Source organism: Methylibium rhizosphaerae, assembly GCF_006386545.1.
GTDB classification, from domain to species: domain Bacteria; phylum Pseudomonadota; class Gammaproteobacteria; order Burkholderiales; family Burkholderiaceae_C; genus Pseudorivibacter; species Pseudorivibacter rhizosphaerae.
Genome location: NZ_SWAR01000005.1, coordinates 1 through 54763 on the forward strand (window position 1 = coordinate 1; position 54763 = coordinate 54763).

56 protein-coding genes (1 of these 56 cut by a window edge) are annotated in these 54763 nt (G+C 69.6%); 28 read left to right on the forward strand and 28 right to left on the reverse strand.

Annotated features, from left to right (window positions below; translation table 11 throughout):
- Window positions 1–243 precede the first annotated feature (243 nt).
- Complete coding sequence (locus E8D38_RS05470; protein ID WP_140626735.1) at window positions 244–804, forward strand: DUF3455 domain-containing protein; 561 nt, start codon at window positions 244–246, stop codon at window positions 802–804.
- A 15-nt stretch (window positions 805–819) separates the two neighbouring features.
- On the opposite strand, the gene waaF is transcribed toward E8D38_RS05470, so the two are convergent.
- The 4 genes from waaF to E8D38_RS05490 all read right to left on the reverse strand — a co-directional run bounded on the left by waaF (window position 820) and on the right by E8D38_RS05490 (window position 4116).
- Entirely contained in the window at window positions 820–1845 is a 1026-nt protein-coding gene (waaF, locus tag E8D38_RS05475; RefSeq protein ID WP_140626736.1) for a lipopolysaccharide heptosyltransferase II, read from the reverse strand.
- A 132-nt stretch (window positions 1846–1977) separates the two neighbouring features.
- Window positions 1978–2196: a zinc-finger domain-containing protein gene (locus tag E8D38_RS05480; protein WP_140626737.1), complete on the reverse strand. Its 219-nt coding sequence runs from the start codon at window positions 2194–2196 to the stop codon at window positions 1978–1980.
- Window positions 2197–2207: 11 nt separating this feature from the next.
- The gene (locus tag E8D38_RS05485; protein WP_140626738.1) at window positions 2208–3131 is read right to left on the reverse strand and encodes a branched-chain amino acid transaminase; all 924 of its coding nucleotides are present in this window, start codon (window positions 3129–3131) and stop codon (window positions 2208–2210) included.
- Window positions 3088–4116 carry a LysR family transcriptional regulator gene (locus E8D38_RS05490; RefSeq protein ID WP_181178939.1) on the reverse strand — a complete coding sequence of 343 codons (1029 nt, stop codon included), beginning with the start codon at window positions 4114–4116 and terminating at the stop codon, window positions 3088–3090. The genes E8D38_RS05485 and E8D38_RS05490 overlap by 44 nt, the downstream gene beginning before the upstream one ends.
- Window positions 4117–4219: 103 nt before the next feature.
- Here E8D38_RS05490 and E8D38_RS05495 point away from each other — a divergent pair, with 103 nt between their 5' ends.
- Complete coding sequence (locus E8D38_RS05495) at window positions 4220–4885, forward strand: NADPH-dependent F420 reductase (RefSeq protein ID WP_140626740.1); 666 nt, start codon at window positions 4220–4222, stop codon at window positions 4883–4885.
- A 7-nt stretch (window positions 4886–4892) separates the two neighbouring features.
- On the opposite strand, the gene E8D38_RS05500 is transcribed toward E8D38_RS05495, so the two are convergent.
- Window positions 4893–5828, reverse strand: a complete 936-nt coding sequence (locus E8D38_RS05500) for an AraC family transcriptional regulator (protein ID WP_140626741.1) — start codon at window positions 5826–5828, stop codon at window positions 4893–4895.
- A 49-nt stretch (window positions 5829–5877) separates the two neighbouring features.
- Window positions 5878–6273 (reverse strand): hypothetical protein, encoded by a 396-nt coding sequence (locus E8D38_RS05505; RefSeq protein ID WP_140626742.1) that lies wholly within the window; start codon window positions 6271–6273, stop codon window positions 5878–5880.
- A 115-nt stretch (window positions 6274–6388) separates the two neighbouring features.
- Here E8D38_RS05505 and E8D38_RS05510 point away from each other — a divergent pair, with 115 nt between their 5' ends.
- The 4 genes from E8D38_RS05510 to E8D38_RS05525 are packed head-to-tail and all read left to right on the forward strand — an operon-like array spanning window position 6389 to window position 10110.
- Window positions 6389–7327 (forward strand): chromate resistance protein ChrB domain-containing protein, encoded by a 939-nt coding sequence (locus tag E8D38_RS05510; RefSeq protein WP_140626743.1) that lies wholly within the window; start codon window positions 6389–6391, stop codon window positions 7325–7327.
- An 8-nt stretch (window positions 7328–7335) separates the two neighbouring features.
- Window positions 7336–8742, forward strand: coding sequence for a chromate efflux transporter (gene chrA / locus E8D38_RS05515; protein WP_140626744.1), 1407 nt, complete (start codon window positions 7336–7338; stop codon window positions 8740–8742).
- Complete coding sequence (locus E8D38_RS05520; protein ID WP_140626745.1) at window positions 8730–9638, forward strand: Fe-Mn family superoxide dismutase; 909 nt, start codon at window positions 8730–8732, stop codon at window positions 9636–9638. Before chrA ends, E8D38_RS05520 begins: the two co-directional genes overlap by 13 nt.
- A gap of 4 nt (window positions 9639–9642) precedes the next feature.
- Window positions 9643–10110: a chromate resistance protein ChrB domain-containing protein gene (locus tag E8D38_RS05525; RefSeq protein ID WP_140626746.1), complete on the forward strand. Its 468-nt coding sequence runs from the start codon at window positions 9643–9645 to the stop codon at window positions 10108–10110.
- A 17-nt stretch (window positions 10111–10127) separates the two neighbouring features.
- Here the strand turns inward: E8D38_RS05525 and E8D38_RS05530 are convergent, their stop codons facing one another.
- The 6 genes from E8D38_RS05530 to E8D38_RS05555 all read right to left on the reverse strand — a co-directional run bounded on the left by E8D38_RS05530 (window position 10128) and on the right by E8D38_RS05555 (window position 15253).
- A complete protein-coding gene (locus E8D38_RS05530; RefSeq protein WP_140626747.1) occupies window positions 10128–11183 on the reverse strand; it encodes a DMT family transporter in 1056 nt (351 codons plus the stop codon).
- A complete protein-coding gene (locus E8D38_RS05535; protein ID WP_140626748.1) occupies window positions 11183–11992 on the reverse strand; it encodes a metallophosphoesterase family protein in 810 nt (269 codons plus the stop codon). The genes E8D38_RS05530 and E8D38_RS05535 overlap by 1 nt, the downstream gene beginning before the upstream one ends.
- Before the next feature lie 18 nt (window positions 11993–12010).
- Window positions 12011–12346, reverse strand: a complete 336-nt coding sequence (locus E8D38_RS05540) for an antibiotic biosynthesis monooxygenase family protein (protein ID WP_140626749.1) — start codon at window positions 12344–12346, stop codon at window positions 12011–12013.
- Window positions 12343–13296 carry a lipase chaperone gene (locus E8D38_RS05545; protein WP_140626750.1) on the reverse strand — a complete coding sequence of 318 codons (954 nt, stop codon included), beginning with the start codon at window positions 13294–13296 and terminating at the stop codon, window positions 12343–12345. The genes E8D38_RS05540 and E8D38_RS05545 overlap by 4 nt, the downstream gene beginning before the upstream one ends.
- Before the next feature lie 3 nt (window positions 13297–13299).
- Complete coding sequence (locus tag E8D38_RS05550) at window positions 13300–14226, reverse strand: esterase/lipase family protein (RefSeq protein WP_140626751.1); 927 nt, start codon at window positions 14224–14226, stop codon at window positions 13300–13302.
- Window positions 14227–14308: 82 nt separating this feature from the next.
- Window positions 14309–15253, reverse strand: coding sequence for an esterase/lipase family protein (locus E8D38_RS05555; RefSeq protein ID WP_140626752.1), 945 nt, complete (start codon window positions 15251–15253; stop codon window positions 14309–14311).
- Between the two features lie 417 nt (window positions 15254–15670).
- On the opposite strand from E8D38_RS05555, the gene E8D38_RS05560 reads away from it, so the two are divergent.
- Window positions 15671–17119, forward strand: a complete 1449-nt coding sequence (locus E8D38_RS05560) for a M20/M25/M40 family metallo-hydrolase (RefSeq protein WP_181178940.1) — start codon at window positions 15671–15673, stop codon at window positions 17117–17119.
- Between the two features lie 26 nt (window positions 17120–17145).
- Here the strand turns inward: E8D38_RS05560 and E8D38_RS05565 are convergent, their stop codons facing one another.
- The 4 genes from E8D38_RS05565 to E8D38_RS05580 all read right to left on the reverse strand — a co-directional run bounded on the left by E8D38_RS05565 (window position 17146) and on the right by E8D38_RS05580 (window position 20554).
- On the reverse strand, window positions 17146–17511 hold the full coding sequence (locus E8D38_RS05565; RefSeq protein WP_140626754.1) for a hypothetical protein: 366 nt from the start codon (window positions 17509–17511) through the stop codon (window positions 17146–17148).
- Between the two features lie 186 nt (window positions 17512–17697).
- Window positions 17698–18225 carry a hypothetical protein gene (locus E8D38_RS05570; protein WP_140626755.1) on the reverse strand — a complete coding sequence of 176 codons (528 nt, stop codon included), beginning with the start codon at window positions 18223–18225 and terminating at the stop codon, window positions 17698–17700.
- A gap of 164 nt (window positions 18226–18389) precedes the next feature.
- The gene (radA, locus tag E8D38_RS05575; RefSeq protein ID WP_140626756.1) at window positions 18390–19754 is read right to left on the reverse strand and encodes a DNA repair protein RadA; all 1365 of its coding nucleotides are present in this window, start codon (window positions 19752–19754) and stop codon (window positions 18390–18392) included.
- A 23-nt stretch (window positions 19755–19777) separates the two neighbouring features.
- Complete coding sequence (locus E8D38_RS05580; protein WP_246099363.1) at window positions 19778–20554, reverse strand: hypothetical protein; 777 nt, start codon at window positions 20552–20554, stop codon at window positions 19778–19780.
- Between the two features lie 79 nt (window positions 20555–20633).
- Between E8D38_RS05580 and E8D38_RS05585 the strand changes: the two genes are divergently transcribed.
- Window positions 20634–21269, forward strand: a complete 636-nt coding sequence (locus tag E8D38_RS05585; RefSeq protein ID WP_140626757.1) for a LysE family transporter — start codon at window positions 20634–20636, stop codon at window positions 21267–21269.
- A 22-nt stretch (window positions 21270–21291) separates the two neighbouring features.
- Here the strand turns inward: E8D38_RS05585 and arfB are convergent, their stop codons facing one another.
- Both arfB and E8D38_RS05595 read right to left on the reverse strand, forming a co-directional pair.
- Window positions 21292–21696 carry an alternative ribosome rescue aminoacyl-tRNA hydrolase ArfB gene (gene arfB, locus E8D38_RS05590; RefSeq protein ID WP_140626758.1) on the reverse strand — a complete coding sequence of 135 codons (405 nt, stop codon included), beginning with the start codon at window positions 21694–21696 and terminating at the stop codon, window positions 21292–21294.
- Window positions 21697–21732: 36 nt separating this feature from the next.
- On the reverse strand, window positions 21733–22053 hold the full coding sequence (locus tag E8D38_RS05595; protein ID WP_140626759.1) for a DUF2917 domain-containing protein: 321 nt from the start codon (window positions 22051–22053) through the stop codon (window positions 21733–21735).
- Between the two features lie 175 nt (window positions 22054–22228).
- Here E8D38_RS05595 and E8D38_RS05600 point away from each other — a divergent pair, with 175 nt between their 5' ends.
- The gene (locus E8D38_RS05600) at window positions 22229–23713 is read left to right on the forward strand and encodes an aminotransferase-like domain-containing protein (protein WP_181178941.1); all 1485 of its coding nucleotides are present in this window, start codon (window positions 22229–22231) and stop codon (window positions 23711–23713) included.
- Between the two features lie 7 nt (window positions 23714–23720).
- On the opposite strand, the gene alr is transcribed toward E8D38_RS05600, so the two are convergent.
- Window positions 23721–24818, reverse strand: coding sequence for an alanine racemase (alr, locus tag E8D38_RS05605; RefSeq protein WP_140626761.1), 1098 nt, complete (start codon window positions 24816–24818; stop codon window positions 23721–23723).
- A 190-nt stretch (window positions 24819–25008) separates the two neighbouring features.
- Here alr and lplT point away from each other — a divergent pair, with 190 nt between their 5' ends.
- Window positions 25009–26286 carry a lysophospholipid transporter LplT gene (lplT, locus tag E8D38_RS05610; RefSeq protein ID WP_140626762.1) on the forward strand — a complete coding sequence of 426 codons (1278 nt, stop codon included), beginning with the start codon at window positions 25009–25011 and terminating at the stop codon, window positions 26284–26286.
- Between the two features lie 80 nt (window positions 26287–26366).
- Window positions 26367–27209, forward strand: coding sequence for an arylamine N-acetyltransferase family protein (locus tag E8D38_RS05615; RefSeq protein WP_140626763.1), 843 nt, complete (start codon window positions 26367–26369; stop codon window positions 27207–27209).
- Window positions 27210–27225: 16 nt separating this feature from the next.
- Here the strand turns inward: E8D38_RS05615 and E8D38_RS05620 are convergent, their stop codons facing one another.
- Window positions 27226–28107 carry an SGNH/GDSL hydrolase family protein gene (locus E8D38_RS05620; RefSeq protein WP_140626764.1) on the reverse strand — a complete coding sequence of 294 codons (882 nt, stop codon included), beginning with the start codon at window positions 28105–28107 and terminating at the stop codon, window positions 27226–27228.
- Between the two features lie 113 nt (window positions 28108–28220).
- Here E8D38_RS05620 and E8D38_RS05625 point away from each other — a divergent pair, with 113 nt between their 5' ends.
- Both E8D38_RS05625 and E8D38_RS05630 read left to right on the forward strand, forming a co-directional pair.
- Window positions 28221–29171, forward strand: a complete 951-nt coding sequence (locus E8D38_RS05625) for a DMT family transporter (protein ID WP_140626765.1) — start codon at window positions 28221–28223, stop codon at window positions 29169–29171.
- Between the two features lie 31 nt (window positions 29172–29202).
- Complete coding sequence (locus E8D38_RS05630; protein WP_246099364.1) at window positions 29203–30144, forward strand: septal ring lytic transglycosylase RlpA family protein; 942 nt, start codon at window positions 29203–29205, stop codon at window positions 30142–30144.
- A 26-nt stretch (window positions 30145–30170) separates the two neighbouring features.
- Here E8D38_RS05630 and E8D38_RS05635 read toward each other — a convergent pair whose 3' ends face one another.
- Together E8D38_RS05635 and E8D38_RS05640 are read right to left on the reverse strand one after the other, a co-directional pair.
- Window positions 30171–30917: an SDR family oxidoreductase gene (locus tag E8D38_RS05635; RefSeq protein ID WP_140626767.1), complete on the reverse strand. Its 747-nt coding sequence runs from the start codon at window positions 30915–30917 to the stop codon at window positions 30171–30173.
- Window positions 30914–31435 (reverse strand): O-acetyl-ADP-ribose deacetylase, encoded by a 522-nt coding sequence (locus tag E8D38_RS05640; RefSeq protein ID WP_140626768.1) that lies wholly within the window; start codon window positions 31433–31435, stop codon window positions 30914–30916. Before E8D38_RS05640 ends, E8D38_RS05635 begins: the two co-directional genes overlap by 4 nt.
- 57 nt (window positions 31436–31492) lie before the next feature.
- Here E8D38_RS05640 and E8D38_RS05645 point away from each other — a divergent pair, with 57 nt between their 5' ends.
- Window positions 31493–33400 carry a PhoX family protein gene (locus E8D38_RS05645; RefSeq protein WP_140626769.1) on the forward strand — a complete coding sequence of 636 codons (1908 nt, stop codon included), beginning with the start codon at window positions 31493–31495 and terminating at the stop codon, window positions 33398–33400.
- A gap of 16 nt (window positions 33401–33416) precedes the next feature.
- On the opposite strand, the gene E8D38_RS05650 is transcribed toward E8D38_RS05645, so the two are convergent.
- The 3 genes from E8D38_RS05650 to araD form a co-directional block, all read right to left on the reverse strand.
- Window positions 33417–33812 carry a YybH family protein gene (locus tag E8D38_RS05650; RefSeq protein ID WP_140626770.1) on the reverse strand — a complete coding sequence of 132 codons (396 nt, stop codon included), beginning with the start codon at window positions 33810–33812 and terminating at the stop codon, window positions 33417–33419.
- A gap of 62 nt (window positions 33813–33874) precedes the next feature.
- The gene (locus E8D38_RS05655) at window positions 33875–34780 is read right to left on the reverse strand and encodes an SMP-30/gluconolactonase/LRE family protein (RefSeq protein ID WP_140626771.1); all 906 of its coding nucleotides are present in this window, start codon (window positions 34778–34780) and stop codon (window positions 33875–33877) included.
- Window positions 34781–34863: 83 nt separating this feature from the next.
- Window positions 34864–36591, reverse strand: coding sequence for an L-arabinonate dehydratase (gene araD, locus E8D38_RS05660; RefSeq protein ID WP_140626772.1), 1728 nt, complete (start codon window positions 36589–36591; stop codon window positions 34864–34866).
- A 130-nt stretch (window positions 36592–36721) separates the two neighbouring features.
- On the opposite strand from araD, the gene E8D38_RS05665 reads away from it, so the two are divergent.
- On the forward strand, window positions 36722–37507 hold the full coding sequence (locus tag E8D38_RS05665) for an SDR family NAD(P)-dependent oxidoreductase (RefSeq protein WP_140626773.1): 786 nt from the start codon (window positions 36722–36724) through the stop codon (window positions 37505–37507).
- 26 nt (window positions 37508–37533) lie between these two features.
- Window positions 37534–38610 carry a galactose-1-epimerase gene (locus E8D38_RS05670; RefSeq protein WP_140626774.1) on the forward strand — a complete coding sequence of 359 codons (1077 nt, stop codon included), beginning with the start codon at window positions 37534–37536 and terminating at the stop codon, window positions 38608–38610.
- Here E8D38_RS05670 and fic read toward each other — a convergent pair.
- Both fic and E8D38_RS05680 read right to left on the reverse strand, forming a co-directional pair.
- On the reverse strand, window positions 38585–39679 hold the full coding sequence (gene fic, locus E8D38_RS05675) for a protein adenylyltransferase Fic (protein WP_140626775.1): 1095 nt from the start codon (window positions 39677–39679) through the stop codon (window positions 38585–38587). The genes E8D38_RS05670 and fic overlap by 26 nt on opposite strands.
- Before the next feature lie 102 nt (window positions 39680–39781).
- Complete coding sequence (locus tag E8D38_RS05680; protein WP_140626776.1) at window positions 39782–40738, reverse strand: LysR family transcriptional regulator; 957 nt, start codon at window positions 40736–40738, stop codon at window positions 39782–39784.
- Between the two features lie 154 nt (window positions 40739–40892).
- On the opposite strand from E8D38_RS05680, the gene araD1 reads away from it, so the two are divergent.
- From araD1 to E8D38_RS29270, 12 genes are all read left to right on the forward strand, one after another.
- Window positions 40893–41897: an AraD1 family protein gene (gene araD1, locus E8D38_RS05685; protein WP_140627054.1), complete on the forward strand. Its 1005-nt coding sequence runs from the start codon at window positions 40893–40895 to the stop codon at window positions 41895–41897.
- 106 nt (window positions 41898–42003) lie between these two features.
- Window positions 42004–43443, forward strand: a complete 1440-nt coding sequence (locus E8D38_RS05690) for an aldehyde dehydrogenase family protein (RefSeq protein ID WP_140626777.1) — start codon at window positions 42004–42006, stop codon at window positions 43441–43443.
- A gap of 84 nt (window positions 43444–43527) precedes the next feature.
- A complete protein-coding gene (locus E8D38_RS05695) occupies window positions 43528–44490 on the forward strand; it encodes an ABC transporter substrate-binding protein (protein ID WP_140626778.1) in 963 nt (320 codons plus the stop codon).
- A 43-nt stretch (window positions 44491–44533) separates the two neighbouring features.
- Complete coding sequence (gene chvE, locus E8D38_RS05700; RefSeq protein ID WP_140626779.1) at window positions 44534–45598, forward strand: multiple monosaccharide ABC transporter substrate-binding protein; 1065 nt, start codon at window positions 44534–44536, stop codon at window positions 45596–45598.
- A 120-nt stretch (window positions 45599–45718) separates the two neighbouring features.
- Window positions 45719–47281, forward strand: coding sequence for a multiple monosaccharide ABC transporter ATP-binding protein (mmsA, locus tag E8D38_RS05705; RefSeq protein WP_140626780.1), 1563 nt, complete (start codon window positions 45719–45721; stop codon window positions 47279–47281).
- Between the two features lie 37 nt (window positions 47282–47318).
- Window positions 47319–48485 carry a multiple monosaccharide ABC transporter permease gene (gene mmsB / locus E8D38_RS05710; RefSeq protein ID WP_246099378.1) on the forward strand — a complete coding sequence of 389 codons (1167 nt, stop codon included), beginning with the start codon at window positions 47319–47321 and terminating at the stop codon, window positions 48483–48485.
- Entirely contained in the window at window positions 48460–49992 is a 1533-nt protein-coding gene (locus E8D38_RS05715) for a sugar ABC transporter ATP-binding protein (protein ID WP_140626781.1), read from the forward strand. The genes mmsB and E8D38_RS05715 overlap by 26 nt, the downstream gene beginning before the upstream one ends.
- A 12-nt stretch (window positions 49993–50004) precedes the next feature.
- Window positions 50005–51048 carry an ABC transporter permease gene (locus tag E8D38_RS05720; RefSeq protein WP_425462754.1) on the forward strand — a complete coding sequence of 348 codons (1044 nt, stop codon included), beginning with the start codon at window positions 50005–50007 and terminating at the stop codon, window positions 51046–51048.
- A 175-nt stretch (window positions 51049–51223) separates the two neighbouring features.
- Window positions 51224–52183, forward strand: coding sequence for a galactofuranose ABC transporter, permease protein YjfF (yjfF, locus tag E8D38_RS05725; RefSeq protein WP_342779511.1), 960 nt, complete (start codon window positions 51224–51226; stop codon window positions 52181–52183).
- The gene (locus tag E8D38_RS05730) at window positions 52176–53105 is read left to right on the forward strand and encodes a 2-dehydro-3-deoxygalactonokinase (RefSeq protein WP_140626784.1); all 930 of its coding nucleotides are present in this window, start codon (window positions 52176–52178) and stop codon (window positions 53103–53105) included. The genes yjfF and E8D38_RS05730 overlap by 8 nt, the downstream gene beginning before the upstream one ends.
- On the forward strand, window positions 53102–53728 hold the full coding sequence (locus tag E8D38_RS05735) for a 2-dehydro-3-deoxy-6-phosphogalactonate aldolase (RefSeq protein WP_140626785.1): 627 nt from the start codon (window positions 53102–53104) through the stop codon (window positions 53726–53728). The genes E8D38_RS05730 and E8D38_RS05735 overlap by 4 nt, the downstream gene beginning before the upstream one ends.
- A 118-nt stretch (window positions 53729–53846) precedes the next feature.
- Window positions 53847–53969: a hypothetical protein gene (locus tag E8D38_RS29270; RefSeq protein WP_281286082.1), complete on the forward strand. Its 123-nt coding sequence runs from the start codon at window positions 53847–53849 to the stop codon at window positions 53967–53969.
- Between the two features lie 5 nt (window positions 53970–53974).
- Here the strand turns inward: E8D38_RS29270 and E8D38_RS05740 are convergent, their stop codons facing one another.
- Window positions 53975–54763: the 3' portion of a CoA-acylating methylmalonate-semialdehyde dehydrogenase gene (locus E8D38_RS05740; RefSeq protein ID WP_140626786.1), read on the reverse strand. 744 nt of this gene lie beyond the right edge of the window; the window shows 789 of its 1533 coding nt (coding positions 745–1533); its start codon lies beyond the right edge, outside the window; the stop codon is at window positions 53975–53977.

Consider the following 54763-nt stretch of genomic DNA (forward strand, 5'->3'; position numbering starts at 1 on the left):
ATCGAGCTGTTCGTGCAACGCTACAACGCCGACGCCACGCCTTTCCAGTGGGTTGCCACCGCCGACTCAATCCTGCAAAAGATCGAGCGGATCGCGAAACGTATTTCTGCGACAGGACACTAGCAAGCGCCGGCGAGAACTGGCAAGACGTCTTCTGCATCCGGTTTGCGGATCCGTCCGTATGGGCCCCTCACGCCGCCGCATCCATGGCGGCGCCCCCTCAACGGACCTCAGGAGACCGAGATGCCCACCACCCTTGCGATTCCTTTCGTTTCCCTGCTGTCGGCCGGCGCGATGCTGGCGCTGACCGCCTGCGCGACGTCGATGGCGCCGAAGAGCGCGATGGTCGACAACGCGGCCTTGCCAGAAGCCGTGCGCGTGCCGGCCGGCGAGATGCAGAAGATGTGGACCGTGGGCGTGGGTGAGATCACCTACGAATGCCGCGAGAAGAAGGACATGGCCGGCCAGTACGAATGGGCCTTCGTGGCCCCGGTGGCGGCGCTCAAGGGCGCAGACGGCCAGGTGGTCGGCAGGTACTACGGCGGCCCGACCTGGGAGGCGAACGACGGCTCCCGGGTCACCGGCAAGCAGGTCGCGGTGGCGCCGAACCAGCCGGGCAGCATCCCGCTGCAGCTGGTGAAGGCCGAACCCGCCAGCGGCATGGGCGCGATGCAGGGCGTGAGCTACATCCAGCGGCTGAAGACCCAGGGCGGCGTGGCACCGGCTGCGGCATGCGGCATGGCGAACCAGGGCGCGCGACAGCAGGTGGCCTACCAGGCCGACTACGTGTTCTACGGCCGCTGAGGCTCCTGCGGTTTGCTACCGGGCCGGCGCCGGCTGGCCTTCGAGCACCTCGCGCAGCGCGGCCCCCACCCGCTCCGGACTCACTTCGGTGAGGCAGCGGTAGTGGCCGTAGCGGCATTCGCGTGCGAAGCAGGGCATGCAGTCCAGCCCCAGCTCGCCCTTGAGCCACACCACCCGCGACTTCGGGCTGTGCGGCGGGGTGTGGTCGGGGCTGGTGGAGCCGAACACGGCGGCCTGCGGGATGTCGAAGCCGGCCGCCACGTGCATCAACCCCGAGTCGTTGCTGACCATGCCGCGCGCCGCGGCAATCAAGGCCATGGCTTCGTCCAGCGTGGTCTTGCCTGCCATCACCCGGCAGGCGCCGGGCGCCAGCAGCGAAATCTCGTCGCACACCGGGCCGTCCTTGCCGGAGCCCAGCAACAGCACCGGCTGCAGGCTCTGCGAATAGAGCTGGCGTGCCAGTGCGGCGAAGTGCTCGGTGGGCCAGCGCTTGGCGGGGCCGTATTCGGCGCCCGGCGCAAACACCCAGTAGGCGCCCCGGCGCACCTGCGCCCGGGCCAGCGCCTCGAGCACCGTGGCCGAAGGCAACGACAGCCGCGGCCTCGCATCGGGCGCCACGCCGCCGTCGCCGGCCAGCGCACCGTAGAAGGCCACCATCGGCGGGCGTTCGTCGCGCGGGTTGGGCAGGCGGCGGTTCAGCAGCAGCCAGCGGCCTTCACCCTGGTAGCCCACCCGCACCGGGATGCGCGCCAGCCAAGGCACCAGCGCCGACTTGATGGAGTTGGGCAGCACGTAGGCGCGCTCGAAACGTCCGCGCAGCGTGGCGGCCAGCTGCTTGCGCGCCGCCCAGTCGAGGCGGCCATGGGCAAACGGCAGCTCGATGATGTCGGCCACCTGCGGCATGGCTCGCAGCACCGGCGCCACCCACGGCAGCGCCGCCACCGTGAGCGTCTCGCCGCGTTCCGCCAGCTCGGCCAGCAGCGGCTCCGCCATCACGGCGTCGCCGATCCATTGCGGGGCGACTACCAACGAGCGAGCCATGTGCTTCCGTTCATGTGCCTCTTGCTCAAACACCACCCCTGCCACCAAGCGGACGCCGCGGATCCGGCTTGGCCGGTCCGCCAGCGTGGCCCCCTTGAGGGGGAGCGCCGCAGGCGCTACGGGGGTGGGTCATCAGTGCGCGGAAACCTTCTCGCCAGCCTTCAGCTTGTAGACCGTGCCGCAGTACGGGCACCAGCCTTCGCCGGTGGTCGCCACGTCGATGAAGACGCGCGGGTGGTTGCTCCACAACGGCATCTTCGGGTTGGGGCAGAACACCACGCCCGGTCCCTGCAGTTCGGCCGCCGTCACTTCGACCACCGCCTTGGGTTGCTTGCTGCTGCTGTCGTTCATGTCGTCTGCTTTCAAACCTTCGTCAGCCACTCGGCGTATTTCGGGTTGCGGCCGTTCACGATGTCGAAGAAGGCGCTCTGGATCTTTTCGGTGATCGGGCCGCGCGAACCCTGGCCGATCTCGATGCGGTCGAGCTCGCGGATGGGCGTGACTTCGGCAGCCGTGCCGGTGAAGAAGGCCTCGTCGCAGATGTAGACCTCGTCGCGGGTGATGCGCTTCTCGACCAGCTTCAACCCCAGGTCGTTGCAGATCGCGAACACGGTGTTGCGGGTGATGCCGTTGAGCGCACCGGCCGACAGGTCCGGCGTGTAGACCACGCCGTTCTTGATGACGAACAGGTTCTCGCCCGCGCCTTCGCTCACGAAGCCGGCCGAGTCGAGCAGCATCGCCTCGTCGTAGCCTTCGTCGGTGGCCTCCATGTTGGCCAGGATGGAGTTGGTGTAGTTGCTCACCGCCTTGGCCTGCGTCATCGTGATGTTGACGTGGTGGCGGGTGTAGCTGGAGGTCTTGACCCGGATGCCGCGCTTGAGGCCTTCCTCGCCCAGGTAGGCGCCCCAGGCCCAGGCCGCGATCATCAGGTGGATCTTGTTGCCCTTGGGCGAGACGCCCAGCTTCTCGGAGCCGATCCAGGTCAGCGGACGCAGATAGCAGCTCTCGAGCTTGTTGGCGCGCACCACCTCGCACTGCGCCTCCATCACCTGCTCCAGCGTGAAGGGGATCTTCATGCGCAGGATCTTGGCGCTGTTGAACAGGCGCTCGGTGTGCTCGCGCAGCCGGAAGATGGCGGTGCCGTTGGCGGTGTTGTAGGCACGCACCCCCTCGAAAGCGCCGCAGCCGTAGTGCAGCGTGTGGGTCAGCACGTGGATCTTGGCGTCGCGCCAGTCGACGAGCTCACCGTCCATCCAGATCTTGCCGTCGCGGTCGTCCATGCCCATGAAAGGCTCCTCGGGAATGCTTGGGGGAAGCCGGGATTTTACGAGCCGGCGCCGTGAGCCCCCGCCACGCGGTGAGCACTTCTTCGCGCAGCCAGGCCAGCCCCGGGTCGTGCTCGGCGCGCGGGTGCAGCACCCATTCCATCGTGAAGCCGCTCATCTCGAACGGCAGCTCCCGGCTGGCAATGCGCGCCGCGGCCGCCGCCGCCACCCGGCGCGGCAGCACCGCGGCGAGCTGGCTGCGTTCGATGACGTCCACCGCCGCCGAAAAGTTGGGCACCGACAGCTGCACGAAGCGCCGCAGCCCCAGCGCCTGCAGGGCCTGGTCGGCACGGCCGCTGAAGGCCGCCTCGCGAGAAGCCGCCGAGCCCACCTCCCGCGGCGCGATGAACAGCTGCGGCGCGGCCGCCATGTCGGCCGCCGACAGGCGCCGCCGCGCCGCCAGCGGGTGGCCGTGGGCGAAGGCGAACACGAAGTCCTCGTCGAACAGCGGCGCCGCCCGCAGGCCGCGGGGCGTGAGCCCGCGCACCATGAGCGCCGCGTCCACGTCGCCGGCCGTCATGCGCGCCACCAGGCTGGTCACGTCGGGCGTGACCTGCGCCAGCTGCACGCCGCCCGCCTGCTCGCCCAGCCGCGCGGCCAGTGGGCCCAGCAGCGTGGCGGCCATGTAGTCGGTGGACGCGATGTGGAACACCCGCTTCGACCGGGCCGCGTCGAAGCCGCCGGGCGGCTCGAGCAGCGCCTGCAGGTCGGCCAGCACGCGCCGCACCGGCTCGGCCAGCGCCTCGGCGCGTGCGGTGGGCGCCACGCCGGCGGCGGTGCGCACGAACAGGGGGTCTGCGAACACCTCGCGCAGCCGCGCCAGCAGTGCGCTGGTGGCCGGCTGGCTCAGGAACAGCTGCTTGGCCGCGCGCGACACGCTGCGCTCGCGCATGAGGGCGTCGAAGCCCCGCAGCAGCGCGATGTCGAGTGAACGGATATCTGCCATGCAGATATTGTGAATCCCTTCATTCGATTGGACGAATAACGCCGGCCGGCCGAAAGTCCACTCCATCGCAACCGCCGCAAGCCGGCAGATGAAGGAGAAGGCAATGACCGCAACCAACCCGACCGCAAAGTTCTCGGTGCTCGGCGCCGGCATGGTGGGCCACGCACTGGCCGGCAAGCTGGTGTCGCTGGGCTATCCGGTGATGATGGGTTCCCGCGACGAGAGCGCGGCCAAGGCCGCCGCCTGGGCGCAGCAGGCCGGGCCCCTCGCTTCGACGGGCAGCTATGCGCAGGCCGCCGCCTTCGGCGACATCGTGATCAACGCGCTGCAGGGCGCGGCCAGCCTGTCGGTGCTGGGCGACCTGAACGCCCGGCTGGCCGGCAAGCTGCTGATCGACATCGCCAACCCGCTGGATTTCTCGCACGGGATGCCGCCGCGGCTGTTCGTCAGCAACACGACCTCGCTGGCCGAGGAGATCCAGAAGGCGCTGCCGACCACCCGCGTGGTGAAGACGCTCAACACCATGCATGCGCCGGTGATGGTGGACCCGGGCCTGGTGCCCGGGCCGCACGAGGTGTTCGTGAGCGGCGACGACGAAGGCGCCAAGGCCCGGGTGATCGACCTGCTCAGGAGCTTCGGCTGGCAGGCGCCCATCGACCTGGGCGGCCTGGACAGCGCGCGCGGCACCGAGCAGTGGCTCGCACTGTGGTTCCGCCTCTACGGCCGCCTGGGCACCGGCGTGTTCAACCTGCGCCTCGTGCGGCCCTGACCCGCCCTCAGGCCAGCGGGATGTAGATGTCGGTGTGCAGCTGCTCGGGCGGCGTCTTGCTCGGGTCGTTCACGTACAGCTCGAACGGCGCCACGTCGCGCAGCGCATGGCCGGTGGCCGGCAGCCAGTCGCGGTAGATCGCATCCCAGGTGTCGTGCAGCCCGCTGTAGGGGCCGACGTGGGTGAACACCGCATAGCGGCCGGCCGGCACTTCCTGCCAGGCCAGCGTGCCGGCGAGTTCGATGTCGGGCCGCGCCGGTGTGCCGCGGCGTTCGGCGAGCGAGTAGTCGAACACGGCACCGCCGAGCAGGCGGCACTGCTGGTCATCGTCGCCGGCGGGCTGGTCCGGGAACAGCGCAAGGCAGCTCCAGGCCCGGCTGCCGAGGCCGGCCTCGCCGAGCCGGGCCCACAGTTCGCCGAAGGCCTGCTGGGCAGCCGGGCTCATGTCGCCGGCCCGCATGCCGCGGCCGGTGGTAGTGAGCACGGGAAATGCGGGGGCGTCGACCAGTTGGGGCTTGAGCATGAAACGTTCTCCTTCGTGGGGTGGTGACCAGGGCGCCGACGGGCGCCGGTCGAACAGGCGCTGCCAGGCCGGCACGTCGCCGGCCCGCACCGCGGTGGGGGTGGTGTCGAGTTCGCGGCGCATGGCCTTGGCCAGCGCCTGCGCCGATTCGTAGCCGACCTCCAGCGCCACCTCGAGCACCGGCTTGTCGCCTGCGGCCAGCAGCTCGCAGGCGCGCTGCAGCCGTCGCCAGGTCACGTAGCCCTGCACCGTGGTGCCGAAGTAGGCCCGGAAGATGCGGTGGAAATGGTGGCGCGACATGGCCGCCCGTTCGGCCAGCGCCTCGACGCCGAGGTCACCATCGAGGTTCGCGTCGACATGAGCCACCGCCCGGGCCAGCAGTTCGAGGTAGCGGACCGGCCGCTGCTGTGTGTCGTTCATGGCCGCCCATTGTGGGCAGCCGAGGCGGCGCCGGCGTGTCCGGCCGTGCTCAGCCGGCCGCGTCGGCCGGGCGCATCAGTTGCCAGTCGGTGACCTTGCCGCCGCGCAGGTTCACCAGCACCGACACGCCGCCGGCATCGGCCCACAGGAAGGCCTCGTCGGCGGGCGCGACCGGCGCCTGCGGCAGCCCCAGGCTGCGGGTGCGCTTCAGCACGTCGATCAGCGTCATGCCGGCCTTCAGCTGTGCATTGAGCATCACCGCGCTGGGCACCTGCCCCTTGGGCGCGCTGCCGGCGTCGCGCATGGCGCGCAGCGCGCGGCTGAACTGCAGCAGCAGCCAGAACACGATGACGGTGAGCCCGAGCACCACCCCGCGCCAGCCATACGAGAAGTAGCCCGCCGCCAGGGCCAGCGCGGCCAGGGCCCAACCGATCTGAGGATTCATGGGCGCGATGCTAATGGCGCAGCGAGGCGGTCGGCTGCGTGGTAACCGCAGACGCACTTTGCATTCAGCGGTCAGTAGCATATATTTCTCTCGTGGAAATAAATGCTTCAATGCCATGTGGGCGCTGCTGATCGCCACCCTGCCCACCCAGCCCAATGCGGTGCGGCTGCGGCTGTGGCGCGCCGTCAAGGCGCTCGGCTGCGGTGCCCTGCGCGACGGCGCCTGGCTGCTGCCGCTCGACCATGCCGGCGCGCTGGAGGCGCTGGCCGAGCAGGTGCGCGACCACGGCGGCAGCGCCTCGGTGCTGGAGCTGAGCCCGCGCAGCCCTGCGCAGCGCGACGAGCTGCTGGCCCTGTTCGACCGCAGCGAGGCCTATGCCGGTTGGGCCGAGGCCCAGCGCGCCGTGCTGGCCCAGTTGCCGCAGCTGCAGGAAACCGAAGCACGCCGCCGCCTGCGCGAAGCCGCCGATGCGCTGGCCGCGCTGCGCCGCATCGACTACTACCCCGGGGCCGCCGCGCTGCAGGCCGAGGCCGACCTCGCCGCGTTGCGCGCCGCGGTGGACCAGCGGTTCTCGGCCGACGAGCCCAGCCACCGCAGCAGCGCGGCGCTGCCACGGCTCGAGGCACGCCACTTCCAGGGCAAGCAATGGGCGACCCGGGCCCGGCCCTGGGTCGACCGGCTGGCCTGCGTGTGGTTCATCCGGCGCTTCATCGACGCCAACGCGCGTTTCGTGTGGCTCACCGACGTGAAGAAGCCACCGCGAAACGTGATCGGCTTCGACTACGACGGCGCGCGCTTCACGCACCAGGGGCCCCGGGTGAGCTTCGAAGTGATGGTGGCCAGCTTCGGCCTGCAGGACGACCTGCGCCTGCAGCACATTGGCGCAGCGGTGCACTACCTCGACGTGGGCGGCATCCCGGTGCCCGAGGCCGCCGGCCTGGAAACCATCCTGGGCGGCCTGCGCGAGCTGCATGCCGACGACGACACCCTGTGCACGGCTGCGATGCACGTGTTCGACGGGCTGTACGCCTCGGCGAACAAACCTGACAACTGACACTCCCTATGACCACGACCGCCGCTCCCAGCCTGGATCCCCTCGACGGGACAAGCACTGCGCCTGCACCCGTGACCCGGCGCCAGGCCTTCGCCTACTGGCTCCGGCTGGGCTTCATCAGCTTCGGCGGGCCGGCCGGGCAGATCGCCATCATGCATACCGACCTGGTCGAGCGGATGCGCTGGATCTCCGAGAAGCGCTTCCTGCATGCGCTGAACTACTGCATGGTGCTGCCCGGGCCGGAAGCGCAGCAGCTGGCCACCTACATCGGCTGGCTGATGCACCGCACCTGGGGCGGCATCGTCGCCGGCTCGCTGTTCGTGCTGCCGTCGCTGCTGATCCTCATCGCGCTGTCATGGATCTACATCGCCTTCGGCAACGTGCCGGTAGTGGCCGGCATCTTCTACGGCATCAAGCCGGCGGTGACGGCGCTGGTGCTGCATGCGGCCCACCGCATCGGCACGCGTGCGCTCAAGAACGCATGGCTGTGGGCCATTGCCGCGGCGGCCTTCGTGGCGATCTTCGCCTTCGGCACGCCCTTCCCGGCCATCGTGCTGGCGGCCGGACTGGTCGGCCACTTCGGCGGCCGGCACGCGCCCCAGGTGTTCGCCGTGGGCGGCGGGCATGGCGGCGGCGCCGACAAGCGCTACGGTGCCGCGCTGATCGACGACCACACCCCCACCCCCGCGCACGCTCGCTTCTCGAAGCGCCGCCTCGCCAAGGTGCTGGCCTGGGGCGTGGGCCTGTGGACCGTGGTGATGGGCGCGCTGGTCGGCGCCTACGGCTGGCAGGGCACGCTTGCGCAGATGGGCTGGTTCTTCACCAAGGCGGCGCTGCTCACCTTCGGCGGCGCGTATGCGGTCCTGCCTTACGTGTACCAGGGCGCGGTGGAGCACCACCAGTGGCTGTCGGGCGCGCAGATGATCGACGGCCTCGCGCTCGGTGAAACCACGCCCGGCCCGCTGATCATGGTGGTCGCCTTCGTCGGCTTCGTGGGCGGCTGGTTGAAGCAGGTGTTCGGCCCCGAGTGGCTGTTCGCCGGCGGCGCGGTCGCCGCGTCGGTGGTCACCTTCTTCACCTTCCTGCCGTCGTTCGTGTTCATCCTGGCCGGCGGGCCGCTGGTCGAGTCGACCCACGGCAACCTCAGGTTCACCGCGCCGCTCACCGCCATCACCGCCGCGGTGGTGGGCGTGATCGTCAACCTCGCGCTGTTCTTCGCGTACCACGTGCTGTGGCCGCAGGGCTTTGCCGGCCGCTTCGACGTCATGTCGGCCGTCATCGCCGCGGCGGCAGCGGTCGCGCTGTTCCGCTTCAAGGTCGGCGTGATGCCGCTGCTGGGCGCCTGCGCGGCCGCCGGCGTGGCCTGGACCTTCCTGCAGCCGCGCCTCGGAAGCCTCACACCATGGATGCAATGACCCGGCCCCTGCCCTTCGGCCCCGATGCGCTGCCCGGCCTGTCGGGCCGGCTGCTGGCGAGCCACCACCAGAACAACTACGGCGGCGCGGTGAAGCGGCTCAATGCCATTCGCGCCGAATTGCGGCAGCTGGCGTTCGCCACCGCACCCGGCTTCGCCCTCAACGGGCTCAAGCGCGAGGAGCTGATCGCCGCCAACTCGATGTGGCTGCACGAGCTGTACTTCGACAGCCTGGGCGGCCCCGAGACCCACGCCATGCCGCCGCCGATGGCCCTGGCGCTGGCCGCCAGCTTCGGCAGCATGGAGCGCTGGCGCGAGGAGTTCGTGGCCATGGGCCGCGCGCTGGGCGGCGGCTCCGGCTGGGTGCTGCTCGTCCACTCGGCGCGCGAGGGCCGGCTCGTCAACCAGTGGGCGGCCGACCACACGCATGGCGCGGCGGGCGGCCAGCCGGTGCTGGCGCTCGACATGTACGAACACGCCTACCACCTCGACTACGGCGCGCAGGCCGCGGCCTATGTGGACGCCTTCATGGCCAACATCGCCTGGTCGCGGGTGTACGAGCGATACCAGCAGGCGGTGTGCGCCGCAGCCGAGCCCTTCGGCGCGGCCGCCGATGCGCTGGCGGGTGCACAACTGCTCGACGTGCGGCGCGCGGGCGTCTACCAGCAGGCCACCACGCTGATCCCCGGTGCGCAGTGGCGCGACCCGGCCGAGGTGGAGCAATGGGCCGGCACCCTGGACGCCGGGCGCGAGGTCGTCGTGTACTGCGTGTACGGCCACGAGGTCGGCCGCGCCACGGCGCTGCGGCTGCGTGCGGCCGGGCTCGACGCGCGTTTTCTCGTCGGCGGCATCGACGGCTGGCAGGCCGCCGGCCGCCCCTTGCAGCACAAGGAGTGAAGCCATGGCGAAATGGATCACCCGCGAGCGGCCCAAGATCGACCGCATCGCCTGCCCCTGGCTGATCCTGCGCTTCATCGATGCGCAGGCCGAGTTCCTCTACGTGCCGGCGCCGGACGTGCTGCGCCTGGCCGAGGAGACCGGCGCCACGCCCTACGACGTTCCCGGCGTGCACTTCAGCCACGTCGGCGAGCTGTGCAGCTTCGATGCGTTCATCGGGCATTACCAGTTGCACGGCGACCCGGCGCTGCAACAGCTCGCCGCCATCGTGCGTGGAGCCGACACCTCACGGCTGGACCTCACGCCGCAGTCGGCCGGGCTGTATGCGATCTCGCTGGGCCTGTCGCACAACTTCGCGGGCGACGACCACGAGATGCTGCGGCACGGCCTGGTGATGTACGACGCGCTGTATGCGTGGTGCAGGAGCTGCCAGGGCGAGACGCACCACTGGCCGCCGCGCATGGCCGCCTGACGGCCCGCGCGGTGCGCTCAATGCACATGCCCATGGTGCGCATCCGGCACATGGGCATGGCTGTGACGCACCGGCGCGTGGACGTGCCGGTGGCTGTGCGGCCCCGCCGGCATCGGGTCGTGCAAGTGGTCGTGGTGCCCGTCGTCATGCACATGCGCATGCTCGTGCTCGAGCGGCTCGTGTTCATGTTCATGCGCATGCGACTCGGCCAGGTGCAGCGCCACGCCGGCCAGCATCAGCACACTCGCCAATGCAAGGCCGACGCCTGCGCTGCGATCGCCCAGGGCAAGGGCCGCCACGGCGCCGATGAAGGGCGCGAACGCGAACACCGAGCCGGTGCGCGCGGCGCCGAACGCACGCTGGGCCAGCAGGTAGAAGCGCAGGCTGAGGCCGTAGCCGGTGGCGCCCACCGCCAGCAGCCCGAGCGCCGCCCACAAGCCGGGCACCGACTCGCCGGCGCCCCAGGCGATCAGCGCGGTGGCCGTACCGCCCAGCAGCGCCTTGCCCAGCACCACCTGCGCCGGGTCGCGTTCGGCGAGCGCCCGCGACAGCGTGTTGTCCACGCCCCAGGCCAGCGTGGCCACGCCCACCGCCAGCAGGCCCCACAGCTGCGCCCGGCCGCCGTGCCCGCCCTCGGCCACCAGCACCGCGCCACCGGCGGTGAGCAGCGCCATCGCGGCCCACACGCGGCGGTCCATCGTCTCGCCGTACAGCCAGCGGGCCAGCAGCGCGGTGAACACCGCTTCGAGCGTCAGCATCAGCGAGCCGCTGGTGGCGCCGGTGTGCTGCAGGCCCCAGGCCAGCGCCACCGGGCCGATCACCGCGCCGAACAGGGCCATCAGCAGCAGCCGCGGCAGCTCGGTGCGGCGCAGGCGGGCTTCGCGCTCGACCGGCTGGCGCAGCAGCAGGCCGGCCAGCGCCGCGCCCAGGTAGAGCAGCGAGGCGGTGGCAAACGGGCCCAGCCCGGCGCCGAAGCGCTGCAGCAGCGGCGTGCTGATGCCGAACAGCACCGCGGCGGCCAGCGCCGTCAGCCCGCCGCGCAGGGCCGGGCCCTGCAACGTCATTCCTCGCATCAAGCCTCTCCAGCCTCTCCCAGTTCGGTTTCGAAGCGCCCGACGCACCCCGTGCGCAGCGCATCGGCCCAATCGGGCCGGCCATTCGCTTCGGCCCGCCGTGCCGCGCTCTCCCAGTCGTAGGCCACCGCGCGCTGCTGCACGTTCCAGCCGGCTTCGGTGCGCTCGACCAGGGCCCATCGCGCATGCGGCGCGCCCACTTCGAGCACATGCGGGTGCGGGTGGTCGTCGTCGAACCCCTGCAGGCCGACGCTGCCCGGATTCACCACCAGCTGCCCGCCGTCGGGCAGCTGCAGCACGCGCGGCATGTGGGTGTGGCCGCACAGCATCAGCGTGACCTGGCTCGTGTCGAAGCCGCCCAGGCGTTGCCGCGCCTCCTCTGCGCTCGCCATGCGCAGGCCGCGGCTGCCGTGCGGGCCGTGGTCGGGCGTCACGGTCTCGAGCCAGTAGACGAGGTCGTTGTCGGGCGTGCCGTGGCAGCAGAACACCTCGGGCGCGAGCCACAGCGTTTCGGGCAGGCCGCGCAGCCATGCACGGTGCGCTTCGCCGAGGTGGTCGGCGGTATAGCCGTCGGTCAGGCCCATGCGCTCGCGCGCGAAGGTCAGGACCTGGCGCTCGTGGTTGCCGCGGATCGTGGGCAGCGCCAGGGCCATCAGCCGCTCGGCCGTTTCCACCGGCCACAGCGGGCCGCTCAGGATGTCGCCCAGGTTCACCGTCACGTCGGCGCCGCCGGCCCGGGCGATGTCGTCGAACACCGCTTCGAGGGCCGGCAGGTTGCCGTGGATGTCGGAGATGGCAGCGATGCGCATGACGTTTCCCCGCCGCGGTCAGCCTCTCGGCCGCCCCTTGCCGTAGGCGCGCTCGACCTTCGCGATGCGCAGCTCGAAATGCCCGTACCAGCGCTGGTGCCCCAGCCGCTGCGCCTCGCGGTGTTCGGCATTCGCCTTCCAGGCCGCGATGTCCTCGAGCGTGCGGAAGTACGACACGGTGATGCCGAAGCCGTCGGCGCCGCGGGTGCTTTCGATGCCGAGGAAGCCCGGCTGCTCGCTCGCCAGCGCGACCATGCGGTCGGCCATGTCGCCATAGCCGTTGTCGCCTTCGGTGCGCTGGCTGCTGAAGATGACCGCGTAGTAGGGCGGCTCGGGCAGGTCCGCAAAGCTCATGGGATGGAAGCTCGGTCTGTGCGTGGGGCCCCTATCGTAGTCAGCTCATGAGGCAGGCGGGGCAGTTGCAGCAAGGCCCTCACCCGGCGCTGCTCGCCGGCGTCGAATCGCGCCCGCATCCATTGCTCCATGGCCGCGGCCCGCTGGGGTGCCGAAAGCTCCGCCGCCTGCTGCAGGCGCGCCCATTCCTGCCGCGCCGACGCAAGACGCCTTTCCCAGTCGGCCCAGGCCGCCTGCTCTACGGCCAGCCGCTGGCGGGCCTCGGGCGGCAAGGCGGCCACGTCGATGCCGGCGGCATTGGCGGCGGGGGGTGCGTCAGCCGGCTGCACCGGCTCCTGCAGCGTGGCCAGCAGCTGCGCCTCTTCCTCGGCATAGAAGGCCGCGGCCCATTCGGCGCCCAGCAGGTTGCGGCGCACCGGCTGGCGCTCGGCCAGCGCGGCGGCCCAGCTGTGGCGATCGCGCAGGTCGACCCGGCTGCGGAACGTGTAGCGCAGCAGCTCCAGGTAGCGACGCCACACCTCCATCACCTGCCGCGCGCCGTCGGCGCCGAGCGCGGCGCGCGCGTCGTGTTCGGCAAAGGCGGTGATCTGCTCCAGCGTGGTTTCACCCTGCAGCGTGAGCAGCTGGTCGAAACGGCGCCGCAGGGCGATGGCAGGCTTGAGCCTGCCGCCGGCGTCGAGCTCGCCCCATGCGCCGTCGAGCGCCGCACCGCGCAGCGAGCTGTGTTCGCCCAGCCACTGCATGAAGGCCTCCGGCGAGGAGGCCGCCGCGGTGGCAGGCCGGGCAGGCACGGAGCCGGCCGGCTTGGCGCCGGTCGACACCGCCGGAGCCGAGCTGCCGGTCAGAAGGCGCACCGGCTCGTGCGTGCCGTTGCGCTGCCAGGCCCACAGGCCGAGCAGCAGGGCGGCGCCGGCCGCCCCGGCCACCGCGGTGGCGGTGATGGGGCGCACCGTTCAAAGCCCCAGCAGCTTGAGCCGGTTGGCCTGCGACCGCACCACGGCCACCGGGTCGGGCGTGAACAGCCCGCGCAGGCCGAACGTCTGGTTCACCGCGTCGAAATGGTTCCACGGGTAGTTGTCGCGCAGCACCGTGCCCCAGCGCGACGAGCAGCGGCCCACCACGCCATCGTTGGCCTCGAAGCCGTAGAACACCGAGCCGGCGGCGAGCACCGGGTCGATGAGGTCCGCCACGTTGGTGAGCACCGAGATGCCGCCCACCGAGTAGTAGCGCACGCCGTTGCCGGCCACCGCCGGCCCCTGGCCGCAGGCGCTGGTGGGCGCGCCGGCCGGGAAGCGGGCGTTGAACGCGAGGGCGCCGCGGGTGTTGAGCGAGGCCAGCGCGCCGAGCGAGTCCTGCGGGTTGCCGCCGCTGGACATCCAGTCGATGAAGGTCGAGAACGCATCGACGATGGCCGCCACCGCCGCGGTCGTGCCGGTGGCGGAGGTGCCGGCCTCGATGCCGTCGGCCGTCCTGCTGCCCATGTGCGGCGTGTGGAGGGTGGTGATGGAGGCCACCAGCTCGGGCGCCACGCCGGCCACGTAGCGGGAGGTGTGGCCGCCGTGGCTGTGGGCGATGAGGTGGAACTTCGTGTGCCCGTAAGCGGCCTGGAGCTGGCGCAGCTGCGCGAGCAGTTGCTCGCCGCGCAGCTCGCTGGTGTTGGTGGCCGACTGCTGCGGCACGTACACCGTGGCGCCGCCGGCGCGCAGCGCGGCCGGCATGCCGTAGAAGTAGTCGACCGGCCCGATGGCGTCGAAGCCGAACAGCCCGTGCACCAGCACGATGGGGTGGCGGGTCTGGGCATAGGTGTCGGCGGCATGTGCGGCCGGCACGGCGAGCAGCGCGGCACAGCAGAGCAGCAGTGCGCAGGCGAAACGTTTCATGGTGATCTTCCCTGAGAGGTGAATGGTGAATGCGGCGGCCCGGGGTGCCGGTCAGGGCACCCCGAGAGCCGGATGAAAAGGGTCAGAGTCCGAGCGACTTCAGGCGACTGGCCTGCGAGCGGTAGAACGCCACCGGGTCCGGCGTGAACAGGCCGCGCAGGCCGAAGCTCTGGTTCACCTCGTCGAGGTGGTTCCAGGGGTAGTTGTCGCGCAGCACCGTGCCCCAGTGCGACGAGCAGCGCGACACCAGTCCGTCGTTGGCCTCGAAGCCGAAGAAGATCGACGACGCGCCGAGCAGCGGGTCGGCCAGGTCGAGCACGTTGGTGAGCACCGAAGTGCCGCTCACCGAGTAGTAGCGCACGCCGTTGGCGACCGCCGGGCCCTGGCCGCAGTTGCTGGTGGGTGCGCCGGCCGGGTGGCTGGCATTGAAGGCTGCTGCACCCTGGGTGTTGAGCGACTTCAATGCGGCCAGCGAGTCCTGCGGGCTGCCGCCGCCCGACAGCCAGTCGATGAAGGTCGCCAGCGCATTCGCCAACGCGGCCACCGCGGCGGTGGTGCCGGTGGCGCTGGTGCCGGCTTCGATCGCATCGGCCACCTTGCTGCCCTGGTGAGGTGTGCCGACCGTGGTGACCGATGCCACCAGCTCGGGCGCCACCGAGGCCACGTACCGCACCGTCTGGCCGCCGTGGCTGTGGCCCACGAGGTTGAACTTCGTGTGCCCGTAGGCCGCCTTCAGCTGGCGCAGTTGCGCGAGCAGCTGCTCGCCGCGCACCTCGCTCGCGTTGGCCGCCGACTGCTGCGGCAGGTAGACGGTGGCACCGCTGCTGCGCAGCGATGACGGGATGCCGTACCAGTAGTTGACCGGCCCGATCGCATCGAAGCCGAGCAGGCCGTGCACGAGCACGATCGGGTGGCGGGTCTGGGCATAGGTGTCGGCTGCGCGGGCCGCCGGCGCGGCCAGCCCCAGGCAGGCAACCGCCGCCGAGGCGAGCAGCGTGGCGGCAAGGTGTTTCTTCAGTGGCTTCATCGAGTCTTCTCCTCGTTCATGGACCAGCGAACGACGGGCGAAGCTGCGCCTGCGCATGCGCGCAACACGAACTTCACCCGATGGGACAGCAGGACGGCTCTTGCGACCGTGTACCGATGAGGGAGCAGCTCCCGCGCACCTGCGGCGGGCCCAGGGTCTCTGGCACCGCAAGGCGAAAGCAGCACGCGCAGCCGGCACGCCTTCGAGGGACGGCGGCCGACCCGGGACACGTTGCGTGTCCATGCGGCCGGCTGACGCGAGGTCGCTATTTAGTACGAGCGTTCGTTTTTTGGGGATAGGGGTGAGCCCGTAGTGGCGGGTTTGCAGATGTGAGGGGTTGTGAAAGTGCCTCGGGCGCAGCGTGCAGGCACGCGGGCAGCGACTCAGAATCGGCGCTCCTTCGACATGGGCCCTCACATGACCGAGCACAACACCTCAGGGAACGCTTCATCGACCTCCACCTTCATCACCCGCCGGCGGTTCACCGCCTGGTGCGCAGCGCTGGCGGGCGCCGGCTGTGCACAACAGCCGATCGCACGCGCGGGCTTCTCGGCGGCCGACCTGGCGCACGCCGAGCTGCTGCGCAGCCGCGGCCTGGCTGATACGCAGGCTTATGCCCTGGTCGAGTCCCTCGTCAGCGAGGTGGGGGCGCGGCCGGCCGGTTCGGCGGCCGACACCCGTGCGGTGAATTGGGCGATGGCCAACCTCAAGCGCCTGGGCCTGGCCCAGGTGCGCGCCGAGCCGGTGAACATGCAGGTGTGGCAACGCGGCGCGGCCCAGGCGCGGCTGGTCGCGCCCTACCCGCACCCGCTGGTGGCGGCGGCGCTGGGCAACAGCATCGGCACGCCGCCCGGCGGGCTGGAGGCTGAAGTCGCCTACTACGAAAGCCTCGATGCGCTGAAGGCCGACACCAGCGACCGCGCACGCGGGCGCATCGTCTTCATCGACCAGAAGACCGAGCGCACCCGCGACGGCCGCGGCTACGGCCTGGCGGTCGCCGCGCGTGCCACCGGCGCGGTGGAAGCCGCCCGGCGCGGCGCGGTGGCGGTGGCCATACGGTCCATCGGCACCGACCGCGACCGCTTCGCCCACACCGGCGCGATGCGCTACGACCTGCAGGTGCCCAAGGTGCCGGCGTTCGCGGTGTCGGTGCCCGACGCCGACCTCATCGCGCGGCTGCAGGCGCGCGGGCAGCCGCTCAAGCTGCAGTTCGCGCTCGACGCGCGGGTGGTGAGCGCCACCTCGGCCAACGTGGTGGCCGAAGTGCCCGGCACCGACCTCGCCGACGAGATCGTGCTGCTGGGCGCACACCTGGACTCATGGGACCTGGGCCATGGCGCACTGGACGACGGGGCGGGCGTCGGCATCGTCTGCGCGGCGGCCCGGCTGCTGCAGGACGCCGGGCAGCGCCCGCGCCGCACCGTGCGGCTGGTGCTGTTCGCCAACGAGGAGAACGGCTTCGACGGGGCCAACGCCTATGCCGAGCGGTATGAGGGCGCGAAACACCAGCTGGTGGGCGAAAGCGACTTCGGCGCCGGGCGGCCATGGCGGCTGCGCACGCGGGTGCGCGACGAGGCACTGCCGTTGGTGGCGGAGATCGCGCGGATGCTCGCGCCGCTTTCCATCGACCACGCCGGCAACGAGGCTTCGCCGAGCCCCGATGCCAACGTGCTGATGCGGCGCCGCGGCTGGCCGGCGGTCGAGCTCACGCAGGACGGCACCGGCTACTTCGACGTCCACCACACCGAGAACGACACGCTCGACAAGGTTGACGCGAAAGCACTGCCGCAAAACGTGGCGGCCTGGGCCGTCACGGCCTGGCTGGCGGCACAGAGCCCGGTGGCCTTCGGGCCCTTGCCGCGCTAGCGAGCTAGCTAGCGGCTGCAGTGCTGCTAGCGAGTCGTGCCGGTGGTGTTGTTCTCGTTGGTCGGGATCGTGCCCTGAGGCGCACCGTCGGTCGATTCGCGCGAGGCGGCGTTACCTCGAGTGCCCTTGCGCTTGTTGTCCTTCGTCGCCTTGTTCTTGCTGCGAGTGTCGTCGACCCCTTCGGTGGCTGAGGGCGTGGTCGTCGTACCGCTGCCTTGCACCGTCGGGTCTGTCTTGGGCTTGACCTGTGCCGTGCCGTCGGCATCCGGCCCGGTGTCGCCGCCGCCGCGTGCGCCGCGCCCGGTATCGCCGGCGGCCTGCGCGATCGCAGCACCGGTCAGGAGGCTCAGGGCCACGATGGAGACGTGCTTGGCAAGGGATGATTTGTTCATGAGTGAGAGCTCCTTTCAGCAGGGTTCATACGTCCCGGGCCCGGGTGGCTCCGGAGACGTCTCTCACTCGGGCAAACGCCATTCCGGCGCCCGGCGCTTTCCACAGGCAGGCGCACCGTTTGCGAAGGCCGACATACGTGCCGAAGGAATTGCCGGCCTGAGCGGCAGGCCGGCCGTCTCACTGCATCAGCCCTGGGCTCGCAACCACTTGGCGATGTCGCTGCCCAGGGTATTGACCGTGCGTTCCAGCACGTCGCAGGAGCCCTTGAAGCCTGCGGCGAATCCACCCATCGAGTCCCGGCTGCGGGTGGTCTGCGAGACAAGCTGGCCATCACGGAACAACTCGGCCTTGACCGCGACGCTCTTGCGATGGCCGATGAAGGCGTTGCCGCTGCTGATGGCCGAGACGATCTTCAGTTGCAGGACCGTGCCGCCCTGCGTGGCTTCCACGCTCTCGACGCGCTCGACCTTCAGGCCGAATTCCTGCGCATAGCGCTCGGTCGACGCAGACAGTTGGCTGCCGAGCGACGAGCATTCCTTGCGGATGTTGTCGGCGACGGCGGTCTCGTCGAGGTAAGCAGCGCTGCGCTGAAAGCGGATCACGGCCGGTTCGCCGGCCGCGGGGGCCGAGGCGGCCGCCTCCTGGGCACCGGCTGCGCCGGCAAGCGACGCCAGCAGCAGTGCGGCGCAGGCATGCAGGGGGTTCTTTCTCATGGTGTTCATCATCGCCTTCCTTCGATGGGTTGCGGCTATGCCAGTTGATCGCAGGGCCGAGATGTTCGTGCCATTCGCAGCTGTCTGAGATGCATGTTGCGAGGAGGCCCCATAGAGCGCGCCCTCGCGTGACTTCCTTCACGCCGACCGGGACGATCCGGTCGTCAGTCCAGTGAACGTGCGAGGCTGATCGCTTCCTCGACACGTTCCACCGCATGCACCGTCAGGCCCTCGGGCGCCTTCTTGGGCGCATTGGCCTTGGGCACCACCGCCACGCTGAAGCCCAGCTTGGCAGCTTCCTTCAGGCGTTCCTGGCCGCGCGGCGCAGGGCGCACCTCGCCGGCCAGGCCCACTTCGCCGAACGCCAGGAAGCCGCGCGGCAGCGCCTTGCCGCGCAGGCTGCTCTGGATCGCCAGCATCACCGCGAGGTCGGCCGCCGGCTCGCTGATGCGCACGCCGCCCACGGCATTGACGAACACGTCCTGGTCGAAGCTGTCGATGCCGGCGTGACGGTGCAGCACCGCCAGCAGCATCGCGAGGCGGTCGCGCTCCAGGCCGACCGAAAGCCGACGCGGGCTCGGGCCGCCCGAATCGACCAGGGCCTGGATCTCCACCAGCATCGGCCGCGTGCCCTCGAGCGTGACCAGCACGCAGGAGCCCGGCACCGGCTCGCTGTGGGTGGACAGGAAGATCGCGCTCGGGTTGGCCACGCCCTTGAGGCCGCGTTCGGTCATGGCGAACACGCCGATCTCGTTGACCGCGCCGAAGCGGTTCTTGAAGGCGCGCACCAGCCGGAACGCCGAATGGGTGTCGCCCTCGAAATACAGCACGGTGTCGACGATGTGCTCCAGCACCCGCGGGCCGGCCAGCGAGCCTTCCTTCGTGACGTGCCCCACCAGCACCATGCTCGTGCCGCCGGCCTTGGCCGTGCGGGTGAGCTGGGCCGCGCATTCGCGCACCTGGGCCACCGAGCCGGGTGCGGAGGTGAGCTGCTCGGAATACAGCGTCTGGATGGAGTCGATCACGCAGAAGGCCGGCTTCTCCGACTCGATGGTGGCGAGGATCTTCTCCAGGTTGATCTCGGCCAGCACGCGCACCTGCGCACCGGCCAGGCCCAGCCGGCGCGAGCGCAGCGCGATCTGCGCGCCGCTTTCCTCGCCGGTGACGTAGAGCACCTTCATCTGCAGGCTCATCGCGTCGACCGCCTGCAGCAGCAGCGTGGACTTGCCGATGCCCGGGTCGCCGCCGATCAGCACCACGCCGCCGGCCACGATGCCGCCGCCCAGCACGCGGTCGAGTTCTTCCAGGCCGGTGGGTGTGCGGGCCACGTCGCCGGCCTCGATCTCCGACAGCGTGGCCACCGGCTGAGACTTCGCCAGCGACTGGAAGCGGTTCTTCGACGCAGAGGCGCTCTCGGCCACGGTCTCCTCGAGGGTGTTCCAGGCGCCGCAGCTCGGGCACTTGCCCAGCCACTTGGGGCTGGTGCCGCCGCACTCTGAGCAGGTGTAGATGGTTTTGTCCTTGGCCATGCGGGCGACTGTACCGGGCGGTTTCAGCCGCCCGCGATCAGCCGCACCGCATGCGGGAACGAGCGGGCCTGCGGCAGCCAGTGGTCGATCGCGGCGCCGAGCGCCACCGCCAGCACCAGCGCCGCCGCGGCGCCTCGCCAGGTGTGACGCAGCGCTGCGAACAGCCAGCCCTCGGCTAAGCCGCGGTAGGCAAACGACCCGGCCACCGCGGCCAACGCCACCTCGACCGCCACCCCCAGCAGCACCTCGACGCCGAACACCATGAAGACGCCGGCACCGAGCAAGCCCGCCAGCAGCAGCACCGCGCCCACCAGCACCGCCAGCGGCACCAGCACCAGCGCGCCTTCGTCGGCGCCGTCGAGCAGCGAACCCGCCGCCTCGGGCAGCGCGTCGGGTGCGTCGAACGAGGCGTCGGCTCCGCCACCGCCGAAGTCGCCGCCGCCGCCCGAGCCGAACGACGGGCCGCCGGCCGGCGCCCCTGCGCCGTCGGGCACCGGCACGTCCAGCCCGTCCCACGGCGCGTCGCGGCGAACCAGCATCTCGGCCCACAACCGCAGCAGCAGCAGGTACCAGCCGTAGGCCAGCGGCAGCGAGATGCCATAGCGCACCGCCAGCGAGTCCACGCCCAGCAGCATCAGGCTGTGGGAGAACAGCCAGAGCGCCAGGAGACTCAGCGCGGCGATCGTGAAGACGTGCACGCGCAGCCAGTAGCGCTGCCTGAGGTCGCGACGCGTGGCTTCCATGTGGGAGCGCAGGCGTTTCAACTGCAGGCTGGGCGTGAGGAGACGGTGGTTCGGCATGGCGGGCAATGTAGCGGCCTGGCGTCGGAAAAGGCGGGCGTGCTACAACGCGCGCTCCCCCCGCCTGCCCCACCCCACCATGGACTTCTCCGTCTGGCTCGCCTTCTTTGCTGCCTCCTGGGCCATCAGCCTGTCACCCGGCGCCGGCGCCGTGGCCGCGATGAGCGCCGGGCTCAACCACGGCTTCGCCCGCGGCTATTTCATGACCTTCGGGCTGGTGCTGGGCATCCTCACGCAGGTGGTGGTGGTCGGCCTGGGCCTGGGCGCCCTGATCGCCACTTCGAGCATCGCCTTTGCCATCGTCAAGTGGCTGGGCGTGGCCTACCTCGTGTACCTCGGCATCAAGCAATGGCGCGCGCCGGCGCAGCCGATGGTGGCCGACGACACTGAAGGTGCCCCGCAGCTGGTGTCGCGCCGCGCGCTGGTGCTGCGCGGCTGGATCGTCAACGCGCTCAATCCCAAGGGCACCGTGTTCCTGCTGGCCGTGGTGCCTCAGTTCCTGGATCTGTCGGCCCCGCTGGCCGCGCAGTACGCCACCATCGGCGCCACGCTGGCGTTCACCGACCTGGTGGTGATGGCCGGCTACACCGTGCTGGCCGCGCGGGTGCTGCGGCTGCTGCGTTCGCCGAGCCAGATGAAGCTGCTGAACCGCACCTTCGGCGGCCTGTTCGTGGCGGCCGGCGCGCTGCTGGCGACCTTCAAGCGCGCGGCCTGAGCGGGCCGCGGCTGCCCGCCTCTCAGAAATCCCCCGGCCGGGCCTGCCGCCCGGCCTTGATCGCGCCGCGACGCGTCTTTTCCTCGACCCTTCGCCGCTGCGAGGCCCGTGTCGGCTTCGTCGCCACCCGCTTGCGCGGCACGTGGGCCGCGCTGTCGACCAGCGCCTGCAGCCGCGCCATCGCGTCGGCGCGGTTCTGAGGCTGGCTGCGCTGCGTCTGCGCCTTGATGACCACCACCCCGTCGCTGCTGATGCGCTGGTCGGGCAGCGCCAGCAGGCGCGCCTTCACCGGCTCGGGCAGCGACGAGCCGCGGATGTCGAAGCGCAGCTGCACCGCGCTCGACACCTTGTTGACGTTCTGGCCGCCCGCGCCTTGCGAGCGGACGGCGGTCCATTCCACTTCGTGTTCGGCGATCTTGAGGTGCATGAGGGCGAAGGCGAAACACAGCACGTGTTCGTCACCTCACCCTGCAAACGCCGTTCCGAGCCGGCGGCGGCGCCCGGCGAGGCGGGCCAGCCATTGTGAGGCCGCGCGCCACAGCAGCTGCGCCCGGGTGGGCGCCGGGATCAGCTGCACCTGGGCCCAGCCTTCGGCGCTCATCAGCGCGCGGGCGCCCGGCGCCACTCGCAAGGCCTGGCCGCCGTGCAGGAAGTGGTCGCGCGAGTCGTCGGCCTGGGTGATCCAGATGCAGCCATGCACCACGCTCACCCAGGCATCGTCGAGCGGCACGAGCTCGCCGTCGCGCAGCTGCAGGACCACGGGGTTTCTGAAGATCAAGGCCATGACCGACTCCTGGTGATTGGGCCACCCAGTGTCGGCAGCCGCGCCCTTGCGCGACAGACCCAGCACAGCCCAAACACAACCGGAACAGATGGCGCGGCCGTGCGTCTGTACTGCCAACTCAGGCACACATCTGTGCTGGTACAGGCGGGGCGAAGCTCGTCACAATGGCTTCATCATGGACGCGCCGGCGCAAACTCCGCTGTACCAGGCCATCGCGGCACAGATCGAGCGCGCCGTCGCCACCGGCGCGCTGCGGGCCGGCGACCGGCTGCCTTCGGTGCGCCAGCTCAGCCAGCAGCACAAGGTGAGCATGAGCACCGCGCTGCAAGCCTTCCGCTGGCTCGAGAACCGCGGCCTCGTGCAGGCGCGCCCCAAGTCCGGCTACTTCGTCGCCGGCGGCCCGGCTCCGGTGCTGCCCGAGCCCCAGCTCGACCTGCGCATCGAAGGCGCCTCGTTCGTGAACATGGACCAGGTGCTGCACGAGTTCCTCTACATCGTGGACGACCCGCTCGCGCTGCCGCGCTTTCATGCGGCGCCGGCGCGTTCGCTGCTGCCCGAGGCCAAGCTGCAGCACCTCATGGCCACGGTGAACCGCCGCCATCCCGAATACGCGTCGGGCTACCACATGACCGGCAGCGCCGCGCTGCGGCAGGAGATCGCACGCCGCGCCGTGAGTTCGGGCGTGCAGCTGCGCCCCGACGAGATCGTCATCACCAACGGCGGCCTCGAGGCGGTGTACCTCGCGCTGCGCTCGGTCGCGCAGAGCGGCGACACCATCCTGATGGAGTCGCCCACCTACTTCCACCTGCTGCAGGTCAATGAAAGCCTGGGGCTCAAGGTGCTCGAGATCCCGAGCCACCCGCGCACCGGCCTGTCGATCGAGGCGCTCGACTTCGCGACGCAGAAGCCCGGTGCGGTGAAGGCCTGCATCCTGCTGCCCAACTTCCCCAACCCGATGGGCAGCCTGATGCCGGTGGAGAACAAGCGCCGGCTGGTGGCGATGATGGCCGAGCGCGGCATCACCGTGATCGAAAGCGACATCTACGGCGAGATGCATTTCGGCGACCAGCGCCCGCCGGTGCTCAAGAGCTTCGACCAGACGGGCGACGTGATCCTGTGCTCGGCCTTCACCAAGACGGTGGCGCCGGGCTACCGCATCGGCTGGGTCGCTGCAGGGCGGCATTTCATGAAGACGCAGGCCCTGAAGATGCGCACCTCGGTGGCCTGCCCGATGCTGCAGCAGGAAGTGCTGGCGCAGTTCATTCGCGATGGCGGCTACGACCACCACATGCGCAAGCTGCGCGCGGCACTCAGGTCGCAGGCGCATCACATGGCCGACGCGGTGGCGCGCTACTTCCCGATGGGCTGCCGGCTCTCGATGCCCCAAGGCGGCCTGCTGATGTGGATCGAGCTGCCCAGGCACGTGGACTCGCGCGAGGTGTTTGCGCTGGCCCGGCTCGAACACATCGGCGTGGCACCCGGCGCGGCGTTTTCGACGACGCGGCGCTTCGACCACTTCATCCGGCTGCAGTACGGCGACCCCTGGTCGGCCAAGATGGACGCAGCCATCAAGCGGCTGGGGCAGATCGTCAAGAAGCTGGCCGAGCGGCCAGGCAGTCCGCGCCGCGAAGAGCGGCCGGAAGAAGCCGCGCCGGTCTGACGTTCGCTCAGGCCGTCACCGTGACCGGCACCCGCCGCGCCAGCGCGCACATCAGCTCGTAGCCCACCGTGCCCGCGGCCTGTGCGACCTCGTCGATCGGCAGCATGCTGCCGGCCGGGCCATTGCCCCACAGCGTGACTTCGCTGCCGAGGTCGGCGTCGGGCACCGGCGTGAGGTCGACGGTGAGCATGTCCATCGACACGCGGCCCACCATGCGGGTGCGCACGCCGTTCACCAGCACCGGCGTGCCGGTGCCGCAATGGCGCGGGTAGCCGTCGGCATAGCCGCATGCCACGATGCCGATGCGCATCGGCTGCTCGGCCGAGAACGTGCTGCCGTAGCCGACGCTGTCGCCGGCCGCCAGCACCTGCGTGCCGATGAGCTTCGAGCGCAGCGTCATGGTGGGCAGGAGGCCCCAGTGCGCGATGTCGTGCGCCGGGAAGTCGGGCGCCGAGCCGTAGGTCATGATGCCCGGGCGCACCCAGTCGCTGCGCACCTCGGGCAGGTGCGCGAAACGCAGGGTCGCGGCGCTGTTGCACAGCGAGCGCTCGCCGGGGAGGTCTTGCGCCGCCTGGGCGAACAGCGCCGCCTGGTGCGCGATGCCGCGCTCGCCGTCGGCGTCCGAGAAATGCGTCATCAGCGAGATCTCGTCGACCTGCGGCAGCGCATTCAGGCGCGCCCACGCCGCGCGGAAGGCCGACACGGTGAAGCCCAGCCGGTTCATGCCGCTGTTGAGCTTGAGGAACACGCGGTGCGGCTGGTGGGTCTTGTGCATCGCGAGCCAGTCGATCTGCGCTTCGTCGTGCACCACGTGCCACAGGTTCAGCCGCGAGCACAGCTCCAGGTCGCGCGCTTCGAAGGCGCCCTCGAGCAACAGGATGGGGCCGCGCCAGCCGAGCGCTCGCACCCGTTCGGCCTCATCCAGGTCGAGCAGGGCAAAACCGTCGGCGCCGCGCAGCGCCTCGTAGGCACGTTCGATGCCGTGTCCGTAGGCATTGGCCTTGACCACCGCCCACACCCGCGCATCGGGCGCGGCGCTGCGCGCGCGGGCGATGTTGTGGGTCAGCGCATCGGCGTGGATGAGGGCTTCGATGGGGCGCGGCACGCGGCGGCTTTCGGACTTGTAAGGAGGATCGAACCATTCTGCCAGCCGATGCCCAGAGAGTTTGTCGCGTGAAGGCCGGTCAAGACCGCATGCTATAAAGCCCGCCGCAAGTGCCCGGGCAACCGGGCCCCAGGGGAGACATACCTGTGCCGGCCAAGTCTTGTTCGCCGGCGCGCTGAACAGTGAGCGGATGAAAAAAGGCTTCTACACCATCATGTCAGCGCAGTTCTTCAGCTCGCTGGCGGACAACGCCCTGTTTGTGGCGGCGGTGGAGTTGCTGAGGACCGGCGGCGCGGCCGAGTGGCAGCGTGCCGCGCTGGTGCCGATGTTTGCGCTCTTCTACGTGGTGCTGGCGCCGTTCGTGGGCGCCTTCGCCGACGCGGTGCCGAAGGGCAAGGTGATGTTCGTCTCGAACACCATCAAGGTGGCCGGCTGCCTGCTGATGCTGTTCGGCACCCACCCGCTGGCCGCCTATGCGATCGTCGGCCTGGGCGCTGCGGCCTACTCGCCGGCCAAGTACGGCATCCTGACCGAGCTGCTGCCGCCTTCGCAGCTGGTCAAGGCCAATGGCTGGATCGAGGGCCTGACCATCGGCTCCATCATCCTGGGCGTGCTGCTGGGCGGCCAGCTGGTCGGCCCGCGCATCGCCCCGCTGCTGCTGGGCATCGAGATGCCGCTGCTGGACACCGGCATCGACACCGGCCCCGAGGCGGCGATCGCCTCGCTCATCATCCTGTACGTGCTGGCGGCGCTGTTCAATCTGTACATCCCCCGCACCGATGCGCCGCTGCAGCCGATGCCGCGCAGCGTTGTCGCGATGGTGCGCGACTTCTCCACCTGCAACGCGCGGCTGTGGAGCGACAAGCTGGGCCAGATCTCGCTGGCCACGACCACGCTGTTCTGGGGCGTCTCGGGCAACCTGCGCTACATCGTGCTGGCCTGGGCCGCGGCGGCGCTCGGGTACACCACCACCCAGGCCTCGTCGCTCGTGGGCGTCGTCGCCATCGGTACGGCCGTGGGCGCGGTGATCGCCTCGGTTCGCATGCGGCTCGACCAGGCCACCAGCGTGATCCCGCTGGGCGTGGCGATGGGCGTGCTGGTGATCGCGATGAACTTCATCGGCAACGTCTGGGTCGCCGCGCCCTTCCTCATCGTGCTGGGCGCGCTGGGCGGCTTCCTCGTGGTGCCGATGAATGCGCTGCTGCAGCACCGGGGCCACAACCTGATGGGCGCCGGGCGCTCCATTGCGGTGCAGAACTTCAACGAGCAGGCCTGCATCCTCGGGCTCGGGGCGTTCTACACCGGCATGACCCGCATGGGCCTGTCGGCCTTCGGTGCGATCACGCTGTTCGGCCTGGTGGTCGCCGGCACCATGTGGCTCATCGGCCGCTGGCACCTGCGCAATACCGTGCAGCACCGCGACGAGGTCGAGCACCTCCTGACCCTGGCCCGCAGCGACAAGCACTGAGCCTGGCGCGTCGCTTGCCGTCATCCTTGGCAGATCCCTCACCGTTGATGCGGCTACATGCCGCGCACTAAGGTCAGCCCATGACGACGCACATCGATCTCGACGCCTACTTCGCCCGCATCGGCTACACCGGCAGCCGCCTGCCGAGCCTTGCGAACCTGCAGGCCATCATCGAACGGCACACGCAGACGATCCCGTTCGAGAACCTCGACCCGCTGCTGGGCCAGCCGGTGCGGCTGGACCTGGACTCGCTGCAGCGCAAGCTGGTGCAGGGGGGCCGCGGCGGCTACTGCTTCGAACACAACACCCTGCTGCGCGACGTGCTGCATGCCATGGGTTACCACGTCGGGGGCCTGGCCGCACGCGTGCGCTGGAACGTGGCCGAGGAAGTGACCACGCCGCGCACCCACATGCTGCTGCACGTGGACCTGGCCGACGGCATCTACATCGCCGATGTCGGTTTCGGCGGGCTCACGCTCACCTCGGCCCTGCGGCTGGAAGCCTTTTCGCCGCAGAGCACGCCGCATGAGAGCTTCCGCCTCACCCAGGCCAAGGGCGACGGCTACGTGCTGCAGGCACGCCTGGGCGGCGAATGGAAGGCGCTGTACGTCTTCGACCTGCAGCGCCAGCTGCCGGTGGATTTCGAACTGGCGAACTGGTACCTGTCGAACCACCCGCAGTCGCACTTCGTCACCGGGCTGATGGCGGCCCGGGCGCTGCCGCGCCAGCGGCTTGCTCTGCGCAACAACCTGTTCACTCGCCACCACCTCAACGGCGAAAGCGAGCCGCGCACCCTGGCCACGCCGGCCGAGTTGCGCGAAGTGCTGACAGGCGAGTTCGGCATCCGCCTGCCGGACACCCCGGCGCAGGACGCCGCCTTCACCCGGCTGATCGAGCAGCAGCCGCAGCACAAGCCGGGCTGACGCCGCCCGCGAGCGCTCAGGCCCCCACCGCCGCCTCGATGGCGGCAGCCCACGGCACGGCGAGCTTCTCGTAGCCGCGCCAGGTGAGGTGGATCTCGTTGATCCAGTCGCCGCTCTCGCCGGCGTTGTCGGCCAGCGCCGCATCGAGTGCCAGGCAGGAGGTATCGAATACGTGCACGTTCGGATAGCGCTGGGTGTCGTTGCCGATCTCGATCAGCAAGGCGGCGAGACGACCGAGCAGCAGGCGTGCCACCTCCAGCCGATCGGCCGCCGGGATGCCGTAATCCACCAGCGACGGCAGCAGCCAGGGCCCGAGCCCGAGGCCGGCTCCGGCTTCGCGAGGCACCGGGCAGGCATAGGTGTGGATGAAGATCGGCTTGCCCTTCGAGGGCCCCGCATCACGCAGCTTCACCAGGTCGTCGAAGTTGGCCTTGAGGTAGGTGCAGAAGGTGCCCCAGCCGGGGTCGCTCAGGTAGCGCGCGGCACCGTCGGCCAACGGCCCCCATTCGGATTGCGGACGCAGCAGGCGCCGTGCAGGGTCAGGCTCGGTGGGCGACACGCCGACGGCGCTGATCAGGTCGTTGCCGCCGGCCGACAGCAGCAGGCCGTCCCATTCCCAGGCCTGCGGACCGCACAGCAGCGAGATGAACTGCGGGTCGCGCGTCATCTGCACCATGCGGCGCAGCGTGTCGCCGGGCACCGCGCAGTTGACGGCGCACCAACGCTTGCTGAACGCCATCTCGAACAGCAGGTTGGAGTTCTTGGCCGGATTGAGCGTGCCGATCGAGAACCAGGAGTCGCCTTCTGCGAGGAAGCGGCGGCCGAACTGGTTCATGTCGGCCGGTTCGCTGGGGTGAAGAAGGTCCCAGGGGGACAACACGATCAGGGGCTGCTGCATCTGGAATCTCCTCGTCTGGCCGCTCGTGACGGCGGCTTCCAAGGTATCTGCCGACCTGCCCGGCGGCCATCCTACGGATGTGGGACGGACCGGCCGGAGACAATCGCGCCCGCATGACACAAGACCTCGTCGCCGCGGGCCGCGGCAGCTCGCACTCCCATACCCACGGCGCTGCCGGCCTGGCCGTGCTGGCGCTGCTGTGCAACGCTTTCATCTGGGGAGTGTCCTGGTGGCCCTTCCGCCAGCTGCAGGCCCTGGGGCTGCACCCGTTGTGGGCTACCGCGCTGGTCTATGCGGTCGCGATGCTGTTCATCGCATGCTGGCGCCCCGCGTCGATACGCCAGCTGCTGAACACGCCGGTGCTGTGGGTGCTGGTGCTGGCCTCGGGCACCACCAATGCAGCCTTCAACTGGGCGGTCAGCATCGGCGAGGTGGTGCGGGTGGTGCTGCTGTTCTACCTGATGCCGCTGTGGACTGTGCTGCTCGCGCGCGTGCTGCTGCACGAGCACCTCACGCGGCTGGCGGCGCTGCGCGTGGCGCTCGCCCTGGCCGGCGCGGTGCTGGTGCTGCAGCCCGCCGGCGCGGGGTGGACGCTGCCGCTGCCCTCGAGCCTGCCCGACTGGCTGGGCGTCCTGGGCGGCGCGAGCTTCGCGCTGAACAACGTCATGCTGCGGCGCGAGGCGCACCGGCCGGAGGAGGCGCGGGCACTGGCCATGTTCACCGGCGGCCTGCTGGTGGCCGGATCGCTCGGCCTGCTGCTCGGACCGGCCGGCGGCGTGCCGCGGCCGCCGCTGCCGGCGCCCGGCTGGGTGCTGTTCGCGCTGGCGCTGGCCGGCGCCTTCCTGCTGTCGAACCTGGCGCTCCAGTACGGCGCCGCCCGGTTGCGGGCCAACGTCACGTCGGTGGTGATGCTCAGCGAGGTGGTGTTTGCCAGCGGCTCGGCGGTGCTGTGGGGAAACGAGCACCTGAGCCCGGCGCTGGTGCTGGGCGGCCTGCTGATCATGGGAGCGGCGCTGCTGTCGGTGGCCGAAAGCACGGTACCGCGCGAAACGTCCGGCGGCTGAACCGGGGCGGGGCTGGTGTATGGTGCGCGCCATGCTCCGACCCGTTGCCTCCCACGCGGCTGTGGTGCTGCTGGCCTTGGCCACCGTGCTGGCCGGCTGTTCTTCGACCCCCAAGCCGCCCTCCGGCCGCGACGGCCCGACGGCCGAAACACCCGCCGACCTCCACAAGACCCCCGACGCCGAACCGAGGGTCGAACCCATCCGCCCCGGCGGCCCCAACAAGCCCTACGCGGTGAACGGGCGCAGCTACACGCCCGAGACCCGCGACGTCGCCGTGCGCGAAACCGGCCTGGCGTCCTGGTATGGCCGCAAGTTCCATGGCCGGCGCACCGCCAGCGGCGAGGTCTACAACATGTACGCCATGACGGCGGCGCACCCCACCCTCCCGATCCCGAGCTATGCGCGGGTGCGCAACCCCAGGAACAGCCGCGAGGTGGTGGTGCGCATCAACGACCGCGGGCCGTTCCATCCCGGGCGCATCATCGACCTGAGCTACACCGCCGCACTCAAGCTCGACCTGCTGCGCGGCGTGGGCAAGGTGGAGGTGGAACGCATCACCTACGAAGACATCCGCACCGGCGCCTGGAGGCGCGGCGGCGATGGTGATGGCAATGACGACAAGGCCGTCGCCGTGGCTGCGGCGACCGTCGATGCGCCGCCGCCCCCCGAACCCGCAGCAGCCTCGCCACCGCCCATCCGGAGCGCCGCCGAGCCCAGCCGTGCCTTCACCAGCGCGGCACGCGGCTGGTGGGTGCAGCTCGGCGCCTTTCGAGAGCGCGGCGGGGCCGAAAGCTTCCAGCAGCGCGTGGCCGCCGAGCTCGACTGGCTGGCGCCGCTGCTGGCGATCTTCAACGAGGCGCCGGTGCACCGCCTGCAGGCCGGCCCCTACGCCAGCCGCGACGAAGCCACCGGTGCGGCCGAACGCATCCGCGAGGCGCTCAAGCTGGTGCCGGTGATCGTCGAGCGGCGCTGACGGCGCCGGCGCGCCTGCCTGCAACGCTACCTGCCACCACCGACATCGAGCAGCGCGCCGCTGGTGTAGCTCGCTGCGTCCGACAGCAGCCAGGCAATGGCCTGCGCGATCTCGTCGGCCCGGCCCGGGCGCTGCATCGGGATCAGCCCGGCCAGTTGCCAGGCGCGTTCGGGCTGGCCGCCCGAGGCATGGATCTCGGTGTCGGTGATGCCGGGGCGCACGGCGTTCACCCGCACGCCCTCGGCCCCCACCTCCTTGGCCAGGCCGACGGTGAACGTGTCGATGGCCGCCTTCGCCGCCGCATAGTCGACGTACTGGCCCGGCGCCCCCAGGCGCGCGGCGACGGACGACAGGTTGACGATCGCCCCGCCGCCACCGCCATGGCGGGTGCTCATGCGGCGCACCGCCTCGCGGGCACAGCTGAAGCTGCCGTACACGTTGATCTCGAACATGCGCCGCACCCGCTCGGGCGTCATCTCGTCCACACGCTGGGCCACGTCCACCACGCCGGCGTTGTTGACGAGGCCGCGCAGGCTGCCGAGTTCGCGATCCACCCGCTCGAACATCGCGCGCACTTCGTCGTCGCGCGACACGTCGGCCTGCACGGCGATGGCGCGCCGCCCGAAGCGGCGCACCGACTCGACTACCGCTTCGGCGGCGTCGGCGCGGCTCGCGTAGTTGACCGCGACGTCCCAGCCCTGCTCGGCGCACAGCACCGCACAGGCGGCGCCGATGCCCCGGCTCGCCCCGGTGATGAGGACGGTGCTTGTCACGGGCGGCTCGCCTCCCCGAGCAACTGTTCATAGAAGCGATGATCGCCGGCGCTGAAGCAGCAGAAGACCACCTCGCGCCAGCCGGCCTGCGCCTCGACGGCTTCGCGCACGGTCGCCAGCGCCAGGCGCGCCGCGTCTTCGAACGGGTAGCCGTAGATGCCGGTGCTGATGCACGGGAAGGCGATGGTTTCGCAGCCGTGACTCCGCGCCAGCTCCAGGCTCGCGCGGTAGCAGCTCGCCAGCAGCGCCGGCTCGCCATGCTGGCCGCCGCGCCACACCGGCCCCACCGTGTGGACCACGTGCCGGGCCGGCAGCCGGTAGCCCCGGGTGATGCGGGCCTCGCCGGCCGGGCACCCGCCCAGCAGCCGGCATTCGGCCACCAGTTCCGGGCCGGCCGCACGGTGGATCGCCCCGTCGACACCACCGCCGCCCAGCAGCGACGAGTTGGCGGCATTGACGATGGCATCGAGCGACAGTGTCGTGATGTCGTCTTGCAGGGCGCGTAATGTCGTGGCCATGCGGACCATCATAGGTCGCAGCACAATCGCTCGCCTCAACTCGCTGGGAGAAATCCGATGGCCAAGGACTTCGACTCGATGGAAGACAGCAACCGCAGCGGCAACGCCAGCATCCACGAGCTGTCGGACCCCGCGCGGCGCCTCGTGATCCAGGGAGGCCTGGGGCTGGCGAGCGCGGCGCTGTTCGGCTCGCTGGCTGGTTGTGCCGCCACGGCCACTGGCAGCAGCCCCGCGAAGCTGGGCTTCAAGGCGGTGCCGCCCGGCACCACCGACGCCCTGGTGGTGCCTGATGGCTACGTGGCCGATGTGATCGCCGCCTGGGGAGAGCCGATCGGCGTGGCGGGCAACATGCCGCCCTTTCGCGAGGACGCATCGAACACCGCAGCGGAACAGGCGGTGCAGATGGGCATGCATCACGACGGCATCCACTTCTACCCGTTGGCCGGCAGCAGCACGCACGGGCTGCTCGTCATGAACCACGAGTACACCGACGACGGCCTGCTGCACCCGGACGGCCTGAAGACCTGGGATGCCGGGAAGGTGAAGAAGGCGCAGGCCGCGCACGGCGTGTCGGTCATCGAGGTGGCGCTGCGCGACGGGCGCTGGCAGATGGTGCGGCCCAGCCGCTATGCGCGGCGCCACACGGCTGCCACGCCGTTCACCCTGCAAGGCCCGGCCGCCGGCCATGCGCTCATGAAAACCGCCGCCGACCCTGACGGCCGCACCGTGCTCGGCACGCTGAACAACTGCGCCAGCGGCCAGACGCCGTGGGGCACCTATCTGTCGGGCGAGGAAAACTGGGCCTTCTATTTCGACGGCGGCGACAAGCTGACACCCGACCAGCAGCGCTGGGGCCTGCGCAAGACCGGCTCTCAGTCGTGGGCGCCGCACGACGAGCGTTTCGATGCCGCCAGGCACCCCAACGAATTCCACCGATTCGGCTGGGTGGTCGAGATCGACCCGATGGACCCGGCCGCCACGCCGGTCAAGCGCACCGCGCTGGGCCGCGCCGCGCATGAAGGGGCCTGGGTCGCAGTGACCAAGGACGGCCGCGCGGTGGTGTATTCGGGCGAGGACGCACGCTTCGAATACATCTACAAGTTCGTGAGCCGCGACCGCATCGCGCCGGGCGGCGCCCGGGCCAATGCACAGCTGCTCGACCACGGCACGCTGTACGTGGCCCGCTTCGACGCCGACGGAACCGGCCGCTGGCTGCCGCTGGTGCACGGCCAGGGCCCGCTGACGCCGGCCAACGGCTTTGCCGACCAGGGCGAGGTGCTCATCAAGACCCGCCAGGCCAGCGACCTGCTGGGCGCCACCAGGATGGACCGCCCCGAATGGCTGGCCATCGACCCGAAAAGCGGCGAGGTCTACTGCACCCTCACCAACAACAGCGCGCGCGGCGCGGCCGGCCAGCCGGGCGTGGATGCCGCCAACCCGCGGGCCAACAACACGATGGGCCAGATCATCCGCTGGCGCGAGGGCGGCGACTTCGACGCCGCGAGCTTCAGCTGGAACCACCTCGTGCTGGCCGGCGACCCGGCCAACGAACGCGCCGAGGCCCGGGGCAACATCAAGGGCGACATCTTCGGCTGCCCCGACGGGCTGGCCTTCGACACCCGCGGCGTGCTGTGGATCCAGACCGACGCACACGCCACCCAGATGTACAAGGGCGAGTTCGCCCGCATCGGCAACAACCAGATGCTGGCCTGCGACGTGAGCACCGGCGAAGTGCGCCGCTTCCTCACCGGCCCCACGAACTGCGAGATCACCGGCTGCACCTTCAGCCCCGACCTCACCACCATGTTCGTCAACGTGCAGCACCCGGGCGAGACCCCGAACGACCGCAGCGACCCGGCCGAACCCGGAAAGTATTCGCGCTGGCCCGACTTCAAGCCCGGCGGCCGGCCGCGTTCGGCCACGGTGGTGGTGCGCCGGAAGGACGGCGGCGTGATCGGGGCCTGAACGGCCCCGAGCGGGGCTACCGGACCAGCGGCGTGGTCTGCGCCGAAGCAATGACCCAGCGGCCCTGCTTCTGCACGAGCACATAGGTCATGAGGCCCACGCTGCCGGGCAGCGCGGTCTGCTCGGCCTGCGGCCGCTGGTCGAGGACGGTCTTGGTGCAGGAGACCACAGCGCAGCCGGGTGCCACGAAGTACACCCGGTCGATCTCGGTGACGGTGGGCACGTGCTGGAGCGACGACGCCAGCGCCTGCTCCATCGCCTCGCGGAAGGCCGGCTTGCCGAACAGCCGGCGCCCGGCCATGTTGATGACGACCGCATCGTCGTCATGCAGCTCCATCAGCTCGGCCACGTTGAACTGGTGCTGCTGCGCATCGGCGATCAGCCGGCGGATCTCGGTTTCTTCTGGGCTCACTTCAGCGCTCCGGCGTGTTGCCGGTGTATGGCGAAGGGCGCAGCATAGGGCAGAGCAGCGGCTCAGCCGGCGAACAGATGGGCCGGCACGCCCCGCTCGCTGACCCGCACCGAGAACAGCGCCCCCGCCAGCGGCTCGCGCTCGAGTTGCGCGTCGCTCAATCCGAAGCGCGCGCTGGTGATGAACAGCGTGCGCAGGTCCGCGCCACCGAAGGCGACGTTGGTGATGTGGCTGGTGGGCAGCTTCACCCTCGCAAGCTCCGCCGCGCTCTGCGGGTCATGGCAGGTGACGCAGGCGCCGCCCCAGTGGCAGATCCACAGTCTGCCGGCCGCATCGGTGGTCATGCCGTCGGGGTAGCCGTCGGCCTCCTCGAAGCGCAGCCACAGGCGCTGGTTCGACAGGCTGCCGCTCCCGGCGTCGAAGTCGAACGCATGGACGCGGCGCTCGGCGGTTTCGTTGAAGAACAGCGTGCGGCCGTCGGCCGACCAGGTGGGGCCGTTGGTGACGGCAAAGCCGGCATCGAACACCCGCGTGCAGCGTCCGGGCGCGTCGAAGCGGTACAGCGCGCCGGTGGGTGCTTCGCAGCCGAAGTCCATGGTGCCGCCCCAGAAGCGGCCCTGGGCGTCGCACTTGCCGTCGTTGAAGCGGTTGCCGGTGCGTTCGGGCTCGGGCTCGTCGAGCCGCTGCAGCCTGCCGCTTTCCGGGTCGAAGAACGCGAAGCCGCGCTGCAGCGTGACGATGAGCCCCGGCCCTTGCACGCGCTCGGCCAGCGCCGAGATGGTTTCATCGAAACGCCACTGGCGGCGCTCGCCGCTGGCCGGCGTGTAGCGATACAGCCGGTGCTCGAGGATGTCGACCCAGTACAGCGCCTGCTCGCGCTGCGACCAGCAGGTGCCCTCGCCGAGCGTGGCGTCCGCGGGCCATACGCATTGCGCCTCGCTCAGCAGCTGGGGGGTGTCAACCGGCATGTCGTCGTGTCAGGGCGAAGAAAAGGCCGCGCTGTCGATGGACTCGTTGGGTGTCTGAAAGAGGGTCGAAGAAACGAGGCACCTCAGTGCGAGTCGCGCGGGATGCCGGCGCCGCTGGCGCCGACAAGAAAGTCGAGGTCGGCACCGAGGTGGGCCTGCTGCACATGGTCCACGTACAGCTTGTACCAGCCGCGCTTGGGCCGCTCGGGTTCGACCCAGGCGGCACGGCGGCGCGCCAGTTCCTCGTCGCTCACTTCCAGGTGCAGGCGGCGTGCGGCCACATCGAGCTCGATGATGTCGCCGTCCTTCACCAGCGCCAGCGGGCCGCCGGCGGCCGCCTCCGGCGAGGTGTGCAGCACCACCGTGCCGTAGGCGGTGCCGCTCATGCGCGCGTCGGAGATGCGGACCATGTCGGTGATGCCCTTGCGCAGCACCTTGGGCGGCAGCGGCATGTTGCCCACCTCGGCCATGCCCGGGTAGCCGCGCGGGCCGCAGTTCTTGAGCACCAGCACGCAGTGTTCGTCGACGTCGAGCGACTCGTCGTTGATGCGCTCGTGGAACTGCTCGATGCTTTCGAAAACCACCGCCCGGCCGCGGTGCTTGAGCAGGTGGTCCGAAGCCGCCGAGGGCTTGATCACCGCGCCGTCGGGCGCCAGGTTGCCGCGCAGCACCGCAATGCCGGCAGCCGGCTTGAAGGGCGCGTCGAGCGGGCGGATCACCTCGCGGTTCCAGCACGGCGCGTTGGCGATGTTGTCGCCCAGGGTCTTGCCGTTCACCGTGGTCGCATCGAGCTTGAGCAGGTGCGAGATCTCGCGCATCACCGCCGGCAGGCCGCCGGCGTAGCAGAAGTCTTCCATCAGGTACTTGCCTGACGGCTGCAGGTTCACCAGGCACGGCACCTCGGAGCCGAGGCGGTCCCAGTCCTCCAGCTTCAGGTCCACGCCGATGCGCCCGGCCACCGCCAGCAGGTGGATCACCGCATTGGTGGAGCCGCCGATCGCGGCATTGGTGCGGATGGCGTTCTCGAAGGCGGTGCGGGTGAGGATCTTCGACATGCGCAGGTCCTCCTTCACCATCTCGACGATGCGCCGGCCGGTCAGCTGGGCCAGCCGGTTGCGGCGCGTGTCGGCGGCCGGGATGGCCGCGTTCTCGGGCAGCGACATGCCCAGCGCCTCGACCATGCTGGCCATCGTGGAGGCCGTGCCCATGGTCATGCAGCTGCCCTTGGAGCGGTGCATGCAGCTTTCGGCGGCGGTGAAGTCCTCCTGGGTCATCTCACCGGCGCGCACCATCTCGCTCATCTTCCATACGCCGGTGCCCGAGCCGATGTCTTCACCGCGGAACTTGCCGTTGAGCATGGGCCCGCCCGACAGGCCGATCGTCGGCAGGTCGCAACTGGCCGCGCCCATGAGCAGCGCGGGGGTGGTCTTGTCACAGCCCATCAGCAGCACCACGCCGTCGATCGGGTTGCCGCGGATCGATTCCTCAACGTCCATCGACGCGAGGTTGCGGAACAGCATCGCAGTGGGCCGCAGCTGCGTCTCGCCCAGGCTCATCACCGGGAACTCGAGCGGGAAGCCGCCGGCTTCGTACACGCCGCGCTTCACGAACTCGGCCAGCTCGCGGAAGTGGCCGTTGCACGGCGTCAGCTCGCTCCAGGTGTTGCAGATGCCGATCACCGGCCGGCCGTCCAGCAGGTCGTGCGGGTAGCCCTGGTTCTTGATCCAGCTGCGGTGCACGAAGCCGTCGCGGTCGTTCTTGCCGAACCAGGCCTGGCTGCGGCGCGGCGGCTTCTTTTCATCCATCGTCATGTCTCCTCGCGGGCGGTCTGTGCTCTTGACGCGGCGGATGCTACGGCCGCACACTGATATTGGAAAAATAAAGAAATTGGCGTGTGACATGCCAAAACTCGTATACCAAGAGACAAGCCAGGAGATGACCATGACTTCCACACCCCTGCCTGCGGCCGGCCGCTACCCCGGCCTGCAGGGCGCCCGCGTGTTCGTGACCGGGGGCGGCTCGGGCATCGGCGCGGCCATCGTGGAGGCCTTTGCGGCGCAGGGCGCCCGGGTTGCCTTCGTCGACGTGGCCGAGGCGGCCAGCCGCGAACTGGCCGAGCGGCTGGCAGCTTCCGGCGCCCCCGCTCCGTGGTGGCGCCGCTGCGACGTGCGCGACATCGCCGCCCTCCAGGCCGCCATTTCCGAGGCGGGCCGGGCGCTCGAAGGCGACTTCGCCGTGCTGGTCAACAACGTGGCCAGCGACGACCGGCACACGCTGGAGTCGGTGACGCCCGACTACTACGACGAGCGCATGGCGATCAACGAACGCCCGGCGTTCTTTGCCATCCAGACGGTGGTGCCCGGCATGAAGCGGCTGGGCGGCGGCTCGATCGTGAATCTCGGCTCCACCGGCTGGCAGACCAAGGGCGGCGCCTACCCGTGCTACGCGGTGGCCAAGTCGTCGGTGAACGGGCTGACCCGCGGCCTGGCCAAGCCGCTGGGCGAGCACCGCATCCGCATCAACACCGTGTCGCCCGGCTGGGTGATGACCGAACGGCAGCTGAAGCTCTGGCTCGACGCCGCCGGCGAAGCCGAGATCGCGCGCAACCAGTGCCTGCCGGACAAGCTGCAACCCGAAGACGTCGCGCGCATGGTGCTGTTCCTGGCTTCCGACGACGCCCGGATGTGCACCGCGCAGGAGTTCAAGGTCGACGCCGGCTGGAGCTGACGCGCAGCGCGCGACAAGGTTTGCCTATGAGCCCAAAACGCCTGGAACTCGAGCACCCGCAGGGCCTGGCCCTCACGCTCACCGACCTCGGCGCCACCTGGCTGTCGTGCCGGGTGCCCATGCCCGACGGCAGCCGGCGGGAGGTGCTGCTCGGCTGCCCCACGCCGCAGGTGCAGGCGCAGCAGACCGCCTTCCTGGGCGCCACCATCGGCCGCTATGCCAACCGCATCGGGCATGCACGCATCAGGCTCGGCGAGCGCAGCTGGGCGCTCGAGCCGCAGCCGGGTTCGGCCCACCAGCTGCATGGCGGGCCGGGCGGCTTTCATGCGCAGCGCTGGCAGGTCGAGCAGGCCGACGCGTTGCAGGCGAGCTTTTCGCTCGTCTCGCCCGACGGTGACCAGGGCTACCCGGGCCGCCTGGAAGCGCGGGTGAGCTACCGCATCGCCGGGCCGTTCACGGTGGAGATCGCCTTCGAGGCGCGTGTCGATGCGCCCAGCCCGGTGTGCCTCACCAACCATGCCTACTTCAACCTCGATGCGCGGCACGGCGACGTGCGCGGGCACCGCCTGTGCATCCCGGCGCAGCACTACCTGCCGGTGGACGAGGCGCTGATCCCGCTGGGCGAGCTGGCGGCCGTGCACGGCACCGGCTTCGACTTCCGCACCGCCAAGCCGATCGAACGCGACTGGCTGCGCGACGACCAGCAGGCCCACGGCGGCGGCTACGACCACGCCTTTCTCCTGGACGCCGACTGCGCCGGCGCGTCGGCGCCGGCTGCGGTGCTGCAGTCGGCCGACGGCAGCCTGCACATGCGCGTGTCCACCACGCTGCCGGCCCTGCAGTTCTATGCCGGCCAGTACCTCGCCGGCATACCCGACCGCGACGGCCAGCCCTATGGCGCCTGTGCCGGCGTGGCGCTGGAGCCGCAGTACCTGCCGGACAGCCCCAACCACCCGGAATGGCCGCAGCCTTCGTGCTGGCTGCAGCCGGGGGAGGTGTGGCGGCACGGCATCCGGTATGAGTTCGCGGCGGAGCCGTCTCAGTCCGAGCTGTCGGGGTCGCAGGCAGACGAGACACTCAGTCGCGTTTCAGCAAATCGATGAAGCCCGGGTTCAGGAAGAGCTTCTCCCGCCCGATCTTGTGCTCCTGCAGGACGCCGATGGCCGCCAGCTCCTTGAGGTAGGTACTCGCTGTCTGACGCTTCGCAAGGCCGGCATCGACGACATGGGAGATGCGGCAATACGGTCGCACGAAGATCAGCTCGGCCAGCTCTCGCGAGTAGATGGCCTCGGCATCACGCCTGATGCGCTCGGCGGTTTCTTGCAGAAGCTGCTGCACGCCATCGATCTTGTTCATGGTCCACCGCGCTGTGGCGGTGACGCCCTCGAGCATGTAGAGAAGCCAAGGCTCCCACGCTCCGGCTTCCGTGACGGCCTGCAGCCCCCTGTAGTACTCGGTACGACTGCGAAGGATGTGGCGACTGAGATACAGGACCGGAATGTCCAGCAGCTGCTGCTCGACGAGGTAGAGCAGGTTGATGACACGTCCGGTGCGCCCGTTGCCATCGGTGAAGGGATGGATCGCTTCGAACTGGTAGTGCCCGACGGCCATGCGCACCAGCGGGTCGATTTCATCGGCTCCGGCAATCGTCCCGTGCATCCACTGCTCCCAGTTGGCGAGCTTTTCCCTAAGCAACGCTTCGCCTTCCGCAGGCGTGTAGATCACTTCTCTCGTGCGGTCGTTGCTGAGTGTCGTGCCAGGGGTGCGGCGGATGCCCATGTCGACGCCCTTGATGGCGCGGCAGATCTGAATCGCCGTGTTGGTCGAAAGCGGCCTGGCTCGCAGCGCCTGATATCCCTCCCAAAGTGCGGTCCGGTAGCGCAAAGCTTCCTTCGTCGCGGGATCGGCGTCGCCTTCGTTGGCACCGGCGAACAGGAACATCTGGTCCGTTGTGGTCACGATGTTCTCGATCTCGCTGCTGGCCTGGGCCTCCAGCAGCGGAATCGTGTTGATCAGGACTGCCTGGTTCGGAATCAGTCTCCCGGCCGCTTTGAGCTCCGCGATGGCCGCCCTCGCCGCAATGCAAGCCTTCAACACGGCGCGTGACTCCAGCTCGACGGCAGGCGGCAGAGCCGGTAGCTCGTTGTAGGGGCGCGAGGCGTCAAACGTCATATGTCGATCCAGTGGCGGGCGATCGACCTATGTCGCAAAAATGTTTGCCGGATCGACATGTCGCCTGAATATGTCGATTTTGCAAGGTTCCATCGACATGTACTAGCCCTGTCCTCGTCCGTACGTGTCGGCAGCCGCCGACTTGATCGCCTCCAGCATCACCGTCGCCGCCGGCGACAGCAGGCGGTCGCTGCGGGTGATGAGGCCGAAGGCGTCCATCTTGCAGGGCAGCTCGATGGGCAGCAGCGCCACCAGCCCGTGGTCGGCGTAATAGCGCGCCACGTCGGTGGCCACCACGCCGATCAGGTCGCTCTGCTGGAGCATCTTGGTCATGAACAGCAGCGCGGTCGTCTCGATGAGGTTGGAGGGCGCCTCCAGCCCCTCTTCCTGGAACATCAGCTCGAAGCGGTGGCGCAGCACGCTGCCTGAGGGCGGCACGATCCAGCCGGCGCTCACCAGGTCGCGCAGCGCCAGCCGCGCCACGCCCAGCATCGGGTGACCCGGCCGCACCACCGCGCTCACCGGCTCCTCCACCATCGCCTCGTAGCGAAGATCGGTCTTGTCGTGCCGCTCGAACAGGCGCCCCACCACCATGTCGAGCTTGCCCTGGGCGAGGCGCTCCATCAGCACGTCGCTGGTCTCGATCTGCAGCGAGACGCGCAGGCTGGGGTGCTCCTGCTTCACCAGCGCCACGGCCGACGGCATCAGCATCAGCCCGGGCGCGGTGATCGCCCCCACGCTGACCTGCCCGTAGCGCCCCGCCTTCAGCGCCTCGATCTCGTCATGCGCCTGCGACAGGCTCGCCAGCGCCATGCGGGCGTGCCGGATCATCGTCTCGCCGTACCAGGTGGGCCGCATGCCGCGCGGCAGCCGGTCGAACAGCTGCACGCCCAGCATGTCCTCCAGGTCCTTCAGCAGCTTCGAGGCCGCCGGCTGCGTCATGTTGAGCACCTGGGCGGCGCGGTTGATGTTGCCCTCCTCCTCCATGGCGACCAGCAGCAGCAGTTGGCGGGTCTTGAGGCGTGCGCGGATGAACCAGTGGGTGTAATTCGTGGCCATGAGGGACGGTTGCGGACATGAGCTATCGCAAATCGTATATGTCAACCGGTCGAAAAACTATTAGGCAGTTATCTGTCCGGTCCATACCATGCGCCCCAAAACAAGGTTCGTGCAGGTCGCCGAGGGCGGCGATGTGCGGCTGCAGGAGACACAGATGCGCCTGATCCAGTTCCTCGACGACCAGGGCCAGCGCCGCGTGGGGGCCGTGAGCCCCAGCGGCGCGACGGTGCGGGTGGTCGAAGGTTTCGAATCGACCTATGCGCTGGCGAGCGTGGCCTTGGCCCGCGGCCTGCCGCTGGACGGCGTGGCCGAGGGCGCCCTCGGGCCCCGCGCGCCGCTGCCCTATGCCGATCTGCTGGCCGGCCACCGCGTGCTGTCGCCGCTGGACCATCCGGACGCCGCCCACTGCCTCGTCAGCGGCACCGGCCTCACCCACCTGGGGAGCGCTGCCACCCGCGATGCGATGCACCAGAAGGTGGCCGGTGACGAAGCCGCGCTGTCGGACTCGATGCGCATGTTCAAGTGGGGCCTCGAAGGCGGCAAGCCCGCCGCGGGCCAGGTGGGCGCGCAGCCCGAGTGGTTCTACAAGGGCAACGGCCACATCGTGGCCGCGCCCGGCACGCCGCTGCATTCGCCCGGCTTCGCGCTCGACGGCGGCGAGGAGCCGGAGCTGGTGGGGCTGTACGTGATCGGCCCCGACGGCACGCCGTTCCGGCTCGGCTTTGCGATCGGCAACGAGTTCTCCGACCATGTGACCGAGCGCCAGAACTACCTGCTGCTCGCGCATTCGAAGCTGCGCGCCTGCTCGATGGGCCCGGAGCTGCGCAGCGGCCCGCTGCCGGCCGACCTGCAGGGCGAAAGCCGCCTGTGGCGCGGCGACGAGCTGGTGTGGAGCAAGCCCTTCGCCACCGGCGAGGCCAACATGTGCCACACGCTGGCCAACCTCGAGTACCACCACTTCAAGTACGCGGCGCACCGCCGCCCGGGTGACGTGCACCTGCACTTCTTCGGCACCGCGACGCTGAGCTTTGCCGACGGCGTGCGGGTGCAGCCGGGCGACCGCTTCGAGATCGACCTGCCGGCGCTGGGTGCGCCGCTGTCGAACACGCTGGCGGTGCAGGAAGCTTCTTTCGCCATGGGCGGCGTGAAGGTGTTGTGATGCATCAAGGCACGAGACATTCACGGGCCGCCGCGCCGGGCCGCCCCAAGCAAGGCCCGACCCTCTCGGAGGGTCGATCGCCGTACTCGGCGAGCGGGGTGCTGTCATGACCTTCAAGCACTACATCAACGGGCGCTGGGAAACCGGCGTGACCATCGGCGTGAGCGAGAACCCGTCGGACCTCGCCGACGTGGTGGGCGAGTTCGCGCGGGCCGACGCGGCGCAAACCGAAACGGCCATCCGCGCCGCGGCCGATGCACGCGACAGCTGGGCCCACAGCACGCCGCAGCGGCGCTTCGAGGTGCTCGACGCGATCGGCACCGAGATCCTGGCGCGCAAGGACGAGCTCGGCCGCCTGCTTTCGCGAGAGGAGGGCAAGACCCTGCCCGAAGGCGTGGGCGAAGCGGCCCGTGCCGGTCAGATCTTCAAGTTCTTCGCCGGCGAGGCGCTGCGCATTCCCGGCGAGCGGCTCGCCTCGGTGCGCCCCGGCATCGACGTGGACGTGACCCGCGAGCCGGTCGGTGTGGTGGGGCTCATCGCGCCGTGGAACTTTCCGCTGGCCATTCCGGCCTGGAAGATCGCGCCGGCGCTGGCCTACGGCAACTCGGTCGTCTTCAAGCCTGCGGAGCTGGTGCCGGGCTGCGGCTGGGCATTGGCCGAGATCATCAGCCGATCGGGCCTGCCGGCCGGCGTGTTCAACCTCGTCATGGGCTCGGGCCGCATGGTGGGGCAGACGCTGGTGGACAGCCCGCTGGTCGACGCGATCAGCTTCACCGGCTCGGTGGGCGTGGGCGAGAGCATCCTGAAGGGCGCGGCCGAGCGGCGCGCCAAGGTGCAGCTCGAGATGGGCGGCAAGAACCCGCTGGTCGTATGCAACGACGCCGACCTCGAGCGCGCTGTGGACTGCGCGGTGCAGGGCGCCTACTTCTCGACTGGCCAGCGCTGCACGGCGTCGAGCCGGCTCATCGTGGAAGCCGGCATCCATGACCGCTTCGTGCGGCGGCTGCGGGAGCGCACCGAGGCCCTGGTGACCGACCACGCACTCAAGCGCGGCACCGAGATCGGCCCGGTGGTGAGCCAGGCCCAGCTGGAGCAGGACCTCGCCTATGTGGAGATCGGCCGCAGCGAAGGCGCCGAGTGGCTGTGCGGCGGCGAACGCCTGAAGCGCGACACCGAGGGCCACTACATGAGCCCGGCCCTCTTTCTTGCACAGCCGGAGCACCGCATCGCCCGCGAAGAGATCTTCGGCCCGGTGGCCTGCGTGATCCGCGCCGACAGCTATGAACACGCGCTGGCGCTGGCCAACGACACGCCCTTCGGCCTGTGTGCGGGCATCTGCACCACCTCGCTCGCACAGGCCACCCACTTCAAGCGGCATGCGCAGGTGGGCATGGTGATGGTGAACCTGCCGACCGCCGGCGTGGACTTCCACGTGCCCTTCGGCGGCCGCAAGGGCTCGAGCTACGGCCCACGCGAGCAGGGCCGCTATGCCGCCGAGTTCTACACCACGGTCAAGACGGCGTACACGCACGCCGGCCTGGCCTGACGACCCACACCGCAAGGAACCGCCCTCCGCCACACCGCAGTTTTTCCGTCCCGCAATGCACCGTCGAACAAAGAGGAGACATTCATGAACCAGAACCGACGCATCGTTGTGACTTCCCTGGCTGCCGCCGCGATGAGCGCCGGCTTGCCGCTACCCGCCCTGGCACAGAAGAAGATCGTGCTGGGCTTTTCGCAGATCGGCGCCGAAAGCGAATGGCGCACCGCCAACACCGAGTCGATCAAGTCGGCCGCCAAGGAACAAGGCATCGACCTGAAGTTCTCCGATGCGCAGCAGAAGCAGGAGAACCAGATCAAGGCGATCCGCTCGTTCATCGCGCAGAAGGTCGACGTCATCGCCTTCTCGCCGGTCGTCGAATCCGGCTGGGGTACGGTGCTGCGCGAAGCCAAGGCCGCGAAGATCCCGGTGATCCTGACCGACCGCGCCGTCAACGAGAAGGACGAGTCGCTGTGGGTCACCTTCATGGGCTCCGACTTCGTCGAAGAAGGCCGCAAGGCGGGCCGCTGGCTGCTCGAGAACTACAAGGCCACCGGTGACGTGAACATCGTCGAGCTGCAGGGCACGGTGGGCTCCGCTCCGGCCATCGACCGCAAGAAGGGCTTCGAGGAGATCATCAAGGCGCAGCCGCGCTTCAAGATCATCCGCTCGCAGACCGGCGACTTCACCCGCGCCAAGGGCAAGGAGGTGATGGAAGCCTTCCTGAAGGCCGAGGGCAAGAAGATCAACGTGCTCTACGCGCACAACGACGACATGGCCATCGGCGCCATCCAGGCGATCGAGGAAGCAGGCCTCAAGCCGGCCAAGGACATCATCATCATCTCGATCGACGCGGTGAAGGGCGCCTTCGAGGCCATGATGGCCGGCAAGCTCAACGTCAGCATCGAGTGCAGCCCGCTGCTCGGGCCCCAGCTGATGCAGGCGGTGAAGGACCTGAAGGCCGGCAAGACGCTGCCCAAGCGCATCGTCACCGAGGAGTCCATCTTCCCGATGGACGTGGCCGCGAAAGAGTTCCCGAAACGCAAGTATTGATTCCGCCGGTTGGGACGTTGCACGACAACGAGGAGACAAGTACATGAAACGATTGATTTCTCTGTTCACGGCCTGCGCGCTGGTGCTGGCTACCGCGCTGCAACCTGCCTTGGCGCAGGACAAGGGCACCGTCGGCATCGCAATGCCGACCAAGTCGTCATCGCGATGGATCTCCGACGGCGAGAGCATGGTCAAGTACTTCCAGGCCAAGGGCTACAAGACCGACCTGCAGTTCGCAGAAGACGACATTCCGAACCAGCTGGCCCAGGTTGAAAACATGATCACCAAGGGCGCGAAGGTGCTGGTGATCGCGGCCATCGACGGCACCACGCTGTCGAACGCGCTGCAAAAGGCTGCTGACAAGGGCGTGAAGGTCATCGCCTACGACCGCCTGATCCGCAGCTCGAAGAACGTGGACTACTACACCACCTTCGACAACTTCCAGGTAGGCGTGCTGCAGGCCAACTCCATCGTCGACAAGCTCGGCCTGAAGCAGGGCAAGGGCCCGTTCAACATCGAGCTCTTCGGCGGCTCGCCCGACGACAACAACGCGTTCTTCTTCTACGACGGCGCGATGAGCGTGCTCAAGCCCTACATCGACAGCGGCAAGCTGGTGGTGCGCAGCAAGCAGATGGGCATGGACAAGGTCGGCACGCTGCGCTGGGACGGCGCGGTGGCGCAGGCCCGCATGGACAACCTGCTGTCGGCCTACTACACCGGCGCCCGCGTCGATGCGGTGCTGAGCCCCTACGACGGCCTGTCGATCGGCATCCTGTCGTCGCTGAAGGGCGTGGGCTACGGCACGCCGAAGCAGCCGATGCCCGTGGTGAGCGGCCAGGACGCCGAGATTCCGTCGGTGAAGTCCATCCTGCGCGGCGAGCAGTATTCGACGGTGTTCAAGGACACGCGTGAACTCGCCAAGGTGACGGTGGACCTGGTCGATGCGGTGCTGGCCGGCAAGCAGCCGACCATCAACGACACCAAGACCTACAACAACGGCGTGAAGGTGGTGCCCTCCTACCTGCTCAAGCCGGTGAGCGTGGACGCGTCGAACTGGCAGCAGGTGCTGGTGGGCAGCGGCTACTACAAGGAAAGCCAGATCAAGTAGGCAGGTGCCTGGCTCCTTCTCCCGCTTGCGGGAGAAGGCGGGGGATGAGGGCGGCGCGCTGCCCCTCACCCCAACCCTCTCCCGCTTGCGGGAGAGGGAGTACGCGAACCACACGCATCCATGAAGGAACCCTCGTCCCTGCTCGACATGCGCGGCATCCGGAAGACCTTTCCGGGTGTCGTGGCGCTGGACCACGTGAACCTTTCGGTGCGCGTCGGCGAGATCCATGCCGTGGTGGGTGAAAACGGCGCTGGCAAGTCGACCCTGATGAAGGTGCTGTCGGGCGTGTACCCGCATGGCAGCTATGAAGGCGAGATCCGCTTCGACGGCGTGGAGCGCCGCTTCACCGGCATCGCCGACAGCGAAGAGGCAGGCATCGTCATCATCCACCAGGAGCTGGCGCTGGTGCCGCTGCTGTCCATCGCCGAGAACATCTTCCTGGGCAACGAGCCGGCGCGCGGCGGCGTCATCGACTGGACGATCGCCTACCGCAAGACACAGGAGCTGCTGGCCAAGGTGGGCCTCGCGGAGTCGCCCAACACGCTGGTCACCCACCTGGGCACCGGCAAGCAGCAGCTGGTGGAGATCGCCAAGGCGCTGTCGAAGAAGGTGCGGCTGCTGATCCTCGACGAGCCCACCGCGAGCCTGAACGAACGCGACAGCGATGCGCTGCTGGCGCTGCTGCTGGAGTTCAAGGCCCAGGGCATCGCCAGCATCCTCATCTCGCACAAGCTCAACGAGATCTCGCGGGTGGCCGATTCGATCACCGTGCTGCGCGACGGCTCCACCGTCGAGAACCTCGACTGCCGGCGCGACACGGTGAGCGAGGACCGCATCATCCGCGCGATGGTCGGCCGCGAGCTGAAGGACCGCTACCCCCGGCGCACGCCGCAGCCGGGCGAGGTCGCCTTCGAGGTGCGCGACTGGCGGGTGTTCCACCCGATCCACGACGACCGGATGGTGGTCAAGGGCGTGAACCTCCAGGCCCGGCGCGGCGAGATCGTCGGCATCGCCGGCCTCATGGGCGCCGGGCGCACCGAGCTTGCGATGAGCGTGTTCGGCCGCTCATGGGGCCACCGCATCAGCGGCGAGGTGCGGGTGAACGGCCGCAGCGTGGACGTGAGCACGGTGCAGAAGGCCATTGCCGCAGGCCTCGCCTACGTGACCGAGGACCGCAAGGGCCTGGGCCTCGTGCTGGAAGACAGCATCCAGCACAACGTGAGCCTGGCGAACCTGGCCGGCGTGTCGCAGCGCGCGGTCATCGACCGCGGGCGCGAATACGTGGTGGCCAGCACCTGGAAGCGCCAGCTCAACATCCGCTGCGCCGACGTGCTGCAGCGGGTGGTCAACCTCTCCGGCGGCAACCAGCAGAAGGTGGTGCTGGCGAAGTGGCTGTTCGGCAAGCCCGAGGTGCTGATCCTCGACGAACCCACCCGCGGCATCGACGTGGGCGCCAAGTACGAGATCTATTCGCTCATGGCGCAGTTGGCCGACGAGGGCAAGTGCATCGTGATGATCTCGTCCGAGATGCCCGAGCTGCTGGGCATGTGCGACCGCATCTACGTGATGAACGAAGGCAGCTTCGTGGCCGAACTTTCCGGCCCGCAGGCCTCGCAGGAATCGATCATGCGCGCGATCATGCGCGCAGCCCAGAAGGACAAAGCAGTTGAGTACCACGCCTGATCACGTCAGCGGCGAGCCCCCCGCGGCGCCGGCCGTCATCGCGTCCAAGCGCTACGGCAGCTTCCTCAAGCACAACATCCGCGAGTACGGCATGTTGCTGTCGCTCGTGGCCATCATGGGTTTCTTCCAGGTGGCCACCGAGGGCACGCTGCTCAAGCCGCTGAACCTCACGAACCTGGTGCTGCAGAACAGCTACATCGTCATCATGGCGCTGGGCATGCTGCTGGTCATCGTGGCCGGCCACATCGACCTGTCGGTCGGTTCGGTGGCCGGCTTCATCGGCGCGCTGGCGGCGGTGCTGATGGTCAACCACGATTGGCACTTCGTGCCGGCCATGCTGGTGTGCATCGGCGTGGGCGCGCTCATCGGCGCGGCGCAGGGCTGGTTCGTCGCGTTCTTCCGCATCCCGTCGTTCATCGTCACGCTGGGCGGCATGCTGATCTTCAAGGGACTGGCGCTGGCGCTGCTGGCAGGCCAGTCGGTGGGCCCCTTCCCCGAAGCCTTCCAGCGGCTGAGCTCGGGCTTCATCCCCGACCCGCTCGACGGCGAAAGCCTGCGCCTGACCTCGCTGTTCCTCGGCGTGCTGGTGGGCGCCGCGCTCGTATGGGCGCGGCTGCGCGAACGGCGGCGCCAGTTCGCGCACGGCATGGACGAGGAGCCCTTTTCCTTCTTCGTGCTGAAGAACCTGGTGTTCGCCGCCGCCATCGTGGCCTTCTGCTGGCTGATGGCCTCGTACCGCGGCCTGCCGAACGTGCTGGTCATCATGTTCGTGCTGGTGCTGGCCTACGACTTCATCACCCATCGCACCACCATCGGCCGGCGCATCTACGCGCTGGGCGGCAACGAGAAGGCCGCGCGGCTGTCGGGCATCAAGACCGAGCGGCTGGCCTTCTACACCTTCGTCAACATGGGCGTGCTGGCGGCGCTCGCGGGCCTCGTGTTCGCGGCACGGCTGAACACCGCCACGCCCAAGGCCGGCCTGGGCTTCGAACTCGACGTGATCGCCGCCTGCTTCATCGGCGGGGCTTCGGCCTCGGGCGGTGTCGGCAAGGTGATGGGCGCGGTGATCGGCGCCTTCGTGATGGGCGTGATGAACAACGGCATGTCCATCCTGGGCGTCGGCATCGACTACCAGCAAGTGATCAAGGGCCTGGTGCTGCTGGCCGCCGTGTGCGTCGATGTCTACAACAAGAACAAAGCCTGAGGCCGCGCCGCTGCTGCACCTGCGCGGCATCGGCAAGCGCTTCCCGGGCGTGCGGGCGCTGCACGGCGTGGAGCTGCGGCTGTTCGCCGGCGAGATCCATGCGCTGATGGGCCAGAACGGCGCGGGCAAGTCCACGCTGATCAAGGTGCTCACCGGCGTGCACAGCGCCGACGACGGCGAGATGACGCTGGCCGGCCACCGCATCGCGCCCGGCTCGCCGCTGGAGGCGCAGCGGCTGGGCATCAGCACCGTCTACCAGGAGGTGAACCTCTGCCCCAACCTGTCGGTGGCCGAGAACATCTATGCCGGCCGCTACCCGCGCAAGGGTGCCGCGGGCGGCTGGCGCATCGACTGGACCAGGCTGAACGCCGACGCCCGCGCACTGCTCGGGCGCCTCAACCTCGACATCGACGTGACGCGCCTCCTGTCGAGCTACTCGGTCGCGGTGCAGCAGATGGTGGCCATCGCCCGCTCGCTGGCGATTTCGGCCCGGGTGCTGATCCTCGACGAGCCGACCTCCAGCCTCGACGAAGGCGAGGTGAAGCGCCTCTTCGCAGTGCTGCGGCAGCTGCGCGGCGAGGGCCTGGCGATCGTGTTCGTCACGCATTTCCTGGCCGAGGTCTACGAGATCTCCGACCGCATCACCGTGCTGCGCAACGGAGAGCTGGTGGGTGAGTACCTGACCCCCGAGCTCGACATGGGTGCGCTCATCTCGGTAATGGTCGGCCGCGAGTGGACCGCCGCGACGCGGGAGCAGGCGGCTCGCACCGACCATGCCGAGGCGCCACCGGTGCTGCAGGCCAGGGGCCTGGGCCGGCGCACCCAGGTGGCGCCCACCGACCTCACGCTGCAGGCCGGCGAGGTGGTCGGCATGGCCGGCCTGCTGGGCTCGGGGCGCACCGAGCTCGCGCGCCTGCTGTTCGGGCTGGACCGCGCCGACAGCGGCGAGCTGCTGCTGCAGGGCAAGGCGGTGAAGCTGCAGCACCCGGCCCAGGCGGTGCGGTCGCGGCTCGGCCTGTGCCCCGAGGACCGCAAGGCAGAAGGCATCGTCGCCGAGCTCTCCGTGCGCGAGAACATCGTGCTGGCCTTGCAGGCGCGCATGGGGCTGCTGCCCAGCCTGTCGCGGCGCAGCCAGGCGGTGATCGCCCAGCACTTCGTCGATGCGCTGGGCATCAAGACCGCCGACCTCGACACCCCGATCGCGCAGCTTTCGGGCGGCAACCAGCAGAAGGCGCTGCTGGCGCGCTGGCTGGCCACCGAGCCGCGGCTGCTGATCCTCGACGAACCGACCCGCGGCGTCGATGTCGCCGCCAAGCAGGAGATCATGAACGAGGTGCTCGCGCTCGCGCGCCGCGGAGTCGCGGTGCTGTTCATCTCGGCCGAACTCGACGAGGTGGTGCGGCTGTCCGACCGCATCGTCGTGATGCGCGACCGCCGCAAGGCCGGCGAGCTGCCCGGCGGCAGCAGCGAGCAGGCGATCTGCGACGTCATCGCCGGCGAGGCCTGAACCATGAAGCCGATGAATCGCCTGCTCAACCACCCGCTGCTGTGGCCGCTGGCCACCCTGGCATTGCTGCTCGCGGTGAACGCCACCTTCAACCCCGGCTTCTGGCAGCTGCAGTGGCGCGACGGCCACCTCTACGGCAGCCTGATCGACATCCTCAACCGCGCGGCGCCGCTCATCGTCGTGTCGCTGGGCATGACGCTGGTGATCGCCACCCGCGGCATCGACATCTCGGTGGGCGCGGTGGTGGCCATCTCGGCCGCCGTGGCGGCGCTGATGATCGGCGGCCAGCTCGTCGTGAAGGACGGCGTGCAGACCTATGTGAGCCGCTTCCCGATGGGGCTCGCGATCGCGGCGGCGCTCGGCGTCGCGCTGCTGGCCGGCCTGTGGAACGGCCTGCTGGTGGCCAAGGTCGGCATGCAGCCCATCATCGCGACGCTCATCCTCATGGTGGCCGGCCGCGGCGTCGCGCAGCTCATCACCGACGGGCAGATCATCACCGTCTACTACGCGCCGTACTTCTTCATCGGCAACGGCTTCCTGCTGGGCCTGCCGTTTTCGCTGTTCGTCGCGGCGGCGGTGTTCCTGTTCCTGTACGTCGCGGTCAAGCACACCGCGCTCGGTCTCTTCATCCAGGCCATCGGCATCAACCCCGCGGCGGCCCGGCTGGCCGGCGTGCGCGAGCGGCTCATCACCGTGTGCGTGTACGCCTTCTGCGGCTTCACCGCCGGGGTGGCAGGGCTGCTGGTGAGCTCGAACGTGAAGAGCGCCGACGGCAACAACGCCGGGCAGCTGATGGAGCTCGATGCGATCCTCGCCGTCACGCTGGGCGGCACGTTGCTCACCGGCGGGCGCTTCAGCCTCGCGGGCAGCGTCGTAGGCGCACTCATCATCCAGACGCTCACTTCCACCATCTATTCGATCGGCGTGCCGCCCGAGATCAACCTCGTGGTGAAGGCCGCTGTGGTGTTCGTCGTGATGCTGATGCAGTCGGCCGAGTTCAGGCGGGCGGTGAAGGGCTGGGTGTTCAGGGCGCCGACCGGAGGGGCTGCAGCATGAGACACCGTGTGTCAACCTGGACGTCACGGGCCGAGCGCCGGGCCGCTCCCAAGCCGGCCGAGGGGCTGACATGAGCGCCCCGCCACTCTCCGTTCGGGCTGAGGTATCGAAGCCCTCCGACGAATCGCGCATGCCCTTCGATACCTCAGCGCAAACGGGCGGTTCTGTCCGCCGTATGCACCTCGACCCGAAATACATCCCGGTCGCGGCGACGATCTCCCTGTTCGTCGCGATGGCGACCCTGGGATCGGTGCTTTACGACGGCTTCCTGTCGCCGCAGGTCTTCCTCAACCTGCTGATCGACAACGCCTTCCTGGTGATCGTGGCGGTCGGCATGACCTTCGTGATCCTGTCGGGCGGCATCGACCTGTCGGTGGGTTCGGTGATCGCGCTCACCACCATGATCTCGGCCGCGCTGGTGGAGCACCACCACTGGAGCCCGCTGGTCGTGATGCCGCTGGTGCTGGCCGTGGGCACCGGCTTCGGCGGCTTCATGGGCTGGCTGATCCAGCGCTTCCGGCTGCAGCCCTTCATCGTCACGCTGGCCGGCATGTTCCTCGCGCGCGGGCTGTGCTACCTGATCAGCATCGACTCCATCAGCATCACCAACGAGACCTATGCCACGCTGGCGCAGACGCGCCTTCCGCTGTGGGGCGAGGAGGCGGCGATCACCATCAGTGCGCTGCTCGCGCTCGCGGTGGTGGCGCTGGCGGTGTTCATCGCCCATGGCACCGAGTTCGGCCGCACCGTCTATGCCATCGGCGGCAATGAGCAATCGGCGCTGCTGATGGGCCTGCCGGTGGCGCGCACCACGGTGCTGGTCTACACGCTGTCGGGCTTCTGCTCGGCGCTGGCCGGCATCGTGTTCACCTTCTACATGCAGTCGGGCTACGGCCTGCATGCGGTGGGGCTGGAGCTCGATGCGATCGCTGCGGTGGTGATCGGCGGCACGCTGCTGTCCGGCGGCGTGGGCTATGTGGTCGGCTCGCTGTTCGGCGTGCTGATCCTCGGGATCATCCAGACCCTCATCATGTTCGACGGCTCGTTGAGCTCGTGGTGGACGCGCATCGTGATCGGCGCGCTGCTGTTCGTGTTCTGCCTGCTGCAGCGCTTGTTCGAGGCAAGGCGTGGCTGAGGCGACCTGGCTCGGCATCGACTGGGGCGGCACCCACCGCCGCGCCTGGCGCTATGACGGCGAGTCGCTGGTGGCCCGGCACGACGACAGTGCCGGGCTGCTGTCGGTGGCGCCGCGTTTTGCCGCGTCGCTGCCGGTGCTGCTGGCGGGCCTGGGGCTGCCGGCAGGCGCGCCCGCCACGCTGGTGATGGCCGGCATGGTGGGCAGTGCCCAGGGCTGGCAGGAAGCGCCCTACCTCGACGGCAGCCGCTCGCTGCTCGAACTGCCGCAGAGGCTGGTGAGGCTTACCGCCCCCGGCGCGCCCGACAACGCCTGGATCGTGCCCGGCGTGCGCTGGCAAGGCATGGGCGATGCGGTGGACGTGATGCGCGGCGAAGAAACGCAGCTGCTCGGCGCATTGCATCTGCTGGGTGGCGGGGCGCATGCGAACGGCTGGTACGTGCTGCCCGGCACCCATTGCAAATGGGTCTGGCTCGAAGGCGGCCGCATCCGCTGGCTGCGCACCTACCTGACCGGCGAGCTGTTCGCACTGCTGGGTGAACGCGGCACGCTGGCGCCCCTGATGCAGCACGGCCGCGACCAGCATGACACGCAGGCCTTCTCGCGCGGCGTGACGCATGCGGCAGAAGCGGCCATGAGCCACGCGCTGTTCGGTGCACGGGCCCGCGTGGTGACCGGCGCGCTGCCGCGCGAGGCGGCCGCCTCCTATGTGAGCGGCGTGCTGATCGGCACCGAGTGGCACGACCTGCGGCGGCAGCCCGGCCTCGCGGCCGATGCGCCGGTGCGGGTGATCGGCGCCCCTCGCCTCGCCGCCCTGCATGCCGCCTGCGCCGCCCAGCTCGGGCACCAGGTCGAACTGCTGGACGTGCAGGCCGTGCAGGCGGCCGCCTGGCAGGCCCTTCGCAAGGAGATGCCTCGATGAATGCCACCGCTGCCTGGCCGCCCTCACCACCGCTGGTGGCCATCCTGCGCGGGCTCGAACCCGAGCGCGCACACGAGGTGGGCCGGGTGCTGTTCGATGCCGGCTTCCGCGCCATCGAGGTGCCGCTCAACCGGCCCGGTGCATTGCAGGCGATTTCGACGCTGGTGCAGATGGCGCCGCCCGGCACGCTGGTCGGGGCCGGCACGGTGCTGGAGGTGGCGCAGGTCGAGGCGGTGGCCGCGGCCGGCGGGCAGCTCATCGTGTCGCCGCACTGCGACGAAGCGGTGATCCACAGCACCCGCAAGCTCGGGCTGTTTTCGGCCCCCGGCGTGTTCACCGCCACGGAAGCGTTTGCAGCGTTGCGCGCGGGCGCGCAGGCGCTGAAGCTGTTCCCGGCCGAGATGCTCACGCCGGCCGGCTTGCAGGCGCTGGCCACGGTGCTGCCGGCCGGCACGCCGCTGTGGCCGGTGGGCGGCATCACGCCGCAAAGCCTGCCGGGCTGGCGCGCCGCGGGGGCCACCGGCTTCGGCATCGGCGGGGCGCTGTTCAAGCCGGGTGTTGCGATCGACGAGCTGGCACGGCGTGCGCGGGCCTTCGTCGATGCCTGGCAGGCCGGGCAGTAGCCCGGCGGCACCGCCTTGTCAGATCAGTCTCACCGCGTGCTGCGCGGTGAGCCGATGGTGGCGCGCCGGCCGGCTGCCTAGTCTTCGTGTCATGGGCACTCCCGTTCAGGAGTCGGACATGACACCCTTGCGCAGCTACCTCATCACCCTGCTGGTCGGCCTCTTCGCCGCCGTGGCGCTGGCGCAGACGGCCACCGAGGTGGACGTCGCGCAGGTGCTCGAGGCGATCTGGAGCGAGTAGAGCGGCTACTTCGCCGTGGGCATCACGAACTCGGCGCCCTTGGGCGTGCTCTCGGGCCAGCGCTGCATCACCGACTTCTGCTTGGTGTAGAAGCGCACACCCTCCTCGCCATAGGCGTGCATGTCGCCGAACAGGCTCTTCTTCCACCCGCCGAAACCGTGCCAGGCCATCGGCACCGGGATCGGCACGTTGATGCCCACCATGCCCACCTGGATGCGGCGCGCGAATTCGCGGGCCACGTTGCCGTCGCGGGTGAAGCAGGCCACGCCGTTGCCGAACTCATGGGCATTCACCAGCTCGACCGCCGAGGCGAAGTCCGGCACGCGCACGCACACCAGCACCGGGCCGAAGATCTCTTCCTTGTAGATCTTCATCTGCGGGGTCACGTGGTCGAACAGCGTGCCGCCGGTGAAGAAGCCCTTCTCGTGGCCCGGCACCTGGTAGCCGCGGCCGTCGACCACCAGCTTGGCACCTTCGCTTTCGCCGTGGGCGATGTAGCCCTCGATGCGCTCCAGCGCCTGCCGGGTGACGATGGGGCCCATCTCGGCATCGAGCTCCATGCCGTTCTTGATCTTGAGCGCGCGGGCGCGTTCGGCAAGCTTGCCCACCACCTTGTCGGCCACGTCGCCCACCAGCACCGCGGCGCTGATGGCCATGCAGCGCTCGCCGGCCGAGCCGTAGGCGGCGCCGATCAGCGCATCGACCGTCTGCTCGATGTCGGCATCGGGCATCACCACCATGTGGTTCTTGGCGCCGCCCAGCGCTTGCACCCGCTTGCCGTGGTGGGCGCCGGT

Bases quoted from the DNA above. Each gene is read 5' to 3' on its own strand.
- E8D38_RS05470 (WP_140626735.1), top strand. From the start codon at position 244: ATGCCCACCACCCTTGCGATTCCTTTCGTTTCCCTGCTGTCGGCCGGC.
- waaF (WP_140626736.1), bottom strand. From the start codon at position 1,845: ATGGCTCGCTCGTTGGTAGTCGCCCCGCAATGGATCGGCGACGCCGTG.
- E8D38_RS05480 (WP_140626737.1), bottom strand. From the start codon at position 2,196: ATGAACGACAGCAGCAGCAAGCAACCCAAGGCGGTGGTCGAAGTGACG.
- E8D38_RS05485 (WP_140626738.1), bottom strand. From the start codon at position 3,131: ATGGGCATGGACGACCGCGACGGCAAGATCTGGATGGACGGTGAGCTC.
- E8D38_RS05490 (WP_181178939.1), bottom strand. From the start codon at position 4,116: ATGGCAGATATCCGTTCACTCGACATCGCGCTGCTGCGGGGCTTCGAC.
- E8D38_RS05495 (WP_140626740.1), top strand. From the start codon at position 4,220: ATGACCGCAACCAACCCGACCGCAAAGTTCTCGGTGCTCGGCGCCGGC.
- E8D38_RS05500 (WP_140626741.1), bottom strand. From the start codon at position 5,828: ATGAACGACACACAGCAGCGGCCGGTCCGCTACCTCGAACTGCTGGCC.
- E8D38_RS05505 (WP_140626742.1), bottom strand. From the start codon at position 6,273: ATGAATCCTCAGATCGGTTGGGCCCTGGCCGCGCTGGCCCTGGCGGCG.
- E8D38_RS05510 (WP_140626743.1), top strand. From the start codon at position 6,389: ATGTGGGCGCTGCTGATCGCCACCCTGCCCACCCAGCCCAATGCGGTG.
- chrA (WP_140626744.1), top strand. From the start codon at position 7,336: ATGACCACGACCGCCGCTCCCAGCCTGGATCCCCTCGACGGGACAAGC.
- E8D38_RS05520 (WP_140626745.1), top strand. From the start codon at position 8,730: ATGGATGCAATGACCCGGCCCCTGCCCTTCGGCCCCGATGCGCTGCCC.
- E8D38_RS05525 (WP_140626746.1), top strand. From the start codon at position 9,643: ATGGCGAAATGGATCACCCGCGAGCGGCCCAAGATCGACCGCATCGCC.
- E8D38_RS05530 (WP_140626747.1), bottom strand. From the start codon at position 11,183: ATGCGAGGAATGACGTTGCAGGGCCCGGCCCTGCGCGGCGGGCTGACG.
- E8D38_RS05535 (WP_140626748.1), bottom strand. From the start codon at position 11,992: ATGCGCATCGCTGCCATCTCCGACATCCACGGCAACCTGCCGGCCCTC.
- E8D38_RS05540 (WP_140626749.1), bottom strand. From the start codon at position 12,346: ATGAGCTTTGCGGACCTGCCCGAGCCGCCCTACTACGCGGTCATCTTC.
- E8D38_RS05550 (WP_140626751.1), bottom strand. From the start codon at position 14,226: ATGAAACGTTTCGCCTGCGCACTGCTGCTCTGCTGTGCCGCGCTGCTC.
- E8D38_RS05555 (WP_140626752.1), bottom strand. From the start codon at position 15,253: ATGAAGCCACTGAAGAAACACCTTGCCGCCACGCTGCTCGCCTCGGCG.
- E8D38_RS05560 (WP_181178940.1), top strand. From the start codon at position 15,671: ATGACCGAGCACAACACCTCAGGGAACGCTTCATCGACCTCCACCTTC.
- E8D38_RS05565 (WP_140626754.1), bottom strand. From the start codon at position 17,511: ATGAACAAATCATCCCTTGCCAAGCACGTCTCCATCGTGGCCCTGAGC.
- E8D38_RS05570 (WP_140626755.1), bottom strand. From the start codon at position 18,225: ATGAGAAAGAACCCCCTGCATGCCTGCGCCGCACTGCTGCTGGCGTCG.
- radA (WP_140626756.1), bottom strand. From the start codon at position 19,754: ATGGCCAAGGACAAAACCATCTACACCTGCTCAGAGTGCGGCGGCACC.
- E8D38_RS05580 (WP_246099363.1), bottom strand. From the start codon at position 20,554: ATGCCGAACCACCGTCTCCTCACGCCCAGCCTGCAGTTGAAACGCCTG.
- E8D38_RS05585 (WP_140626757.1), top strand. From the start codon at position 20,634: ATGGACTTCTCCGTCTGGCTCGCCTTCTTTGCTGCCTCCTGGGCCATC.
- arfB (WP_140626758.1), bottom strand. From the start codon at position 21,696: ATGCACCTCAAGATCGCCGAACACGAAGTGGAATGGACCGCCGTCCGC.
- E8D38_RS05595 (WP_140626759.1), bottom strand. From the start codon at position 22,053: ATGGCCTTGATCTTCAGAAACCCCGTGGTCCTGCAGCTGCGCGACGGC.
- E8D38_RS05600 (WP_181178941.1), top strand. From the start codon at position 22,229: ATGGACGCGCCGGCGCAAACTCCGCTGTACCAGGCCATCGCGGCACAG.
- lplT (WP_140626762.1), top strand. From the start codon at position 25,009: ATGAAAAAAGGCTTCTACACCATCATGTCAGCGCAGTTCTTCAGCTCG.
- E8D38_RS05615 (WP_140626763.1), top strand. From the start codon at position 26,367: ATGACGACGCACATCGATCTCGACGCCTACTTCGCCCGCATCGGCTAC.
- E8D38_RS05620 (WP_140626764.1), bottom strand. From the start codon at position 28,107: ATGCAGCAGCCCCTGATCGTGTTGTCCCCCTGGGACCTTCTTCACCCC.
- E8D38_RS05625 (WP_140626765.1), top strand. From the start codon at position 28,221: ATGACACAAGACCTCGTCGCCGCGGGCCGCGGCAGCTCGCACTCCCAT.
- E8D38_RS05630 (WP_246099364.1), top strand. From the start codon at position 29,203: ATGCTCCGACCCGTTGCCTCCCACGCGGCTGTGGTGCTGCTGGCCTTG.
- E8D38_RS05640 (WP_140626768.1), bottom strand. From the start codon at position 31,435: ATGGCCACGACATTACGCGCCCTGCAAGACGACATCACGACACTGTCG.
- E8D38_RS05645 (WP_140626769.1), top strand. From the start codon at position 31,493: ATGGCCAAGGACTTCGACTCGATGGAAGACAGCAACCGCAGCGGCAAC.
- E8D38_RS05655 (WP_140626771.1), bottom strand. From the start codon at position 34,780: ATGCCGGTTGACACCCCCCAGCTGCTGAGCGAGGCGCAATGCGTATGG.
- araD (WP_140626772.1), bottom strand. From the start codon at position 36,591: ATGACGATGGATGAAAAGAAGCCGCCGCGCCGCAGCCAGGCCTGGTTC.
- E8D38_RS05665 (WP_140626773.1), top strand. From the start codon at position 36,722: ATGACTTCCACACCCCTGCCTGCGGCCGGCCGCTACCCCGGCCTGCAG.
- E8D38_RS05670 (WP_140626774.1), top strand. From the start codon at position 37,534: ATGAGCCCAAAACGCCTGGAACTCGAGCACCCGCAGGGCCTGGCCCTC.
- fic (WP_140626775.1), bottom strand. From the start codon at position 39,679: ATGACGTTTGACGCCTCGCGCCCCTACAACGAGCTACCGGCTCTGCCG.
- E8D38_RS05680 (WP_140626776.1), bottom strand. From the start codon at position 40,738: ATGGCCACGAATTACACCCACTGGTTCATCCGCGCACGCCTCAAGACC.
- araD1 (WP_140627054.1), top strand. From the start codon at position 40,893: ATGCGCCTGATCCAGTTCCTCGACGACCAGGGCCAGCGCCGCGTGGGG.
- E8D38_RS05690 (WP_140626777.1), top strand. From the start codon at position 42,004: ATGACCTTCAAGCACTACATCAACGGGCGCTGGGAAACCGGCGTGACC.
- E8D38_RS05695 (WP_140626778.1), top strand. From the start codon at position 43,528: ATGAACCAGAACCGACGCATCGTTGTGACTTCCCTGGCTGCCGCCGCG.
- chvE (WP_140626779.1), top strand. From the start codon at position 44,534: ATGAAACGATTGATTTCTCTGTTCACGGCCTGCGCGCTGGTGCTGGCT.
- mmsA (WP_140626780.1), top strand. From the start codon at position 45,719: ATGAAGGAACCCTCGTCCCTGCTCGACATGCGCGGCATCCGGAAGACC.
- E8D38_RS05715 (WP_140626781.1), top strand. From the start codon at position 48,460: ATGTCTACAACAAGAACAAAGCCTGAGGCCGCGCCGCTGCTGCACCTG.
- E8D38_RS05720 (WP_425462754.1), top strand. From the start codon at position 50,005: ATGAATCGCCTGCTCAACCACCCGCTGCTGTGGCCGCTGGCCACCCTG.
- yjfF (WP_342779511.1), top strand. From the start codon at position 51,224: ATGCACCTCGACCCGAAATACATCCCGGTCGCGGCGACGATCTCCCTG.
- E8D38_RS05735 (WP_140626785.1), top strand. From the start codon at position 53,102: ATGAATGCCACCGCTGCCTGGCCGCCCTCACCACCGCTGGTGGCCATC.
- E8D38_RS29270 (WP_281286082.1), top strand. From the start codon at position 53,847: ATGACACCCTTGCGCAGCTACCTCATCACCCTGCTGGTCGGCCTCTTC.